The sequence below is a fragment of the Streptomyces uncialis genome, assembly GCF_036250755.1.
Taxonomy (GTDB): Bacteria; Actinomycetota; Actinomycetes; order Streptomycetales; family Streptomycetaceae; genus Streptomyces; species Streptomyces uncialis.
The window spans coordinates 7,829,045-7,886,715 of record NZ_CP109583.1; the positions used below are offsets into that span (position 1 = coordinate 7,829,045).

The following is a 57,671-nucleotide window of genomic DNA, read 5'->3' on the forward strand; positions in this document are numbered from 1 at the left end:
GGCGAGCGACGCGCTCCTCGACGCGAACCTCCGGCTCTCCGAGACCCCCGAGTTCGAACTCTCCGACACCGACCGGCTCGGCCTCTTCGTGGTGAGCCGTCTCGCCCAGCGCCAGAACGTCCGCGTCTCGCTCCAGCCGTCGCCGTACGGAGGCACGACCGCCGTCGTGTTCCTGCCCGAGACCCTGCTCACCGACGCCGGCGGCATCACCGCCGCCGACGCCGAGGACGCGGGTCTGCGCACCGGACGGTCCCTCGCCGAGGCGGGGAGCCGCCCCGCGCTCGGCAGGTCCGCCGCGAAGCTCCCCGGACTGCCCCCCTCCCTGCTCGACGTCCCCGTCGAACTGGAAGCACCCGTCGGCTCCGCGGACGACATCGAGATGTTCCCCGCCCGCCGCAGGGACAACGAACGCGAACACGCGCTGCTCGGCCCGCGCCGCACCGTCACCGCGCTCCCGGACGACCAGCAGCCCGCCGAGGACCCCGACGGCGCCACGCGGGGCTCCGACGACGAACGCCTCGGTGGCGCGGTCCCGCTGCCCCGTCGGCACACCCCCAAACTCGTGAGCTCCCACGGTCGGCCCGTCGTGGACCCCGAGCACCGCGTACCCGACCCCGCCGCGGACCGCCCCACCCCCGAGACCCCCACCACCGCGCCGGTCCTGCCGCGCCGCCGCCGTTTCCCGGAGGCCACCACGAGCACCCCCGCGCGCGGCGGTGACGCCGCACCCCCCAGCGCCTCCCCACGCGGCGCCGCACCCGACCGCGGCGCACCCGGCCTGGCCCGGCTCGACCGGGTCACCGGCGAACGGGTCCCCCGCGCCGGTGACGGCCCGGCCGAACCCGCCGACGGAGCACTGCCCCGCCGGGTCCGCCAGGCCAATCTCGCCCCCCAGCTCAAGAAGGCCCCCACCCGCCGAGGCGGCGGCGGGCCGGTCCGTCCCGCCGAGGAGCGGGACGCCGACGAAGTACGCAGCCGTATGGCCTCGCTCCAGCGCGGGTGGGCACGCGGCCGTGAGGAGAACGCCGAGGGCGACACCGCCCCGGACGGCACAGCACAGGGAACGACATCTGAGGGGGACGGTCGATGACCGCACCGAAGGCCGACGGGCTCGACAGCCCCGGGGGGAACAACGATCTGAACTGGCTGCTCGACGAACTCGTCGAACGCGTCGCCAGCATCCGCAAGGCACTCGTCCTGTCCGGCGACGGCCTGCCCACCGGGGTCTCGCAGGGCCTCACCCGGGAGGACAGCGAACACCTGGCCGCCGTCGCGTCCGGCTTCCACAGCCTCGCCAAGGGTGTGGGACGCCACTTCGACGCGGGCAGCGTCCGCCAGACCGTGGTGGAACTCGACGACGCGTTCCTCTTCGTCACCGCCGCCGGGGACGGCAGCTGTCTCGCCGTGCTGTCCGACGCGGACTCCGACGTGGGACAGGTCGCCTACGAGATGACCCTGCTCGTCAAGCGGGTCGGCGTGCATCTGGGGGCCGCTCCGCGCACCGGTCTGCCCGCGGGAGGGTAGTGGGATGACATGAGACCAGACGGTCAGGGACCCCCCCACTGGTTCGACGACGACGCCGGCCCCGTGGTACGCCCGTACGCCATGACCCGGGGCCGTACCACCAGCGCCGCACAGCACCGCCTCGATCTCATCGCGGTGGTCGTCACCGAACCTCACACCGCCGACCCGGAGGCCGACCAGACCCTCTCCCCGGAACATGTCGACATCGTCGAGCTGTGCCGCGACACGCCCCAGTCCGTCGCCGAACTCGCGGCGGAACTCGACCTCCCGATCGGCGTGGTACGCGTCCTCATCGGGGACCTCGTCGACGACGAACTCGTCCATGTGACCCGTCCCGTACCGCCCGCCGAACTGCCGGACGAGAGTATTCTGCGCGACGTGATCAACGGCCTCCGGGCGCTCTGAACAGCGCGGCAGCGGGGAGAACGACATGACGGGCTGGCAGTTCTGGGTCGACCGCGGTGGCACCTTCACCGATATCGTCGCGCGTCGCCCCGACGGCCGCCTCCTCACCCGTAAACTCCTGTCCGCCCACCCCGAAGCGGCCCAGGACCCCGCCCCGGCCACCGACGACCCACCGTCGGCCGCCGCGGCGCCCGCCGCCCCCGGCGCCGACGCAGCCGTCGAGGGCATCCGCCGCATCCTGCGCGACCACCCCTCCGACGCCGATGCCGCCGTCGAATCCGTCCGCATGGGCACCACCGTCGCCACCAACGCCCTCCTCGAACGCACCGGGGAACGCACCGCCCTGGTCATCACCCGTGGCTTCCACGACGCCCTGCGCATCGCCTACCAGAACCGGCCGCGGATCTTCGACCGTGAGATCGTCCTGCCGCCACCGCTGTACGAACGGGTCATCGAGGTCGACGAACGCGTCACCGCCCAGGGCGAGGTCCTGCGCCCGCCCGACCTCGACGCCCTCGAAGGCCCCCTGCGCGCCGCCCACGCCGACGGCATCCGCGCGCTCGCCGTCGTCTGCGCGCACAGCCACCAGCACCCCGCCCACGAACAGCGGGTGGGCGAACTGGCCGCCCGGATCGGCTTCCCGCAGATCTCACTGTCCAGCGAGGTCAGCCCACTGATGAAGCTCGTCCCGCGCGGGGACACCGCGGTCGCCGACGCCTATCTCTCGCCCGTGCTGCGCCGCTATGTACGGGGGCTGGCGCACGACCTCGACGCGACCGGCGATCCGGACGCCCCCGGCGGCCCGCGACTGATGTTCATGCAGTCCAACGGCGGACTCACCGACGCCGGACAGTTCCGCGGCAAGGACGCCGTACTGTCCGGACCGGCCGGCGGCATCGTCGGGATGGCCCGGATGTCGCAGCTCGCGGGCTACGACCGGGTCATCGGCTTCGACATGGGCGGCACCTCCACCGATGTCTCCCACTACGCGGGCGCCTACGAACGCGTCTTCACGACCACCGTCGCCGGGGTCCGGCTGCGGGCGCCGATGCTCGACATCCACACCGTCGCCGCGGGCGGCGGCTCCGTACTGCGCTTCGACGGCAGCCGCTACCGCGTGGGCCCCGACTCCGCCGGAGCCGTACCCGGCCCCGCCTGCTACCGCGCCGGGGGACCGCTCACCGTCACCGACGCCAACGTCGCCCTCGGCCGCATCCAGACCGCGCACTTCCCGCACGTCTTCGGCTCCGGCCGCGACCAGCCCCTCGACGCGGCCCTCGTCCGCGACCGCTTCACCGCGCTCGCCGCCGACATCACCCGCCGCACCGGCGACGACCGCACCCCCGAACAGGTCGCCGAGGGCTACCTCAGGATCGCCGTCGCCAATATCGCGGGCGCCGTCAAACGCATCTCCGTGCAGAAGGGCCACGACGTCACCCGCTACGCCCTGACGACCTTCGGCGGAGCCGGCGGCCAGCACGCCTGCATGGTCGCGGACTCGCTGGGCATCCGCACGGTGCTCGTCCCACCCCTGGCCGGAGTGCTCTCCGCCCTGGGCATCGGGCTCGCGGACACCACCGCCATGCGTGAACGCTCCGTCGAGACGGAACTCGGACCCCGCGCCATGCCCCGCGTCCTCGCGACCGCCGACGAACTGGAACAGGCCGCCCGCGGCCGGCTGCGCGCCGAAGGAGTACCCGACGACCGCGTCCGGGTCACCCGGCGCGCCCAGCTCCGCTACGACGGCACGGACACCGCCCTCACCGTCGATCTCACCGAACCCGGCCCGATGGCCCAGGCGTTCGAGGACCGCCATCGCGACATGTACTCCTTCGCCCTCGACCGCCCCGTCGTCGTCGAATCCCTCTCCGTGGAAGCCACCGGCCTCACCGAACCCCCCGATCTGTCCACCCTCACCGAGCACCCCACCGCACCCGGCCCCCCGCACACCGCGGCCCTGCACACCGGCGGCACCTGGCACGACGTACCCCTGCTGCGCCGTGCGCAGCTGCCGCCCGGCCGCACCGTCACCGGACCGGCGGTCATCACCGAGGACGGCGCGACCACCGTCGTCGACGACGGCTGGCGGGCGACCCCGCACCCCCTGGGCCACCTGATCCTGGAACGGGCCGTCCCGCCCGGGAGTTCCCGGCCGGGGACCGAGGCCGACCCGGTGCTCCTCGAACTCTTCAACAACCTGTTCATGTCCATCGCCGAACAGATGGGCGCCCGGCTGGAGTCCACCGCCCAGTCCGTCAACATCAAGGAACGCCTGGACTTCTCCTGCGCGCTGTTCGACCCCGAGGGCAACCTCGTCGCCAACGCCCCGCACATCCCCGTGCACCTCGGCTCGATGGGCACCAGCGTCCAGGAGGTCATCGGCAGACGCGGCACCACCATGCGTCCCGGCGACACCTACGCGGTGAACGACCCCTACCACGGGGGCACCCACCTGCCCGATGTCACCGTCATCACCCCCGTGTTCGACCCGGCGGGGGAACACCTCCTCTTCCACGTCGCCTCACGCGGCCACCACGCCGAGATCGGCGGCATCGCCCCCGGCTCGATGCCCGCCGACAGCCGCACCCTCGACGAGGAAGGCGTCCTCCTCGACAACTGGCTCCTCACCGAGGACGGACGCCTCCGCGAGGACGAGACCCTGCGCCTGCTCACCGAGGCCCCCCACCCCTCACGTGACCCGCGCACCAACCTGGCCGACCTGCGCGCCCAGATCGCCGCCAACCAGAAGGGCGTCGACGAGGTCCGGCGCATGATCGACGACTTCGGCATCGATGTCGTCCAGGCGTACATGCGACACGTCCAGGACAACGCCGAGGAATCCGTACGCCGTGTCATCGACGCCCTGGACGACGGCGAGTACGGCTACGAGACCGACTCCGGCGCCGTCATCCACGTACGGGTCACCGTCGACCGCGCGGACCGCTCCGCGACGGTCGACTTCACCGGCACCTCACCCCAGCTCGCCACCAACTTCAACGCCCCCTACGCGGTCGTCAACGCCGCGGTCCTGTACGTGTTCCGCACCCTCGTCGCCGACGACATCCCGCTGAACGACGGCTGTCTGCGCCCGCTGCGCATCGTCGTCCCACCCGGCAGTCTCCTCGCCCCACGACCGCCCGCCGCGGTCGTCGCGGGCAACGTCGAGACCTCACAGGCCATCACCGGCGCCCTGTACGGGGCACTCGGCGTCCAGGCGGAGGGCTCCGGCACCATGAACAACGTGACGTTCGGCAACGACCGCCACCAGTACTACGAGACGGTGGCCTCGGGCTCCGGCGCGGGGGACGGCTTCCACGGCGCGTCCGTCGTGCAGACCCATATGACCAACTCACGGCTCACCGACCCCGAGGTCCTGGAGTGGCGGCTGCCCGTCCTCCTGGAGGAGTTCTCCGTCCGGCACGGCAGCGGGGGAGCGGGCCGCTGGCACGGCGGTGACGGCGCGCTGCGGCGCATCAGGTTCCTGGAGCCCATGACCGTGTCCCTCCTGGCGCAGCACCGCAGGATCGCGCCCTACGGCCTCGCGGGCGGCGCGCCGGGCGCGCTCGGCACCTCCCGCGTCGAACGGGCCGACGGCACCGTGCAGCCGCTCGACGGCAGCGATTCGGTGACGGTCGGCCCAGGCGACGTACTCGTCGTCGAGACACCGGGCGGCGGCGGGTATGGTCCACCGACGCTCAATTCCACCGAGGCAGGAGAAGAAAGCGATGATCCTGGGGCGTACTGAGCGCGGCAAGGCCCCCATAGAACCCGTCACGCTCAAGATCCTCGTGGCGGGCGGCTTCGGTGTGGGCAAGACGACCCTGGTCGGCGCGGTCAGCGAGATCAAGCCACTGCGCACCGAGGAGACCCTGAGCGAGGCGGGTCGTCCGATCGACGACATCAGTGGCGTCGAGGGCAAGACCACCACCACCGTGGCGATGGACTTCGGCCGCATCACCGTCCGCGAGGACCTGGTGCTGTATCTGTTCGGCACCCCCGGACAGGACCGGTTCTGGTTCCTGTGGGACGAGTTGGCCACCGGGGCACTGGGCGCCGTCGTCCTCGCCGACACCCGCCGCCTGGAGGACTGCTTCGCGGCCGTCGACTACTTCGAACGACGGCACATACCCTTCGTGGTCGGCGTCAACTGTTTCGAGGGCGCGGCCCGTTACCCCGCCGACTCGGTACGCCAGGCACTCGACCTCGACAGCGCCGTCCCGGTCGTCCTGTGCGACGCGCGGGACCGTGAATCCGTGAAGGACGTCCTCATCGACGTGGTCGAGCACGCGATGAAGCTCGCGGCCTCCCGGCGGGCGGCCGCCACGGCCACCTGATCCCCCACGCCCGCGCACGGCCCCCCGGGCCCGCCCACGCGCGTCACGGCACCCTTCCCGGCTTGAACGCCCCTTGGGCCGCACAGTCGTCCACGAGGGGCGCAGCGCGCCCCGTACGGCCGCACCGGGCACCGCGGACGCCCGGACGTGAACCCCCGCGGCACGGCGTCCCGGCCGGGCCGCGGCACGCCACGCCACGACCGTCGGCGGCCCCTGCGCGACAGCGTCCCCGGGCAGACGGCCGGGCCACAGGAGAACCGCACAGGGGTGAATTGCGTCAGGTCTATTCGGTGAGGGTGGCCGGGGCCGACGGGGGTGGTTCCGGCCACCCTCACCCTGCGGCCCCGCCCCCCGGCCGGCCCCGGCCCGCCGCCCCGTCGCACCCCGCGACGCCCCTTGGAACGGACGCGAAAGGCACGTAACCGCCCTTTCCCCGCCCGGACCCGGCGATCATGGCGGTCCGACCATCCGCTGATCGGATACAGTCCGCGCGTGCCCGAATCGCAAACCCCGACCACCAACCCCGTACGGAACTCCCACTGTTCGCACTGCGGAGCTCCCTACGACGCCGGAAACACCGGCTGGCCCCGAACCTGCGTCCCGTGCGGCGGCACCGCCTACGGGAACCCGCTGCCCGTGGCGATCGTCCTCCAGCCGGTCTACGACGCCTCGGGCTCCGCCCTGATCGTCATCACCCGGACCGTGCCACCCGCGCGCGGTGGCCTCGCCCTGCCCGGCGGCCACGTCGACCACAACGAGGACTGGCGGAACGCCCTCGTCCGCGAGCTCAAGGAAGAGACCGGCATCGACGCCGCCAGCCGTGACGTGCGGATCGTCGACGCCCTGAGCTCGGCCGACGGATACCTGCTCCTCCTCGGGGCCCTTCCGGACCGCCCCGTGGCCGAGCTGCCCCCCTCGACCGCCACCGACGAGACGGAGGGCTGGGAACTCCTGCGCCGCCCCCAGGAGATGGCCTTCCCCCTGCACACCTTGGCCGTCCACGCCTGGTTCGAGGGCCGCTACCACTGACCCCCGGCCGCACCCACCGGCCCGGACGACGGCGTCCGGGCCACCGGCACGGCGACCCGCCCCGGCCCCGCGTCACACCTCACGCAGCCGCACCGGGTACCCCACCGGCCCACCGCCCTCCCGCTCCACCACCACCCGGCCGTCCCGCACCCGGGTGGTGAACCGCTGCACCTCCGGCACGTCCCAGCCGTCACCCGGGTCGGCCACCACGAGCCCCCCTCCCGCGCGCCCGCGCGCGGGAGGCCACACCTCCAACTCCACACCCCCGTCCGCGCCCCGGACCGGCAGCACGGCCCCCGCACGCACCAGCACCGGCACCCGGGACAACGGCGCGTCCACCAGCGCCTGCCCCGGCCCCGAGAACCCCGCACCGGTGACCGCGTCGTACCAGAGCCCCTTCGGCAGCCGCACCGCCCGCCGGTCGGCACCCGGCTCCAGCACCGGCGCCACCAGCAACGCGTCACCCAGCAGGAACGCGTCCTCGCACTCCCGCGCCGCCCGGTCCTCCGGAGCACCCCACCACAAGGGACGCACATAGGGCGCCCCCGTACGTGACGCCAGCCGCGCCAGCGTCACGAAGTACGGCGACAGCCGCCGCCGCTCCAGCAACGCCTCCCGCGCGTGCCCCAGCACCTGGGGCCCGAACTCCCACGGCTCCCGGCGGCCCGCCCACGACGCCGAACGCGTCCGGAACAACGGCATGTACGCACCCAGCTGGAGCCACCGCAGATACAGCTCCGGCGACGGATCACCCGTCGACCCGCCCACATCGGGACCCGAGTACGGCACCCCGCACAACCCCGTCCCGATCACCAGCGACAGGGACGCCCGCAGCCCCGCCCACCCTGTCGCCACATCCCCCGACCAGGTCCCCCCGTAGCGCTGGAGCCCCGCCCACCCCGACCGCGAGAACAGGAACGGCCGCTCGCCCGGCCGCGACCGCAGCAGCCCCTCGTACCCCGCCCGCGCCATGCCCAACGCGTACACGTTGTGGGCCTCCCGGTGGTCACCGCCACGGCCCTCCAGCGCGTGCCGCGCCGAACGCGGCAGCGTCGCCTCCCCGAACGCCACGAACGCGACCGGCTCGTTCCTGTCGTGCCAGAACCCCGCGAACCCCCGGGCCGGCCGTTCCCCGTACCACCCGCCCCACCACGCGCGCACCCGCGCGTCCGTGAAGTCCGGGTACACCGACTCACCCGCCCACCCCGTGCCCGTCACCGGACGCCCCGCACCGTCCCGCACGAACACGTCCGCCGCCCGCCCCGACTCATGGACCGCGTTCCCGGGCTCCGCCTTCACCGCCGGATCGACGATCGACACCAGCCGCACCCCGTCGTCCGCCAGATCCCGCGCCAGCCCCTCCACATCGGGGAACCGCGCCTCGTCCACGGTGAAGACCCGACGCCCGTCCAGATGGTCGACGCCGAGATGCACCGCGTCCAGCGGAAGCCCCCGGCTCCGGTACCCCGCCACCACCCGCCGCACCTCCTCGGCGCCGCCGGACCCCGGAGTCGCGTGATGATGCCCCAGCGCCCACGACGGAGGCACCGCCGGAGCACCCGTCAACGACACCCACGCGTGCAGCACGCGCGCGGGGGACCCCACCACCACCCAGCACCGCAGCGGCCCCCCGTCGGCCCGCAGCTCCGACGCCCCCGCCCGGTCGTGCCCCGACCCCGCGCCCTCCTCGCCCTCCCGCAGACGCACGGTCCCGTCCCATGTCGTGTCATGGAAGACGAGATGGGTACCCGCGTCGGCCACCACCCACTGCACCGGCATCGTCAGATGCGGCGGATCGTCACCCGGACCGGACGAACCCCCCGGATCGCTGTTCCACAGCCGGTACACACCACCCCTCAGCCGCGGCCCGCCGGCCCGCCCCCCGAGCCCGAAGAACCGCGCGTCCGCGGCCACCTCCGAGCGCTGCACCCACCGCGCCCCGCCCTCGCCCGCCACCGGCTCCCACCAGCGCGGCGGCAGATCCCGCCGCAGCACCACCCCGCCCGGGGTACGCACCTCGACCGCGCCGCTCCGCGATACCGCGAGCGTGACCCGCTCCGACACGACCCGCCAGCCACCGTCCTTGTCCGGCTCCAGCATCGCCCGGGGATCGGCCTCCGGAGCCGCCCCCGACAGCGCGTACGACGGCTGCGGCCCCACCCCGTCCCACCCCCAGAACACCGCCCCCGTCGTCGTCACCAGGATGCGCAGATCCGACCGCGCGAACCGGATCACCCCACCGCCCGGCCCCGACTCGACCCCCGTCACCCCACCCGGCACCCGGGCCCGCTCGGCCCCCCGGACCGTCAGCCCCACCGCGTCCGTCCGCTGCCTGCGCAGCGCCGCCCGCAGCGCCCGCAACCCCCGCGCCGGACCCACCGAACCGACCGTCTTCACCGAACGCCACAGGTCACGACCATCCATACCGATCAGCCTGCCACCGCCGCCCCGGGCCACGCGCCGCGTTCAACTGTCGTTCACCCCCGGCACCGGCAGTTCCCCACGACCCGGCCACACCCGACCGCACGACCCTGGTGCCGGAGTCGATCACATGGCATCGTCCCCCTCAGCCGCCGACGCGCGCAGCACCCCCCCGTGCGTCGAAGACGCCCACGACGCACCCACCAGGGGAGCACCCTCCATGTCCTCAGCGAACCCCGAGCCGCTCTGGCGACCCGACCAGCACACCATCGACCACGCGCGCGTGACCCGCTTCCAGACCTGGGCCGCCGAACACCACGGCGCCCCACGGGACGGCGGCTACCCGGCCCTGCACCAGTGGTCCGTCGACGAACTCGACACGTTCTGGCAGGCCGTCGCCGAGTGGTTCGACATCCGCTTCTCGACGCCCTACGCGCGCGTGCTCGGCGACCGCCACATGCCCGGCGCCGAATGGTTCCCCGGCGCCACCCTCAACTACGCCGAACACGCCCTGCGCGCCGCCGCCGACCGACCCGGCGAACCGGCACTGCTCCACGTCGACGAGACCCACGACCCCACCCCCGTCACCTGGGCCGAACTGCGCCGCCAGGTCGGCTCCCTCGCCGCCGCGCTCCGTGACCTCGGCGTCCGCCCCGGCGACCGCGTCAGCGGCTACCTGCCCAACATCCCCGAGGCCGTCGTCGCCTTCCTCGCCACCGCCGCCGTCGGCGCCGTCTGGACCTCCTGCGCCCCGGACTTCGGCGCACGCGGCGTCCTCGACCGCTTCCAGCAGGTCGAACCCGTCGTCCTGTTCACCGTCGACGGCTACCGCTACGGAGGCAAGGAGCACGACCGCACCGGCACCGTCGCCGAACTCCGCGCCGCCCTGCCCACCGTGCGCGCCGTGGTCCACGTCCCCCTCCTCGGCACCCCCGCCCCCGAGGGCACCCTGGAATGGTCCGCGCTCACCGCCGGCGACACCGAGCCGGTTTTCGAGCAGGTCCCCTTCGGCCACCCCCTGTGGGTGCTCTACTCCTCCGGCACCACGGGACTGCCCAAGGCGATCGTCCAGTCCCAGGGCGGCATCCTCCTGGAACACTGCAAACAGCTCGCGCTCCATTGCGACCTGGGCCCCGAGGACCGCTTCTTCTGGTACACGTCCACCGGCTGGATGATGTGGAACTTCCTCGTCTCCGGCCTGCTCACCGGCACCACGATCGTCCTCTACGACGGCAGCCCCGGGTACCCCGACACCGGCGCCCAGTGGCGGGTGGCCGAACGTACCGGAGCCACCCTCTTCGGCACCTCCGCCGCCTACGTCATGGCCTGCCACAAGGCGGACATCCACCCCGCCCGCGACTTCGACCTCAGCCGGGTCCACTGCGTCGCCACCACCGGCTCCCCCCTGCCCCCCGACGGATTCCGCTGGCTGCGCGACCAGTTCACCGACCGCCCCGGCGGCCTGTGGATCGCCTCCGTCAGCGGCGGCACGGACGTCTGCTCCTGCTTCGCCGGCGCCGTCCGCACCCTGCCGGTCCACATCGGAGAACTCCAGGCCGCCTGCCTCGGCACCGACCTCCAGGCCTGGGACCCCCAGGGCGCACCCCTCACCGGCGAGGTCGGCGAACTCGTCGTCACCCAGCCCATGCCCTCCATGCCCACCCGCTTCTGGAACGACCCCGACGGCCACCGCTACCACGACAGCTACTTCGACACCTACCCGGGGATCTGGCGGCACGGCGACTGGATCACCGTCACCTCCCACGGCTCCGTCGTCATCCACGGCCGCTCCGACTCCACCCTGAACCGCCAGGGCGTCCGGATGGGCTCCGCCGACATCTACGAGGCCGTCGAACGCCTCCCCGAGATCCGCGAATCCCTCGTCCTCGGCGTCGAACAGCCCGACGGCGGGTACTGGATGCCGCTCTTCGTCCACCTCACCGCCGGCGCCACCCTCGACGACGAGCTGCGCACCCGCATCCGGCGGACCATCCGCGAGAACCTCTCACCCCGTCATGTCCCCGACGAGATCCTCGACGTACCCGCCGTGCCCCACACCCTGACCGGCAAACGCCTGGAGGTCCCCGTCAAACGACTCCTCCAGGGCACCCCGCTCGACAAAGCGGTCAACCCCGGCTCCGTCGACCGGATCGAACTCCTCCAGTTCTACGTCGACCTCGCCCGCCGACGGACCTGACCCCACCGGCCCGGGAGCTCCGGACCACCCGGCCCGGAGCTCCGGCCGCCCCACCGACCGCACCCCCCCCGCCGCCCGTCCCCGGGCCCCGTTGTCAGTGCCCCCGGTTACGGTGAGTGAGCATCGATGACTGTGCAACAGGGGGAACGATGACGCACACCCAGCACCACCGGACCGTCCGCGACCAGCTCCACCACGAGATCGCGGGCACCATCGGCCTGCTCGCCGACGAAGCGGACTTCACGGCCATGCGCCGCTACCGCACCTTCACCTTCGACGACCACGACACCTACCTCGATCAGATCGAAGCCGTCCTGCGTACCCGCACCGACCAGGGCCGGCACACCACCCTCACCCTCTTCGACCCCGACCAGTACGCCGCCTACTGCACCCGCCACGGGATCGAACCCGACGCCCGCGCCTCCCGCACCCGCTTCACCGCCGAACTCGCCGCCACCGGCCCCACCGTCCCCTACGAGGGACAGCCCCTCGCCGAACTGCTCCCCGACCTCGTCGACGAGGCCGCCCGCCAGGCCACCTGGGAGTACGCCACCCATGTGCTCGCCCGGGCGGGGGAGTGCGCCTCCTGCGGCGAGGACATCGGCCGGGCCTCCTTCGTCCGCGCGTCCGACCTGCTCCTGCGCATCCTGCGCGCCGCCCGCCCCGGCTCCCACCACCTGGTGTGCAGCGTCGACACCCCCGCCGAACCCCTCCTCGGCACCCTCACCGCCCACAGCGACGAAACCGGCATCACCGAGATCGACGAGACCGAGGCCGTCGAACTCGCCACGGTCCTCGCCGCCGGTCTCGCGGCCGGCAGCCCCGGCGGCCTCGTCATGCGCACCACCACCCTCGACCACGACGACCGGGTGCACGGCTGGCGCCTCAGCGGCGACGGCCTCGCACCCCTCACCGCGGCCGAGGTCTTCGACGCCTACTGCACCGACGCCCTCACCGGCGAACTCGTCTCACCCGAGTCGGGCGTCGACTACTGCGCCCCGCCCGACATCGACGGAATCGCCCCCGGCACCGACGAACACCACCACTGACCGGCCGGGCCGTCGCCCCGACAAGGCACGACAGCCCAAGGGGCGCCCCGCCGCGGCGGAGCGCCCCGGGCCCGGCTCCCGCACGACTACTCGCCGGACAACACCGCCCGCGCGGCGCTCCGCGCGTCCTCGGCCGTGTCCGCGGCACGGGCCGCCGACGCCGCGCGCTCGCACTGCGCCAGCGTGTATGTGGCCAGCGCCGCCCGCACATACGGGATCGACGCCGCACCCATCGACAAGGACGTGACCCCCAGCCCCGTCAGCACACACGCCAGCAACGGATCGGACGCCGCCTCACCGCACACCCCGCAACTCTTGCCCTCCGCCTTCGCCCCCTCGGCCGACAGCGCGACCAGGTCGAGCAACGCGGGCTGCCAGGGGTCCTGCAACCGGGCCACCGCCCCCACCTGGCGGTCCGCCGCGAAGGTGTACTGCGCCAGATCGTTCGTCCCCAGCGAAAGGAACTCCACCTCCTGAAGGATCGAACGCGCCCGCAGGGCCGCCGACGGGATCTCCACCATCGCCCCGAACTTCGCCCGCAGCCCCGCCGCACGGCACGCGTCCGCGAACGCCTTGGCGTCGACGCGGTCCGCCACCATCGGCGCCATCACCTCCAGATACACCGGAAGCCCCTCCGCGGCCTTCGCCAGCGCGGTCAGCTGGGTCCGCAGCACCTCCGGATGCTCCAGCAAGGACCGCAGCCCCCGCACACCCAGCGCGGGGTTCGGCTCATCGGCCGGCGTCAGGAAGGCCAGCGGCTTGTCGGCCCCCGCGTCCAGCACCCGGACGACGACCCGACCCTCCGGAAACGCCTCCAGCACCTGCCGGTACGCCACGATCTGCTTCTCCTGCGACGGCGCCTCGGCGCTGTCGTCGAGGAACAGGAACTCCGTACGGAACAGCCCCACCCCTTCCGCACCGGCCTCGACCGCGGCCGGGACATCCGCCGGACCCCCGATATTGGCCAGCAGCGGCACCTTGTGACCGTCGGACGTGGCCCCCGGACCGGTGGAGGCCGACAGCGCCGCCCGCCGCTCGGCCGCCGCGGCCTCCATCACGGCCCGCTTCTCGGCACCGGGGTCCACGAAGACCTCACCCGTGCTGCCGTCCACCGCGACCACGGTGCCCTCGGTGATCTCGCCCGCCCCGGGCAGCGCCACCACGGCGGGGACCCCGAGCGCCCGTGCCAGGATCGCGCTGTGGCTGGTCGGCCCGCCCTCCTCGGTCACGAAGCCGAGCACCAGGGACGGATCGAGCAGGGCGGTGTCCGCCGGTGCGAGATCCCGCGCGATGAGCACATACGGCTCGTCGCTGTCCGGCACGCCCGGCATCGGCACCCCCAGCAGCCGCGCGACGATACGGTTGCGCACATCGTCCAGGTCCGCGACCCGCCCGGCCAGATACTCACCGGCCCCGGCGAGCAGCGCGCGGTACGAGGCGAACGCGTCGTACACCGCGCGTTCGGCGCTGCTGCCGACCACGATCCGCCGTTCCACATCGGCGATCAGCTCCGGGTCCTGCGCCATGAGGGCCTGTGCTTCGAGCACCGCCTGGGCCTCCCCGCCGGCGAGGTTGCCGCGTGCGATCAGATCGGCGGCCACCGCTTCCACGGCCTGACGGGCCCGCCCCTGCTCGCGCTCCGCCTCCTCGGCGGGGATCTGCTTCGCGGGCGGTTCGAGGACCGCCGTCCCCATGTGCCGTACCTCGCCGATCGCCACACCGTGGCTCACGCCGACGCCTCGCAGCGTTGTCTCCATCTCACCGTCTCCGCTAGGTGCGGCGGGCCCTCCCGCCGGGATGATTGCCTGCCGTCGGTCTGACGGCACCCTGTGCTACTGCCAGTCGAAGAGCACGTCGCCCACCTTGACGTCCCCGCTCTCCGTGATGTCCGACAGCGAGTCCACCGTCGCCTCCAGCGCCACCACCGGACAGATCGGTGACTTCCCGGCGGCCTCGACCGCTACGGGGTCCCAGCGGATCACGGCCTGCCCGCGCTGCACGGTGTCCCCCTTGTTCACCAGCAGCTCGAAACCCTGACCGTTGAGCTGCACGGTGTCGATACCGAGATGGGTGAGCACACCGTGCCCGTCGCCGTCGACCACCACGAACGCGTGCGGATGCAGGGACACGACGACACCGGAGACGGGGGACACCGCCTCGGCGGGGACACGGTCGGGATCGATCGCCGTCCCCGGCCCCACCATCGCGCCGGAGAAGACGGGGTCCGGCACCTCGGTCAGTCCGATGGCACGGCCGGACACAGGGGCTGTCACGCTGGTCATGGGCAAGCCTCCCAGGCTGGGAATCACCGGGCCGTCACTGTCTGTCCAGGAACGGCGCACTGTTCAGCAGGGTAAGTCATGAAAAGTCCGGGTTCCGCATGAGAGCTCCCGGTTGGCGGAGCTGGAGGCCGGTGCACTGCTGATTTGCGCCTGCTGTCAAGCCCCCTGTACAGTCGTACTCCTGCCCGCAGCCGACCGCCTCTTCAGGCGCTTGTGTCAGGGCAGTCTCTATGAGAGTTCGATTCCCTTTCTTCGGATTCCCTTTCGCATGTCTGCGAGATGCGGGTCGGGGAGCGGAAAAAGACCTGGTAGAGTTTGAAACACCGAAGGGAAGCGCCCGGAGGAAAGCCTGAGCCGAATGGCTGGGGTGAGTACGAAGGAAGCGTCCGTTCCTTGAGAACTCAACAGCGTGCCAAAAGTCAACGCCAGATATGTTGATTACCCCGTTCCTTGCCGGACTTGTTCCGGTGGGGGCGAGGTTCCTTTGAAATACAACACAGCGAGGATGCTGTGGACGAGTTCGGGACTATTCCTCCCGGCTTGTTCCGCTCCCGTGGTGGTTGACCCGATTACGGGTACACATTCACGGAGAGTTTGATCCTGGCTCAGGACGAACGCTGGCGGCGTGCTTAACACATGCAAGTCGAACGATGAACCACTTCGGTGGGGATTAGTGGCGAACGGGTGAGTAACACGTGGGCAATCTGCCCTGCACTCTGGGACAAGCCCTGGAAACGGGGTCTAATACCGGATACGACCTGCCCTCGCATGGGGGTGGGTGGAAAGCTCCGGCGGTGCAGGATGAGCCCGCGGCCTATCAGCTTGTTGGTGAGGTAGTGGCTCACCAAGGCGACGACGGGTAGCCGGCCTGAGAGGGCGACCGGCCACACTGGGACTGAGACACGGCCCAGACTCCTACGGGAGGCAGCAGTGGGGAATATTGCACAATGGGCGAAAGCCTGATGCAGCGACGCCGCGTGAGGGATGACGGCCTTCGGGTTGTAAACCTCTTTCAGCAGGGAAGAAGCGAAAGTGACGGTACCTGCAGAAGAAGCGCCGGCTAACTACGTGCCAGCAGCCGCGGTAATACGTAGGGCGCGAGCGTTGTCCGGAATTATTGGGCGTAAAGAGCTCGTAGGCGGCTTGTCACGTCGATTGTGAAAGCCCGGGGCTTAACCCCGGGTCTGCAGGCGATACGGGCAGGCTAGAGTTCGGTAGGGGAGATCGGAATTCCTGGTGTAGCGGTGAAATGCGCAGATATCAGGAGGAACACCGGTGGCGAAGGCGGATCTCTGGGCCGATACTGACGCTGAGGAGCGAAAGCGTGGGGAGCGAACAGGATTAGATACCCTGGTAGTCCACGCCGTAAACGGTGGGCACTAGGTGTGGGCAACATTCCACGTTGTCCGTGCCGCAGCTAACGCATTAAGTGCCCCGCCTGGGGAGTACGGCCGCAAGGCTAAAACTCAAAGGAATTGACGGGGGCCCGCACAAGCGGCGGAGCATGTGGCTTAATTCGACGCAACGCGAAGAACCTTACCAAGGCTTGACATACACCGGAAAGCATCAGAGATGGTGCCCCCCTTGTGGTCGGTGTACAGGTGGTGCATGGCTGTCGTCAGCTCGTGTCGTGAGATGTTGGGTTAAGTCCCGCAACGAGCGCAACCCTTGTCCCGTGTTGCCAGCAACGGTTTCGGCCGGTTGGGGACTCACGGGAGACCGCCGGGGTCAACTCGGAGGAAGGTGGGGACGACGTCAAGTCATCATGCCCCTTATGTCTTGGGCTGCACACGTGCTACAATGGCCGGTACAATGAGCTGCGATACCGCGAGGTGGAGCGAATCTCAAAAAGCCGGTCTCAGTTCGGATTGGGGTCTGCAACTCGACCCCATGAAGTCGGAGTCGCTAGTAATCGCAGATCAGCATTGCTGCGGTGAATACGTTCCCGGGCCTTGTACACACCGCCCGTCACGTCATGAAAGTCGGTAACACCCGAAGCCGGTGGCCCAACCCCCTTGTGGGGAGGGAGCTGTCGAAGGTGGGACTGGCGATTAGGACGAAGTCGTAACAAGGTAGCCGTACCGGAAGGTGCGGCTGGATCACCTCCTTTCTAAGGAGCACTTCTCGGCTGCCGGGCTTGCCTGGTGGTCCAGAGGCCAGTTCATCGGCGAATGTCCGGTGCTGGTTGCTCATGGGTGGAACGTTGACTATTCGGTCCGGTTTCCGGGTCGGAGGCTTGCAAGTACTGTCCTTCACTTGTGGAGGGCGTGGAAAGCATGATCTCCGGGCGGGGTCGGGTCGGGCGCGCTGTTGGGTGTCTGAGGGCACGGCCGTACTGGTTTGTGTCTTCGGTTGCCGGCCCCGGTGAAAGTCTGCTTCGGCGGGCTGTGACGGGTGGTTGGTCGTTGTTTGAGAACTGCACAGTGGACGCGAGCATCTGTGGCCAAGTTTTTAAGGGCGCACGGTGGATGCCTTGGTACCAGGAACCGATGAAGGACGTGGGAGGCCACGATAGTCCCCGGGGAGCCGTCAACCAGGCTTTGATCCGGGGGTTTCCGAATGGGGAAACCCGGCAGTCGTCATGGGCTGTCACCCATGCCTGAACACATAGGGCATGTGGAGGGAACGCGGGGAAGTGAAACATCTCAGTACCCGCAGGAAGAGAAAACAACCGTGATTCCGGGAGTAGTGGCGAGCGAAACCGGATGAGGCTAAACCCTGTATGTGTGAGACCCGGCAGGGGTTGCATGCAGGGGGTTGTGGGATCTCTTTGGATCGGTCTGCCGGCCGGTCGGCGAGTTATAAACCGTTGGTGTAGGCGAAGGGCATGCGAAAGGCCCGGCGTAGAGGGTAAGACCCCCGTAGCTGAAACGTCAACGGCTCGTTGGAAGAGACACCCAAGTAGCACGGGGCCCGAGAAATCCCGTGTGAATCTGGCGGGACCACCCGCTAAGCCTAAATATTCCCTGGTGACCGATAGCGGATAGTACCGTGAGGGAATGGTGAAAAGTACCCCGGGAGGGGAGTGAAATAGTACCTGAAACCGTGTGCCTACAAGCCGTGGGAGCGTCGCATGCAAGCTTGCTTGCATGTCGTGACTGCGTGCCTTTTGAAGAATGAGCCTGCGAGTTTGCGGTGTGTTGCGAGGTTAACCCGTGTGGGGAAGCCGTAGCGAAAGCGAGTCCGAACAGGGCGATATAGTAGCGCGCTCAAGACCCGAAGCGGAGTGATCTAGCCATGGGCAGGTTGAAGCGGCTGTAAGAGGTCGTGGAGGACCGAACCCACCAGGGTTGAAAACCTGGGGGATGACCTGTGGTTAGGGGTGAAAGGCCAATCAAACTCCGTGATAGCTGGTTCTCCCCGAAATGCATTTAGGTGCAGCGTCGTGTGTTTCTTGCCGGAGGTAGAGCACTGGATAGGCGATGGGCCCTACCGGGTTACTGACCTTAGCCAAACTCCGAATGCCGGTAAGTGAGAGCGCGGCAGTGAGACTGTGGGGGATAAGCTCCATGGTCGAGAGGGAAACAGCCCAGAGCATCGACTAAGGCCCCTAAGCGTACGCTAAGTGGGAAAGGATGTGGAGTCGCACAGACAACCAGGAGGTTGGCTTAGAAGCAGCCACCCTTGAAAGAGTGCGTAATAGCTCACTGGTCTAGTGATTCCGCGCCGACAATGTAGCGGGGCTCAAGCGTACCGCCGAAGTCGTGTCATTGCAGCATGAGGGCCAACGCCCGCTGTGATGGGTAGGGGAGCGTCGTGTGCCGGGTGAAGCCGCGCCGTAAGGCAGTGGTGGACGGTTCACGAGTGAGAATGCAGGCATGAGTAGCGATACACACGTGGGAAACGTGTGCGCCGATTGACTAAGGGTTCCTGGGTCAAGCTGATCTGCCCAGGGTAAGTCGGGACCTAAGGCGAGGCCGACAGGCGTAGTCGATGGATAACCGGTTGATATTCCGGTACCCGCTGTGAAGCGTCAAACATCGAATCAGGCGATGCTAAGCCCGTGAAGCCGTTCCGGACCCTTCGGGGAAAGGAAAGTGGTGGAGCCGGTGACCCGGACTTGTAGTAGGTGAGTGATGGGGTGACGCAGGAAGGTAGTCCATCCCGGGCGGTGGTTGTCCCGGGGTAAGGGTGTAGGCCGAGTGGCAGGTAAATCCGCCGCTCATCAAGGCTGAGACCTGATGCCGAGCCGATTGTGGTGAAGTGGATGATCCTATGCTGTCGAGAAAAGCCTCTAGCGAGTTTCATGGCGGCCCGTACCCTAAACCGACTCAGGTGGTCAGGTAGAGAATACCGAGGCGTTCGGGTGAACTATGGTTAAGGAACTCGGCAAAATGCCCCCGTAACTTCGGGAGAAGGGGGGCCATTTCTGGTGATAGCACTTGCTGCTTGAGCTGGGGGTGGCCGCAGAGACCAGCGAGAAGCGACTGTTTACTAAAAACACAGGTCCGTGCGAAGCCGTAAGGCGATGTATACGGACTGACGCCTGCCCGGTGCTGGAACGTTAAGGGGACCGGTTAGCTCACTTTCGGGTGGGCGAGGCTGAGAACTTAAGCGCCAGTAAACGGCGGTGGTAACTATAACCATCCTAAGGTAGCGAAATTCCTTGTCGGGTAAGTTCCGACCTGCACGAATGGCGTAACGACTTCTCGACTGTCTCAACCATAGGCCCGGTGAAATTGCACTACGAGTAAAGATGCTCGTTTCGCGCAGCAGGACGGAAAGACCCCGGGACCTTTACTATAGTTTGATATTGGTGTTCGGTTCGGCTTGTGTAGGATAGGTGGGAGACTTTGAAGCGGCCACGCCAGTGGTTGTGGAGTCGCTGTTGAAATACCACTCTGGTCGTGCTGGATGTCTAACCTGGGTCCGTGATCCGGATCAGGGACAGTGTCTGATGGGTAGTTTAACTGGGGCGGTTGCCTCCTAAAGAGTAACGGAGGCGCCCAAAGGTTCCCTCAGCCTGGTTGGTAATCAGGTGTTGAGTGTAAGTGCACAAGGGAGCTTGACTGTGAGACCGACGGGTCGAGCAGGGACGAAAGTCGGGACTAGTGATCCGGCGGTGGCTTGTGGAAGCGCCGTCGCTCAACGGATAAAAGGTACCCCGGGGATAACAGGCTGATCTTCCCCAAGAGTCCATATCGACGGGATGGTTTGGCACCTCGATGTCGGCTCGTCGCATCCTGGGGCTGGAGTCGGTCCCAAGGGTTGGGCTGTTCGCCCATTAAAGCGGTACGCGAGCTGGGTTTAGAACGTCGTGAGACAGTTCGGTCCCTATCCGCTGCGCGCGCAGGAGTCTTGAGAAGGGCTGTCCCTAGTACGAGAGGACCGGGACGGACGAACCTCTGGTGTGCCAGTTGTCCTGCCAAGGGCATGGCTGGTTGGCTACGTTCGGGAGGGATAACCGCTGAAAGCATCTAAGCGGGAAGCCTGCTTCGAGATGAGGACTCCCACCCACTTGATGGGGTAAGGCTCCCAGTAGACGACTGGGTTGATAGGCCAGATATGGAAGCCGGGTGACCGGTGGAGTTGACTGGTACTAATAGGCCGAGGGCTTGTCCTCAGTTGCTCGCGTCCACTGTGTTGGTTCTGAAACCACGAACAACCAACACCCCCCTGCCCCGACCCAAATCTTGGGTTGTGTGGGCCGGTGGGGGTGTGCGGGGTGTGTTTCGTAGTGTTTCGGTGGTCATAGCGTGAGGGAAACGCCCGGTTACATTCCGAACCCGGAAGCTAAGCCTTACAGCGCCGATGGTACTGCAGGGGGGACCCTGTGGGAGAGTAGGACACCGCCGAACTAACTTTATATGAAGGCCGTGGTCTTCAAGAGAACTTGTTTCTCTTGAAGACCACGGCCTTCTTTGCGTTCCCGGATAATTCTTCGCTTTCGGACTTGTTCCACTCCGCCTTCCGATGCCGGCCAGGGCGGCGTCGACCCCTCCGTGTCGGAACGCAGCCTCAGGACTGTATGGTCAGGAGGTTATCGTTGACTCGTTCTCACAGGAGGCCCCCGGGTGGAGGTCCAGGAGACGCGTGTCCAGACGGACCGGGTCCTCACCATCCCCAACATCCTCAGCATGGCGCGCCTTCTCGGTGTACCGCTCTTCCTGTGGTTGATCCTGCGGCCGGAGTTCGGGGGGCCCAAGAGCGACGGCTGGGCGCTGCTCGTCCTGATGCTCAGCGGCATCAGCGACTATCTCGACGGAAAACTCGCCCGCCGCTGGAACCAGGTCAGCAAGCTCGGCAGACTGCTGGACCCCGCGGCCGACCGGCTCTACATTCTGTCTACACTGGTCGGCCTGACCTGGCGTGAGATCCTGCCGCTCTGGTTGACAGCCGTACTGCTCGCTCGTGAACTCGTGCTGCTCGTGATGGTCGGCATCCTCAGACGCCACGGGTATCCGCCGCCCCAGGTCAACTTCCTGGGCAAGGCGGCCACCTTCAACCTGATGTGTGCGTTCCCCCTGCTGCTGCTGGGTGACGGAAACGGCTGGATCGCGTCACTCGCCGCAGTTTTCGGATGGGCGTTCGCAGGATGGGGTACAACCCTGTATTGGTGGGCAGGAGTCCTGTACATGGTGCAGGTCCGTCGGCTTGTCCGGGCGGACACCATGGCCGGCTGAGCCCTCCGAATGGTGCGACGGTGTTGGCCTGATGGCCCGCAGTGGATTTGTGCGGGACAATTGGACGGGTGCAGTCGGCTTACCGTCGTCTCTCAAGGAGGACGCTTCCGACATGAAGGCCGTCGTGATGGCCGGTGGCGAAGGCACGCGCCTTCGCCCGATGACCTCAAGCATGCCCAAGCCGCTCCTGCCGGTGGTCAACCGGCCGATCATGGAGCATGTGCTGCGGCTGCTGAAAAGGCATGGGCTCACCGAGACTGTCGTCACTGTCCAGTTCCTCGCCTCACTCGTCAAGAACTACTTCGGCGACGGCGAAGAACTCGGCATGGACTTGACCTATGCCAACGAGGAGAAGCCACTCGGTACCGCCGGCAGTGTGAAGAACGCGGAAGAAGCGCTCAAAGACGACGCGTTTCTGGTCATCTCCGGTGACGCCCTCACCGATTTCGACCTGACCGAACTGATCAACTTCCACAAGGAGAAGGGTGCCCTCGTCACGGTCTGTCTGACGCGTGTGCCCAATCCGCTGGAGTTCGGCATCACCATCGTCGACGAGGAAGGCAAGGTCGAGCGGTTCCTGGAGAAGCCGACCTGGGGCCAGGTCTTCTCCGACACCGTGAACACCGGCATCTATGTGATGGAGCCGGAGGTCTTCGACTATGTCGAGGCCGACACCTCCGTCGACTGGTCGGGTGATGTCTTCCCGCAGCTGATGAAGGAAGGCAAGCCCATCTACGGCTTCATCGCCGAGGGCTACTGGGAGGACGTCGGCACCCACGAAAGCTATGTGAAGGCCCAGGCCGACGTACTGGAACGCAAGGTCGACGTCGAACTCGACGGATTCGAGATCTCGCCCGGGGTCTGGGTCGCGGAGGGTGCGGAGGTGCACCCCGACGCCGTGCTGCGGGGGCCGCTGTACATCGGTGACTACGCCAAGGTCGAAGCGGACGTCGAGATCCGCGAGCACACCGTCGTGGGTTCGAACGTGGTCGTGAAGACCGGTGCGTTCCTGCACAAGGCCGTGCTCCACGACAACGTCTACATCGGGCAGCACAGCAATCTGCGTGGCTGTGTCATCGGCAAGAACACCGACATCATGCGGGCCGCGCGGATCGAGGACGGCGCCGTCATCGGTGACGAGTGCCTCGTCGGTGAAGAATCGATTGTCCAGGGCAATGTGCGGGTGTACCCGTTCAAGACGATCGAGGCGGGCGCGTTCGTCAACACCTCGGTCATCTGGGAGTCCCGGGGGCAGGCGCATCTCTTCGGCGCGCGCGGAGTGAGCGGCATCCTGAATGTCGAGATCACTCCGGAGCTGGCCGTACGGCTCGCGGGTGCCTATGCCACGACCCTGAAGAAGGGCTCGACGGTCACCACGGCCCGGGACCACTCCCGAGGTGCCCGTGCGCTCAAACGGGCGGTCATCTCCGCGTTGCAGGCTAGCGCCATCGACGTCCGGGACCTGGAGAACGTCCCGCTGCCCGTGGCACGTCAGCAGACCGCGCGGGGAAGCGCCGGCGGCATCATGATCCGTACGTCACCCGGGGTGCCGGACTCCGTGGACATCATGTTCTTCGACGGCCGCGGGGCGGATCTCTCCCAGGCGAGCCAGCGCAAACTCGACCGGGTGTACGCGCGCCAGGAATATCGTCGCGCGTTCCCCGGTGAGATCGGCGATCTGCACTTCCCTGCCAGCGTCTTCGACTCCTACACGGGCTCGCTCCTGCGGAACGTCGACACCAGCGGGATCGCCGAGGCCGGACTGAAGGTCGTGGTCGACGCGTCGAACGGCAGCGCGGGACTGGTCCTGCCGAGCCTCCTCGGGAAACTGGGCGTGGACTCGCTCGTGATCAACCCCGGCCTGGACGAGGCGCGGCCCACCGAGACGGCGGACGCCAGGCGATCGGGTCTGGTGCGGCTCGGGGAGATCGTGGCATCGGCGCGCGCGGCGTTCGGGGTGCGTTTCGACCCGGTCGGCGAGCGGGTGTCGCTGGTGGACGAGAAGGGCCGGATCGTCGAGGACGACCGGGCGCTGCTGGTGATGCTCGACCTGGTGGCGGCGGAGCGCCGCAGCGGCCGGGTGGCGTTGCCGGTGACGACGACCCGGATCGCGGAGCAGGTCGCGGCCTATCACGGCACGCAGGTCGACTGGACGACGACGTCCCCCGACGATCTGACCCGGGTGGGCCGTGAGGAGTCCACGATCTTCGGTGGTGACGGCCGCGGTGGCTTCATCGTGCCGGAGTTCAGCAGCGTCTTCGACGGCGCTGCGGCCTTCGTCCGACTGATCGGTCTGGTCGCGCGCACCCAGCTCACGCTGAGTCAGATCGACGCGCGGATCCCGCGGGCCCATGTGCTCAAGCGCGATGTGGCGACCCCGTGGGCCGTGAAGGGCCTCGTCATGCGCCGGGTGGTCGAGGAGGCCGGGGACCGGTCGGTGGACACGACCGACGGTGTCCGGGTGGTCGAGACGGACGGCCGCTGGGTGCTGGTCCTGCCGGACCGGGCCGAGGCGGTCACCCATCTGTGGGCCGAGGGACCGGACGACGCCTCCGCGCAGGCACTGCTCGACGAGTGGTCGGCGGTGGTGGAGAGCGCCGGCGAGTGAGCGCGGGGATCACCCGCGCGAGTAGCCCGTAACGCATCAAACGTACGTCTTTCGTGTGCCGGACAGTGCCCCTCCTGGGCGCTGTCCGGCGGTGTCCCAGGGCCATTCGGAGGAATGGGCGCCGACGTGCGACGATGTGCGGCATGCCGCAGCCGCCCCCCGTTCGGAGCAGTTCTTCGCGTCCCCGGCGCCCGGACGCGTCCATGTCGCTGCTCACCAATGTCATGGACCACAGCCTGGACGACGGCTACGCGGAGGCGGCGGCGAGGAAGCGGGCGCAGGGCGGCGGCGGAGGGCTGCCGAAGACGCTGCGGGCCCGGCTCGGGCTCGGGGCGGGACTCGTGCTCGCGGCGCTCGTCGTCACGGTGGGGGCCGCGCAGGCCCGGGTCACGGCGCCGGTGATCGCCAAGGAGCGCGAGGAACTGATCGACCGGATCGAGGACGAGACCGCCGCCGCGGACAAGCTGGAGAAGAACGTCGACACCCTCCGTGACGACGTCGACGACCGCAGGCGCGAGGCGCTCCGGCACGAGGAAGGCGCCGACGACCTCATCGGTGTGCTCGCGGGCTCCGCGGCCGTGCACGGACCCGGCGTCAAACTGTCGGTGGACGACGCCAAGGAGGCGGACGGCAACGGCGACGGTCCCCGCGGGACGTCCGGTTTCTCCGACACGGGCCGGGTCAAGGACCGCGACCTGCAACGCGTCGTCAACGGACTGTGGCAGTCCGGGGCGGAGGCCGTCTCGATCAACGGGCAGCGGCTCACGGCCCTGTCCGCGATCCGGGCGGCGGGCGACGCCATACTCGTCGACAACCGGCCCCTGGTGCCGCCTTACACCATCCTCGCCGTGGGCGACGGAGAACGGCTGAGCACCCGGTTCCAGAACAGCCCCGACGGTCTCTACCTGAACGCTCTCCAGGAGAACTTCGGGGTGCGGACCGGGATCTCCACGCACAAGGAGCTTCGGCTGCCCGCGGCGCCGAGCGTGATCGTCCGTACAGCACAGCCGAGAACAGAGAAGGGCACACAGTGATCGCCGTACTGGGCCTCGTCCTGGGAGTCGTTGCCGGACTGCTGGTCCGGCCCGAAGTCCCGGCGGTGGTCGAGCCGTATCTTCCGATCGCCGTGGTCGCGGCGCTGGACGCCGTGTTCGGGGGCCTGCGGGCGATGCTCGACGGTATCTTCGACGACAAGGTGTTCGTGGTCTCGTTCCTGTCGAACGTGGTCGTGGCGGCTCTGATCGTGTTCCTGGGGGACGAGTTGGGTGTGGGTGCCCAGCTGTCCACCGGTGTGGTCGTGGTGCTCGGCATCCGTATCTTCTCCAACGCCGCCGCGATCCGGCGGCATGTGTTCCGGGCGTGAGGCCGATGAACAGCGAAGAGAACCCCGACCACCGGCTGAGCAGGGAACTGCCCGCCGAGGTGCCCGCGCCGCCCGCCGGGAGCGATCCGGCGGCCTCCGGCGCCCCCGGCGCCGGGGAAAAGGGCCTGACGGGCCGACAGCGCCTCGCGAAGGGCCTCTGGCCGCCGCGCTTCAGCCGGGCCCAGCTCATCGTGGCCCTGCTGCTCGCGGGGCTCGGGTTCGGACTCGCGGTCCAGGTCGCGTCCACCAGCGACAGCAATGTGCTGCGTGGCGCCAGACAGGAGGATCTCGTGCGCATCCTCGATGAACTGGATGACCGAACTCAACGTCTAGATGATGAGAAGCGTCGCCTGGAAGGCCAGCGGACCGAGCTGGAGACCAGCTCGGACCAGGCCGAGGAGGCGCGTAAGCAGACGGTCGAGAGGGAGAAGCAACTGGGCGTCCTCGCGGGCACGGTGGGGGCCGAGGGCCCGGGTATCACCATGGCTGTCACCGACGCACGCGGGGCCGTGGAGGCGCGTATGCTCCTCGACGCCGTCCAGGAACTGCGCGCGGCGGGAGCCGAGGCCATCCAGGTCAACGGGGTGCGCGTGGTGGCCGGCACCTATCTCTCGGACGGCGGCGGCGAAGGGGTGAGCGTGGACGGCACCGACATCCGCCCGCCGTACCGGTTCAAGGTGATCGGGCGCCCGCAGGATCTGGAGCCGGCGCTCAACATTCCCGGGGGTGTGGTGCAGACTCTGGAGAAGGAGCAGGCCGGCGTGACGGTGACACGCGCGGAGAAGATCATCGTTGACGCCTTGCGACCGGCGAAGCGGCCTGACTACGCTCGGTCGTCCTCGGAGTGAACCGGTGAGCGTGAAGGTCACTCCCCGAGGGCATGTGGTTGCGGGGGGTCGGCGCACCGGAAGGACGGTGCGTGGTGGAAACTGTCCGGTGGGTACGGACGTTGTGAAGATGTCCGGGTCGGCAGGTGTGTGCAATCAGGGTTCGTCCTGCCCCACGGGCGGGTCTGTTTCGGTCAAGGGGAATCGCCCGTGAAGTTGTTTGCGAAGTTGTTCGGCAAGAGCGCACGCCAGGACCGTGGCAATGCCACGGCCCGGCATCGTGCGCCGCGCTCCGGTGACGAGGGGCAGTCGGGCGAGCGCCCGCTGTTCCGTGATCAGGTCGGTGCGCCAGGTGGTGACATCCCGGGTGGACCGGGCGCGTCGTCCGGCGACCCGGCCTCGGCCGGCCGCATAGGTTTCGGGGATTCTTCGGCCCCGGGTGCGGGTGGCGGGTTCGCTCCGGACCCGTACGGGTCCCCTGGCGGGCAGCGGCAGGAGGGTCAGTCCATGCCCCTGGTGTGTACGAGGTGCGGCAACCGGAACGCGGAGGCGAGCCGTTTCTGCTCCAACTGCGGCGCGCCGCTGCGCGGGGGCGCCGAGCGTCCCTCGGAGACGACCTCGACCATCTCGATCTCGGGTCTGGAGGCGTACGACGCGGAGGTCACGGGCCAGACCCCGTCGCCTTCCCTGTCGCCCGAGGCCCAGGCCGCGGTGGACGCGCTGCCGCTCGGTTCGGCGCTCCTGGTGGTGCGGCGGGGGCCGAACTCCGGCAGCCGCTTCCTGCTGGACGGTGAGCTGACGACCGCGGGGCGTCACCCGCAGAGCGACATCTTCCTGGACGATGTGACGGTGTCGCGCCGCCATGTGGAGTTCCGTCGCGGGACGGACGGTCTGTTCACGGTCTCCGACGTCGGCAGCCTCAACGGCACCTACGTCAACCGTGAGCGGATCGACGAGGTCCGGCTCTCCAACGGTGACGAGGTCCAGATCGGCAAGTACCGGCTGGTCTTCTACGCGAGCCAGCGGGGTATCTGACCCCCGGGGAAGGCCCCATGCTTCACACACCGAGCGGCGGTGCCGGGCACGGCGCCGCCGCCGCGGACGGTCGTCTGATGAGTATCGGCACCGTGCTGAACACCCTGCGGGACGAGTTCCCCGAGGTCACCATCTCCAAGATCCGTTTCCTGGAGGCCGAGGGGCTCGTCGAGCCGCAGCGCACCGCCTCGGGGTACCGGAAGTTCGGTCCGCGGGACGTCGAGCGGCTCGCACAGGTCCTGCGGATGCAGCGGGACCACTATCTGCCGCTCAGGGTGATCCGTGAGCATCTGGACGCCGTGGAGCGCGGTGAGGCCCTGCCGCTGCCGTCGCCCGGCCCCGCGGCGGGTGAGCCGGCCGACGAGAGCCGTTCCCCGGGTCTGCCGGGCGCACCGGCCCCGACGGCCGCACGGGTCGGCCGGGACGAGCTGCTGGCCGCCGCCGGGGTCGGTGAGTCCGAGCTGGCCGAATGGGAGTCGTACGGCCTGGTGGCGCCCTTGCCGGACGGTGGGTACGACGCCGAGGCCGTCACCGTGGCGACCCTGGTGCTCGAACTCGGCAGATTCGGTATCGAACCCCGTCATCTGCGGGCCATGAAGGCGTCCGCCGACCGGGACGCCGGCCTGGTGGACCAGGTCGTGGCCCCCTTGCGGCGGCATCGCAACCCCCAGACCAGGGTCCACGCCCAGGCCCGTACCAGGGAGCTGGCGGAGCTCACCGTACGGCTTCATTCGGCCCTTGTGCAGACGGCCCTCGGGGTGCGTTTGCCCTGACATGACCCCTGATCCGGGGGTGCGTGGGGCCGGTGGCCGGAGTGCCCGACTACCCAAAGGTGCCGGGCACGGCCTAGGGTTGCTGTGTGAACGAGCTCGACGTCGTAGGTGTCCGGGTCGAAATGCCCTCCAACCAACCGATCGTGCTTCTGCGTGAAGTGGGAGGCGACCGCTACCTCCCCATCTGGATCGGGCCTGGGGAGGCGACGGCGATCGCCTTCGCCCAGCAGGGCATGGCCCCCGCACGGCCGCTGACCCACGACCTGTTCAAGGACGTGCTGGAGGCCGTCGGCCAGGAGCTCAGTGAAGTGCGCATCACGGACCTCCGCGAAGGCGTCTTCTACGCGGAGCTGGTCTTCGCGAGCGGCGTCGAGGTCAGTGCCCGTCCGTCCGACGCCATAGCGCTGGCGCTGCGTACCGGTACGCCGATCTACGGCAGCGACGGTGTCCTGGACGACGCCGGGATCGCGATCCCGGACGAGCAGGAGGACGAGGTCGAGAAGTTCCGTGAGTTCCTCGACCAGATCTCGCCGGAGGACTTCGGTACCAACAGCCAGTGACGGCAGGAACCCGCGTCGGTGATCCACACGACCGGCCGGTTCCCGAGGGTCGATCCGGTGACGGGCCGACCCTCTCGGCACATTCGGCTAGCCTTTCCCCACAGCCGGACACGGGAAACCACTCGTAGGGTGATTATCACTCGGCGTGGCGAGTGTGGCGATCGTTGACGCACCCCGAGTGACTGCCTACCGTCGGGAGGGCAGGTCAAGGACGGAGGTCGGCGTGAGAAGCAGCGGCGACGGTACGGCCGGGGGTGCCCCCGGGCGGTTCCTGGGGGAGGGTGGTCCGTACGCGCTCGACAGTGGTCCGACAGGTCATACGGCCGTTCGGCCGACGGCCGTGCCCGGTGACGAGGGCGGTACGGCGGAACAGGTCGGATACCGGGGGCCCACGGCGTGCGCGGCGGCGGGCATCACCTATCGGCAGCTCGACTACTGGGCCCGTACGGGACTCGTGGAGCCCAGTGTGCGGCCCGCCTACGGGTCGGGGACCCAGCGGCTCTACAGCTTCCGGGACGTGGTCGTCCTCAAGGTGGTCAAGCGCTTCCTCGACACGGGCGTGTCCCTCCAGAACATCCGCGCCGCCGTGCGCCATCTACGGGAGCGCGGACTGCGCGACCTGGAGCGCATGACGCTCATGAGCGACGGCGCCACGGTCTACGAGTGCACCTCGCCCGACGAGGTCCACAAGCTGCTCCAGGGCGGCCAGGGGATCTTCGGGATCGCGGTGGGCGTGGTGTGGCAGGACGTCGACACCGCGCTGTCCCAGCTGCACGGCGAGCGCGTCGACACCGGCGAGACGCTGGTCGGACACAATCCGGGCGACGAGCTGGCCCGCCGTCGCAACCGCGCGGTCTGAACCACGGGCGGGGCCCCGGCCCCGCCCGGCGTGCCGTCCGCGGCCGGCGCGGCATTGTCAGTGCCGTAGGGCAGCATCGGAAGGGTGAGGAACGAGCCCACCATCCTGCATCTGGACATGGACGCCTTCTACGCTTCGGCGGAGCAGGCGTCCAAGCCCAGTCTGCGCGGCAAGGCCGTGGTGGTGGGAGGTCTCGGCCCCCGGGGAGTGGTGGCCACCGCCTCGTACGAGGCGCGGCGGTTCGGGGTGCACTCGGCGATGCCGACCGCCCAGGCACGCAGGCTCGCGCCCAACGCCGCCTACCTCGTGCCGCGCTTCGGTTTCTACCGTGACATCAGCGAGCGGGTCATGGGGCTGCTGCGGGAGTTGTCGCCGCTGGTGGAGCCGCTCAGCCTGGACGAGGCCTTCGTGGACCTGAAGGCGGGCGGGGTCGCCTCGGACGAGGTGTCCGCGCGGGCCGTGGGGGAGCGGCTGCGTGCCGATATCCGCGCCGTCACGGGGCTGACGGGCTCGGTGGGGATCGCCGCCTCCAAGATGCTCGCCAAGATCGCGTCGGAGGAGGCCAAGCCGGACGGGCTGGTGCTGATACACGCGGGCACCGAGCGGGCGCTGCTCGCGCCGATGGCGGTCCGGGTGCTGCCCGGGGTCGGGCCCGCCACCGGGGACCATCTGCGCCGGGCGGGCATCACCACGGTCGGTGAGCTGGCGGAGGCGGGCGAGGACGAGCTGGTCCGGATGCTGGGGAAGTCCCACGGGGCGGGGCTGTACGCGATGGCGCTCGCCCGCGACGACCGGCCGGTGGTGGCGGAGCGGGAGACGAAGTCGGTCTCCGTCGAGGACACCTACGACGTGGACATCCATGACCGCACCCGGGTCCGCCTGGAGGTCCAGCGGCTCGCCGCCCGCTGTGTGGGGCGGCTGCGGGCCTCCGGCCACTCGGGACGCACCGTGGTCCTCAAGGTCCGCCGCTACGACTTCTCCACCCTGACCCGCTCCGAGACGCTCCGGGGCCCCACCGACGACCCGTCGGTCGTCCAGGAGGCCGCCGCGCGGCTGCTGGAGTCGGTCGACACCACGGGCGGGGTGCGACTGCTGGGGGTGGGGGTCAGCGGTCTCGCGGACTACACCCAGGAAGACCTCTTCGCGCAGGCGGCGGGTGCGCGGGCCGCCGCCGAGGCGGCGGAGCGGACCGGCAGGGCGGACGCGGCGGCGAGGGCGGAGTCGGCGGACGAGGGCCAGGCCAGGGGGGCCGGGCCGGACGGGTCGCTGATCCATGAGGCGGGTGAGAAGGGTGAGCAGGGCGCCGGCGGGCCCGCCGGGGCGGCGGCCGGGGAGGGCGTAGCGGCGGAGCGGGGGTTCGGTGAGCCGCCGGTGGCGCCGGTGGAGCGGCGGTGGCCGGCCGGGCACGACGTACGGCATGCCGTGCACGGGCCCGGGTGGGTGCAGGGGAGCGGGGTGGGCAGGGTGACCGTGCGTTTCGAGACCCCGCAGTCGGCGCCCGGCCGGGTACGGACGTTCGCCGTCGACGACCGCGACCTGGAGCTGTCCGAGCCGGTGGCGCTGGTGCTTGAGCAGGTACCGCTGGCGGTCGAGCCGGAACCGGAACCGGGGGCGGGGCCGGGGGAGGGGCAGCAACCGGAGGCGGAACGGGGGCAGGGCCGTGGGGCGGAGCCGGAGGCGGAACGGGGGCCTGGGGCGGAGTCCGGACCCGGGGCGGAGTCCGGACCCGGGGCGGGGTCGTCCGTAGCGGATTCGTCGGCCTCGGCCGCTTCGCCCGGGGGCGGGTGACAGGGGGCGGGTGTCGTGGGCGGTGCCGCGCCGGGCTAGCCGTCGTCGGACGGTCGGTCTTCCTCGGCTGTGCCCGCGATCCGGCCGAAGTCCCGGTCGGGGGGTGTGCCGGAGCCGGAGGCCGCGATGTTCAGTCCGTAGTGGTGGTAGAGCTGGAGCTCCTGCTCCGGTGACAGATGGCGGCCCACCCCGAAGTCCGGCGCGTCCCTGATCAGGCCGCGCTCGAAGGGCACCCGCAGCGTGCCCGCCACCAGCTCGCTGGGCTCCAGCGGGACGAAGGCGTCCCGGCTGAACAGCCCGGTCCGTATCGCGGCCCACTCCGGTACGCCGGTGGCATCGTCCAGGTACACCTCGTCGACCGTGCCGAGCTTCGTGCCGTGGAGGTCGAACGCCTTGCGGCCGATCAGGTTGCGCGGATCGATATCGGTCTGCACGTGCCCTCCCGCTCGTCGCAAATCATCCGTAAGCACTACGAAAGAGCAGAATCACGGTCGCGGCCACTCGAAGGCCCGTGCGAGGGTCCCGCTGGTAGGCTGGCAGGCGGCTGTCGACCCTGTGCGGGAGAGTTCCCCGGCTGACGGCCGGGGGCGCCGAAGGAGCAAATCCTCCCCGGAATCTCTCAGGCCCCCAGTACCGCACGGGTGAGGTCACTCTGGAAAGCAGGGCGGGAGTTCCACGACCCCCGCCCTCACCGACGGTGAAAGCCGGGTCCTGGCCCGGTGAAGCTCTCAGGTCGAGATGACAGAGGGGGAGGCCGTCGGGCACCCGCGCCGTGGTGCCCTCGCAGGTCGCGCAGACCAGGAGGCCTCCGCCATGACAGCCAACCGTCCCACGCTCTCCCGTCTCGAACAGGGCATTCCCTTCGAGCGGCGGCACATCGGCCCCGACGTGGAGGCCCGTGCCAAGATGCTCGCGCAGGTCGGGTACGGCTCGCTGGACGAACTGACGGCCGCCGCCGTACCGGATGTGATCAAGAACGCCGAGGCGCTGGCCCTCCCCGGGGCCCGTACCGAGGCCGAGGTCCTCGCCGAGCTGCGCTCCCTCGCGGACCGCAACCAGGTGCTCGGTTCCATGATCGGGCTCGGCTACCACGGTACGTTCACCCCGCCGGTCATCCTCCGCAACGTCATGGAGAACCCGGCCTGGTACACCGCCTACACCCCGTACCAGCCGGAGATCTCGCAGGGCCGGCTGGAGGCGCTGCTGAACTTCCAGACCGTGGTCGCCGAACTGACCGGGCTGCCCACCTCCGGGGCGTCCCTGCTGGACGAGGGGACCGCCGCCGCCGAGGCCATGGCCCTGTCCCGGCGGGTCGGCAAGGTGAAGGACGGTGTCTTCCTGATCGACGCCGACACCCTGCCGCAGACCACCGCCGTCATCCGGACCCGTGCCGAACCCACCGGGGTCGAGGTCGTCGTCGCCGATCTGTCCGCCGGGATCCCGGACGAGGTCGCCGAACGCGGGGTCACCGGGGTCCTCCTCCAGTACCCGGGCGCCTCCGGCGCGGTCCGTGATCTGCGGACCGTCATCGAGCAGGCCCATGAGCTGGGCGCGATCGTCACCGTCGCCGCCGACCTCCTGGCGCTCACCCTGCTCACCCCGCCCGGTGAGCTGGGCGCCGACATCGCCGTCGGCACCACCCAGCGCTTCGGTGTGCCGATGGGCTTCGGCGGACCGCACGCGGGCTTCATGGCCGTCCAGGAGAAGTTCGCCCGCAATCTGCCCGGCAGGCTCGTCGGCGTCTCCGTCGACAGCGACGGCCACCAGGCGCTCCGGCTCGCGCTCCAGACCCGTGAGCAGCACATCCGCCGGGAGAAGGCCACCAGCAACATCTGCACCGCGCAGGTGCTGCTCGCGGTGATGGCCGGGATGTACGCCGTCTACCACGGCCCCGAGGGGCTGCGGACCATCGCCCGGCGCACCCACCGCTACGCCGCGATCCTCGCCGCCGGTCTGCGGCACGCCGGGGTCGAGATCGTGCACGGCGCCTACTTCGACACCCTCACCGCGCGGGTGCCGGGCGAGGCGGAGCGGATCGTGGCCGCCGCCCGCGAGGACGGTGTCAATCTGCGTCTCGTCGACGCCGACCACATCGGCATCGCCTGCGACGAGACGACGACCCGCGCCCAGCTCGGCGTCGTGTGGAGCGCGTTCGGCGCGGAGGCGGACATCGAGGCGCTCGACGCGTCGACCGCCGACACCCTGCCCGGCACACTGCTGCGCTCCGACGACTATCTCGCGCACCCCGTCTTCCAGCAGTACCGCTCCGAGACGTCGATGCTGCGCTATCTGCGCAAGCTGTCGGACCGTGACTACGCGCTGGACCGCGGCATGATTCCGCTCGGTTCCTGCACGATGAAGCTGAACGCGACCACCGAGATGGAGCCGGTGACCTGGCCGGAGTTCGGTCAGCTGCACCCGTTCGCGCCCGCCGAGCAGGCACAGGGCTATCTCACCCTGATCCATGAGCTGGAGGACCGGCTCGCCGAGGTCACCGGCTACGACAAGGTGTCCCTCCAGCCGAACGCGGGCTCCCAGGGCGAGCTGGCCGGACTGCTCGCGGTCCGCGGCTACCACCGGGCGAACGGCGACGAACAGCGTACGGTCTGCCTCATCCCGTCCTCGGCGCACGGCACCAACGCGGCGAGCGCCGTGATGGCCGGGATGAAGGTCGTCGTCGTGCGGACCGCCGACGACGGTGAGGTCGACGTCGAGGACCTGCGGGCCAAGATCGAGCGGCACCGTGACGAGCTGGCCGTCCTGATGATCACCTATCCGTCCACGCACGGGGTGTTCGAGGAGCATGTCGCCGACATCTGCGCGCAGGTGCACGACGCCGGTGGCCAGGTCTATGTGGACGGCGCCAACCTCAACGCCCTGGTCGGGCTCGCCAAGCCGGGCCGGTTCGGCGGCGATGTCTCGCATCTGAACCTGCACAAGACCTTCTGCATCCCGCACGGCGGTGGCGGTCCCGGGGTGGGCCCGGTCGCCGTCCGTTCGCATCTGGCGCCGTATCTGCCGAACCACCCGCTCCAGCCCGAGGCAGGTCCCGAGACGGGCGTCGGCCCGGTCTCCGCCGCCCCGTGGGGTTCCGCGGGCATCCTGCCGATCTCCTGGGCGTACGTCCGGCTCATGGGCGGTGAGGGGCTCAAGCGGGCCACCCAGGTCGCCGTGCTGTCCGCGAACTACGTGGCCAAGCGGCTGGAGCCGCACTACCCCGTGCTCTACACGGGCCCGGGCGGTCTCGTCGCGCACGAGTGCATCATCGATCTGCGTCCGCTGACCAAGGCGACCGGGGTGAGCGTCGACGATGTCGCCAAGCGCCTTGTCGACTACGGCTTCCACGCGCCGACCATGTCGTTCCCGGTGGCCGGCACGCTGATGATCGAGCCGACGGAGAGCGAGGACCTGCGCGAGCTGGATCGTTTCTGTGAGGCGATGATCGCGATTCGCGCGGAGATCGAGAAGGTCGGCTCGGGCGAGTGGCCCGCCGAGGACAACCCGCTGAGGGGCGCGCCGCACACCGCGCGCGCACTGTCGGGCGACTGGGAGCACGCGTACACCCGGGAGGAGGCGGTCTTCCCCGCCGGTGTCTCTCCCGCGGACAAGTACTGGCCGCCGGTGCGCCGGATCGACCAGGCGTACGGCGACCGCAATCTCGTCTGCTCCTGCCCGCCGCTGGACGCGTACGAGGACTGATCCTCCACGGGAGGCGTCGCGGAACCGTTGTCACCGGGGCCGTTCCGGAGGTGTCCGGAGCGGCCCCGTCCGGTCGCCGTGCTGGTACGTGTCACCTGTTCCGCGACCTGGGAACGGGTGACGGGCGCGTGGGGAACCGGACGGTGGACCGGATGCTGTTGCGCCGGGCCGCCGTCGGAGCTCGGGCGGCCCTCAGGCGGCGGTCATCGCCCCCATCGGGCGGTGCGGGGCGATGATCTCGCCGTTCGGCAGCAGTTCACCGGTGTCCTCGAAGACGAGGACGCCGTTGCAGAGCAGGCTCCATCCCTGTTCCGGGTGGTGCGCGGTGAGGAGCGCGGCCTCACGGTCGGCGGATTCTGCTGACGGGCACGCTGGCTGATGCTGGCACATGGTGGATGAGTTCTTTCGCTGCGATGTGAAGTCTGTCCTGCGGCTCGACTCGTTGCTCATGGCCGCCCCCCGTATCCTCGGTCCGGTTACCCCAGTGTTGCCCCACGGAAGTGATTCCGCAGGGATTTCGCGGCAGCAGGTTCTTACTCGTCAGAGACGTATCACCCGCTCGGATGGTTCAGCCCAAACGGGTTGTCCGATCGGGGGGTTCGGGGTGGTCGGAAAGGGCTAGTCCTTTCGGGCTGTTAGCGGAGACGAGTGAGCCCGGCGCTCTCGGTGAGCGCCGGGCTCGGCGTATTGCAGGGTGTGTTCCGGGGTGGTGCCGGAGAGCGGGCGCGCCGGGTCGCGTGGTCCGGCGGGGGCGGACGGGTGGCGCCGCGCGCTCCCGCCGGCGGGGTGTCCGGGACGCTCCCCGCGTCGTCCGGGCAGACCCGCCGGTGGTGGCGCGGACCCGGATCAGGCCGGGGTCGTGAGCGAGGTCGGGGCCGGGGCCGTGAGTGAGGCCGGTGTGACGAGCGAGGCCGTCGTGGTGGTGAGCGAGGCGGGGCGGGTCAGCCGATGGCCCAGCGCGGGCAGCAGCTCGCCCACCTGGTGGGGCCGGTGCGCGGCGACGCCCGGCGGGGCGGGCGCCAGCGGGATGAGCAGGTCGGTGGGGTCCAGGGACCCCTCGGCGGGATCGGCCGTGTGGTCGCCGTGCAGCCACAGCGTCAGCATGTACAGCTCCGGCACCGACAGCAGCCGGGCCTGGTACGACGTGCCGAGGGACTCGGCCTGGAGCACGGCGCGTTCGGTGGAGGCGATGTAGGGGCCCTCGAAGAAGTGCGAGAACTTCCAGCCGTCCGGGGTGGGGGTGGTGTCGGCCGCAGCCACGGACTGGTCGCCGCAGCGGATGACGAAACGCCAGCCCGCGAGCCGGGTGGGCGACGCGGGTACGAGGTGGTCGAGCACATGTACGGGCAGCGGCAGTTCCACCGAGGTGGTTCCCTGTGCGGCGCGCAGGGACGGGGTACGGGCTTCACGGACGGCCGTGGGGGAGCCGAGTGCCGCGACGACGCTGCGCAAGGCAGGCGCGGGAGCAAGGGGAAAGAGCAGCGGCATGGTGGGTCGCCTCTCATTCACAGGCAGGCGGAACCAGGGAAAGGTGCTTGCGGACGGCGCTGTCAGCACGGGGTCAGAGGGGGCGAGGGCGGTGGGGGCGAGCTCCGCGAGCGCCAACTCTCTGCCTCGGTAACGAAGTTTATACGACACGTGTTCGCCTGGTGATTCGTCTAGCCTATAGGGATACCGGCAACAAGGGGCGTTCCGGTCGCTGAATCGGGACTATTTCTCCCGATATCTGATGACTCCGAGGGCGTGACCTCGGGTGATTTCCCGGGGCGGACGGCCGATTCTCATCGGCATTTTTCACCATGCTTCGGCAAACAGTTGGCCCGTCCGGCGTCCGTTCCGTGGAACTACCGGTCATTGCTCCCTGAAAATACCGAGCTGAGACCCGGCCCACAGTAGCGGTCCAGGTGGCCGGTGCGGGGCGTTATCGATCGCGTGGTCTGGGCATCATCCCCCAGGACAGAGCGGCCGGTACGGCGGCTGCCCGCTTCGAGGAGGGATGCTGCGATGGGCGAGAAGGTGGCGGCGGGCGCCGTGGACCTGTCCGGTCGGCAGCAGTACCGCGAGAAGCTCCGGCAGTGTCTGGCGGGGCTCGGAAGGCTGCTGGCGGAGGAGCGGTTCGACCGCCCCAAGAACCTGATGGGTCTGGAGATCGAGCTCAATCTCGCCGGGCCCGACGGTCTGCCCCGCATGATGAACGGCCAGGTACTGGAGCGGATCGCGAGCCGGGATTTCCAGACCGAACTCGCGATGTTCAACCTGGAGGTGAATATCGCGCCTCACCGGCTGGGCGGCCGGGTTCTCGACCGGCTCGCCGAGGAACTTCGCACCGGGCTCTCCTACGCGCACCGGAAAGCGAACGAGGTCGATGCCGGAATCGTGATGATCGGCATTCTGCCGACCCTCACCCAGGACGACCTCGTGTCGGCGAATCTCTCCGAGGTCGATCGCTACACCCTGCTGAACGACCAGATCGTCGCCGCCCGGGGCGAGGACTTCCTGCTGGACATCGAGGGGGTCGAGCGGCTGACGTGCACCTCGCAGTCGATCGTCCCGGAAGCCGCGTGCACCTCGGTCCAGCTGCACCTCCAAGTGACCCCCGAGCGGTTCCCCGATGTGTGGAACGCGGCGCAGGCCGTGGCGGCCGTGCAGATCGCGCTGGGCGCCAACTCGCCGTTCCTGTTCGGACGGGAGCTGTGGCGGGAGTCGCGGCCCCCGCTGTTCCAGCAGTCCACGGACACCCGGCCGCCGGAGCTGGTGGCCCAGGGCGTGCGCCCGCGCACCTGGTTCGGGGAGCGCTGGATCGGGTCGGCGTACGACCTCTTCGAGGAGAACCTGAGGTTCTTCCCCCCGCTGCTGCCCCTGTGCGACGAGGAGGACCCCGCGCGGGTGCTGGACGACGGAGGGGTGCCCTCACTCGCCGAGCTCGTCCTGCACAACGGCACCGTCTACCGCTGGAACCGCCCGGTCTACGGCATCGCCGACGGGGTGCCGCACCTGCGGGTGGAGAACCGGGTCCTGCCCGCCGGGCCGACCGTGATCGACGTCGTCGCGAACACGGCCTTCTACTACGGAGTGGTCCGCGCACTGGCCGAGGACACCGTGCCGGTGTGGTCACTGCTGCCGTTCGAGGCCGCCGCCGCGAACTTCGACACCGCGTGCAGACACGGCATCGACGCCGAGCTGGAATGGCCCCGTCCGGGACGGTACGGCGGGACGGCGAGGATCCCGGCGGTCACCCTCGTCCTGGAGGAACTGCTGCCGCTCGCCGCCGCCGGACTCGACGCCTGGGGGGTGGAGCCCGCCGACCGCGACCTCTACCTCGGGGTGATCGAGGAGCGGTGCCGCCGGCGCGTCAACGGAGCCTCCTGGCAGGCGGCCACCTTCCACCGGGCGCGCGAGAGCGGACTGGACCGGCACGCGGCGCTCGCGGCGACCACCCGCCGCTACTGCGAGCTGATGCACGCCGGTGACCCCGTGCACACCTGGCCGGTCGGGCTCCCGCAGCCCGCGCTGCCCCTGGGCTGAACGGCGGCGCCGGGCCCCGGCGGACGCGACCCGTACCGGGCGGGCCGGACTTCTCCGGCCCGCCTTCGTACGTCCGGGGGCCGGAGCAGTCCGGCCCGCCTTCGTACGTCCGGGGGCCGGTCGGGCACCATCGTCGTACCCGTGGGGGCGACCGGCGGGGGAGGATGGGCGGGCGGCGCCACCGGCAGGGGCCGGGGCGCGGCGGGACTACTCGATGGAGGCACGGGTGCGGACGGAAGCGGGAGCGGTGGCCGGGGCGGATCCGGTGCGTCCGGTGGAACGGCTCTCACGGCGGACACTGCGGGACGAGACACTGCTCGTCCTCGCGCTCTGTCTGGGCGCGAGCGGGGTGTCCGCGCTGATCAGCTTCATCGGCTCGGTCACCGAGCCGGGCGGTCTCAAGGACCAGGCCGCGACCATGAACGCCTCGGCCGCTCCCGGCCGCCCCTGGCTCGACCTGGCCTGGCAGCTGTTCGGGATCAGCACCGCGCTCGTCCCCGTCGCGCTGGTCGCGCATCTGCTGATCCGGGAGGGCGCCGGGCTGCGTGCCATCGGCTTCGACCGGACGCGCCCGTGGTTCGACCTGGGGCGCGGGGCGGCGCTCGCGGCGGTGATCGGCAGCACCGGGATCGCCTTCTATCTGCTGGCCCGTGGCCTGGGCTTCAATCTCACCGTGGTGCCCGAGGCGCTGCCCGAGGTGTGGTGGAAGTACCCGGTGCTGATCCTGTCGGCGGTGCAGAACTCCGTGCTGGAGGAGGTCGTCGTCGTCGGCTATCTGCTGCGCCGGCTCGACCAGCTCGGCTGGTCCCCGTGGGCCTCGCTGGGCGCCAGTTCGCTGCTCCGTGGGTCGTACCACCTGTACCAGGGGATCGGCGGCTTCATCGGGAATCTGGTGATGGGCGTCGTCTTCGTGTATCTGTACCGGCGGTGGGGGCGGGTCGGCCCGCTCGTCGTCGCGCACACCCTGCTCGACATCGGGGCGTTCGTCGGGTACGCGCTGCTGGCGGGGCGGGTCGACTGGCTGCCGACTCCCTGAGCCGGGCGGCCGTTGCCGGGGGCGGTCGGCCACTCCTTCAAGGGGTCGGCCCCACTGCCCGGGGGGACTGCCGCTCTGCCCCCCCCGGGCCGTCCGCCTCCAGGCTTCCCGCATCCCGGACCGTCCGCCGCCCCGATCGCCTGAGGTTCGTCAGGCGAGCAGTTCGCCGTCGATGACGGTCACCGCGCTGCCGGTGAGCAGGGTGCGGTCGCCCATGAGGCGGGTGTGTACGACGCCGGAACGCGGCGACACCTGACGTCCGGTCAGTTCCGTGCGGCCCAGCCGGGCCGACCAGAAGGGTGCCAGGGCGGTGTGCGCGCTGCCCGTCACCGGGTCCTCGTCGATCCCGAACCGGGGGAAGAAGCACCGCGACACGAAGTCATGGCCCGCGGAAGGGTCCTGCGCGGGCGCGGTGGCGATGACACCTCGTTCGGAGACCAGGGCGAGCGCCCGGAGGTCGGGGGCCAGGGCGCGGACGGCCGCCTCGTCCGCGAACTCGGCCAGCAGATCACCGAGCTGCCCCGTGTCCAGTACGGAGAGCGGTTCGGCGCCCAGCGCGGCGCTGAGGTCCTCGGGCGCGGTGACCGGACCGAGCGGCGCGGTCGGGAAGTCCAGGGTGAGGGTGCCGTCCGGGTTCGGAGCGGCGGTCAGTACACCGGAGCGGGTCCGGAAGCGGACCGGACCGTCGATGAGGCCGGCGGTCCGCAGGACATGGGCGGTGGCCAGGGTGGCGTGCCCGCACATGTCGACCTCGGTGGTCGGCGTGAACCAGCGCAGCGCCCAGTCGGCGTCCTCGCCGGGCGGCAGCCGGTGCGCGAAGGCCGTCTCGGGGTGGTTGACCTCGCGGGCGACGAGCCCGAGCCAGGTGTCGTCGGGGAACCGGCCCGTGCCGGTCGCGGCCCCTTCCGACGGTTCGAGGAGGACGACCCCGGCGGGGTTCCCGGAGAAGGGGCGGTCGGTGAACGCATCGACGATTCGTAGGCGCATGCGCCGACCGTAGAGGGCCGGTCACGGCGCCGCCAAGGCCAATCCGATGCGTGTGGACCGGTTCCCCGTCGCGCGGTCCGGCGGGCCGGCCTGCGTCGCTCGCGGTCGGACGGGGTGCGGGAGGAGGCCGGAACGGCCGTCCCGGTCAGCGGCTCCGTCGGGCGGGGCGACGGGAGTTCATGGCCGCCCCAGGGCCGCCGGACCGCCGGGCACGGGACCGACCGGCTTTCGTACCACCCGTGACCAGGGAAACCCACCCGCACAGCTCCGCTAGCATGTTCGAGCTCATGGCGATCGCCTCTTCGCCGTCCTTCACCGGAAAATCATTACGGTCCGGCATGAAGGGTGACCTATTACTTAAAATCTAACAAATCGGCCAAACAATTGATATCCATAGCATCGCGGGTGTTTTCGCGAATAAAATGCAGACTTGCGTCCACCGAGTGGCGTCAGCCACGGGTGGTGATGTGGGCCACGGCGGGTGTGGTGGCCCTCGGATTCCTCATCGCGCTGGAAATCGCCGCGCGCCACTACGGCCTGCCGGGGCCGATCGTCCACCAGGCGCGAGAAGTGGTGTTCGCGCCCGCGTCGGGACCGCTGCTGTACGCCAGCATGGCGTTGATGCTGGTGGTGCTCACCCGGCGGGAGCGGTTCATCGCGGCCGGTACCGCGGTGGGCATCGACATCGTCTTCGCGCTGGTGCGGTGGGCGGTCGACGCCAAGTTCGCCTACGGCAACGGCGCGTTGTGGGTGATCCTGGGCTGTGCGGTCATCGCCTTCACGCGCCGCACGGGCGAGGACCGGATACTGCTGCTGAAGGGCGTCGGGCTGGGTCTGCTGCTGGTGGCCGGACGTAAGACCGGCGACACCTGGCTGCTGATCACGTCGAAGGCCCGGCCACAGGTGCTCGACCCGTATCTGGCCGCCGCCGACCAGGCGCTGGGTGACCCCTCGTGGCTGGTGGGCCGGGTCGTCGAGGCCACCGGCCCGATGGGTCACACGTTCCTCGACTGGATATATGTGCAGCTCGCGGTGGCCGCGGTCGTCGTCGCGCTGTACCAGCTGCGCCACGTGTCCGCCGAGCGCCGCTTCCCGGGCCATCATCTGGTCCGCACCTTCCTGATGGTCGGCCTGCTCGGGCCGGGCATCTACATGATCTTCCCGGTGGTCGGACCGATCTTCGCCTACGGCGCCGACGGCGGGCAGTGGGCGGTGGCAGATCTGTGGCCCAACACGCTGCCGCAGATCAGTGCCCCGGAACAGATGCCCTTCGACGAGATCACCCCGCGCAACTGCATGCCCAGCCTGCACACGGCGTGGGCCACCGTGATCTTCATCCACTCCCGCAAGGGCCCGCGGCTCCTGCGGTACGCCGGGGCGTTCTGGCTGATCGCCACGCTCGCCGCGACGCTCGGGTTCGGCTACCACTACGGCGTGGACCTCGTCGCCGGTGTGGTGTTCGCGGTCACGATCGAGGCAGGCATGCGCCAGCTCGACCGCGGCTGGGACCGCAAGGGAATCCAGCTGGTCGCCTACGGCACAGCGGTCTTCGTCGCGTTCCTGGTGTCCTATCGCTATCTGTCGATGGAGATGGCCGAGTACCCGTGGGTGTTCGGACCCCTTCTCATCCTGGCGATGTGCTCCGTGGTGTACGCCTACGCGCGGATCGCCAAGCTGTGGGACCAGCCGCAGATCACCCCGGCGCAGCGACTGGAACCGCAGCCCGAGATGGCCTGAGCCAGGGCGCGTCAGACCGGGGCCTCCCGGTGCGGACCGGAGCACGGCGGTCCGCACCGGGGCGCGAGGTCCTGGTCCGGCCTGTGTCCCGCTCACGGTCGGCCCGGCTCACGGTCGGCCCGGCCCGAGCGGGACCGCTCAGCGCGGCTCGCGGGTGTTGAGCCTGGCGGCCTGGCGGTTCAGATGGTCGCGCTCGGGGAGGTTGGACGCCTTGCGGGCCGCTTCGGCGTACAGCCGGGCGGCCGTCGCCAGGTCGCCGTCGCGCTCATGGAGGTACGCCGTCACCGCGGTATGGCGCGGGAGCGACACGTCCAGCTCCGCGAGGGCCGCGAGCCCCGCGCGCGGTCCCTCGGCCTCGCCGACGGCCACCGCGCGGTTGAGCCGGACGACGGGGCTGTCCGTCAGCCGTACGAGCTCGTCGTACCACTCGACGATCTGCGTCCAGTCGGTCTCCTCGGCGGTGGGCGCGTCGGCGTGGAGCGCCGCGACGGCGGCCTGGGCCTGGAACTCGCCCAGCCGGTCGCGGGCGAGGGCCGCCTGGAGGATTCCGACGCCCTCGGAGATCAGCGCGGTGTCCCACCTGCCGCGGTCCTGCTCGGCGAGCGGCACCAGACCGCCGTCGGGTGTGGTCCGGGCCGCGCGCCGGGCGTGGTGGAGCAGCATCAGGGCGAGCAGTCCCGCCGCCTCCGGGTGGTCGACCCGGGCCGCGAGCAGCCGGGTGAGCCGGATGGCCTCGGCGGCCAGGTCGACATCGCCGGAGTAGCCCTCGTTGAAGACCAGGTAGAGCACGCGCAGCACGGTGGCGACATCGCCGGGCCGGTCGAACCGCACACCGGAGACGGTGCGCTTGGCCCGGCTGATCCGCTGCGCCATGGTCGCCTCGGGCACCAGATAGGCGCGGGCGATCTGGCGGGTGGTCAGTCCGCCGACGGCGCGCAGCGTGAGCGCGACGGCGGACGACGGGGTCAGCGACGGGTGGGCGCACAGGAAGTAGAGCTGGAGGGTGTCGTCCGCCGCGGACGCGGGCCCGGGCGCGGGTTCCTCGTCGGCGAGGTCCTCACGCCGGCGGCGGGCGGTCTCCGCGCGGGTCGCGTCGAGGAACTTGCGCCAGGCCGCGGTGACCAGCCAGCCCTTCGGGTCCCGAGGGGGATCGGCCGACCAGTGGCGGACCGCCTCGACCAGTGCGTCCTGCACCGCGTCCTCGGCCGCCGCGAAGTCGGCTCCGCGGCGGACGAGGACACCGATCACGCTCGGCGTGAGGCGGCGGAGCAGCTCCGCGTCCACCTCGGAGGTCACTCGGTGACGGTGGGCGGCGCGGTCAGGAACGGGCGGAGCTCCAGCCATTCGTGGATCGGCTTCCCGCCCGCCCCGGGGGCGGCCGACAGCTCACCGGCCAGTGCGACGGCGCGGTCATAGGTGTCGACGTCGATCACCATCCAGCCGGCGATGAGGTCCTTGGTCTCGGGGAACGGGCCGTCGGTGACCGGCGGACGGCCCTCGCCGTCGTACCGGACGAACGTCCCCTCGGGTGCGAGCGCCTGACCGTCGACGAACTCGCCGGTCTTCTCCAGACGGGCCGCGAAGTCGTTCATGTACTGGATGTGGGCGGAGATCTCCTCGGGTGTCCACCGGTCCATCGGTACGTCGTTCACCGCGGCCGGGGCGCCACGGTAGTGCTTGAGCAGCAGGTACTTGGCCATCGTCTTCTCCTCGGTACTGGTGCGACCCATGGTGGCCGCGTTCGACCCTGGGACGGAGCCGGACACGGGTTCTCGACATCGGCGTCCGAACTTTTTCTTCCCTGGTGCGGATGTTCCGTTGTTCCTGGTCGGCAAGGACGCCGCCGCATGGCCCGCCGTCCGGGCCGTGCCCGACCCGGGTGTCCGCGGCGGCGGGATGCGGAGCCCCCGACAGATCGGCCCGGTCGTCTTCGGGGGTCTTGCTCCGACCGTTGTTTCGATATATCGTTGACGTATCGCGACCGATCAATGAACTAAGGAGTGATCGCTATGCGTCCCCATGGACACGAATACGACGGGCAGGGCTCGTGCGGCCCCGGACATCACGGTCGGGGCGGCTTCGAGGGCAGGCGGGCCGCCTTCGGTCCCTTCGGGCCGGGCTTCGGTCCGGGCGGCGGGCCGTGGGGCGGGCGCGGCCGTGGCGGACCGAGGGGGCGGGCGCGGCGCGGGGACGTGCGCGCGTCGATCCTGGTCCTGCTGAAGGACCGTGCGATGCACGGCTACGAGATGATCCAGGAGATCGCCGAGCGCAGCGGCGGGGTGTGGAAGCCCAGTCCGGGCTCGGTGTACCCGACCTTGCAGCTGCTGGAGGACGAGGGTCTGATCAGCAGCGCCACGGACGGCGGCAAGAAGCTGTTCTCGCTCACCGAGCCCGGCAGGCAGGCCGCGGCGGACGGCCCGGACGCGCCCTGGGAGGACGCCGGGCGCGGGGCCGACCGGGAGGCGCTGAACGAGATCCGGCAGGCCGGGACCGGGCTGATGGACGCGTTCGGCCAGGTCTGGAGGACCGGCGACAAGGAGCAGCGCGACAAAGCGGTCGCCGTGATCAACGAGGCCCGCAAGAAGCTGTATCTGATCCTCGCCGACGAGGGTTGAGCCGGCGGAGGCTGAGTCGCTGGGGGTCGAGCCGGGGGTCGAGTTCGGCCGATGCCGGGGCGACGGACGCCGGGTCGGCCGGGTCGGGCTGTCAGGGGTGAGGCGGGCCCGGGCCGGAGTGCTGGGGGTGGCGCGCTGGACGGGACGGCGCGCGGGGAACGGTGTGCGCGGGGCGGGGGTCAGCGCACGCGCCGGATCTCCGCCGCGTCGAACAGGTCGAACGCCCTGGGGTGGGGACCCTCGTCATGACAGTGCCAGGCTTCCCAGAACAGGTCCGCGAGCAGGGCGTCGTCGGGGGCGTAGACCCGGTACACGTAATCCCTGCCGTCGATGGACGGCAAGGTCACGAGCCAGCACTCGTCCTCCATGCTCCTGAAGGACGTACGGGAAAACCCGCCGGTTGCTGATCGGAACCACATATTCCGATTGGCTCCGGGGTCCGGACGGGCCGGATGGCGCGGGTCCGCGCTCCGGGTGGTGCGCAGGGGTGCGCTCCGGAGGCAAGGGGGCGCGCACGGCGCGGACGAGAAAGCGCGCGATCTCCTTCCTGAGGAGGACAACCGGAACGCCCATGCCCAACCTCTGTCGGATGCGGGAATGCTCCCCTCCGGTGATGTTTTCGCCTGGTTGGGGTGATGGGGTAGGAGTTGTGCAACCCCGTATCCCGCAACAGTCCGCCGACAGCGGCGGAGCCGTACGACCCGAATCCGACGACCGGCTCCGAGCCGAGGTGATCTCGGTGGTCGCGGGCGCCAGACGGCGGGCCATGCGCGACGGGGACCGCCAGATCGACACCGCCCACCTCCTGCACTCGCTCCTGGAGAGCGACCCCGCCGTGCGGACCGCGTTTGGCGAGGGGCCGCAGACCGTCCGGGTCCTCGGCTATCTCGTCCAGCGGAGCATCGGCTACGGCCTCCAGTGGCAGTCCTCGGTGGAGGACTCCGGCGCGGTTCCCGTCGTCGGCGCCGCCACCGCCGTTCGGGACACCTCACGTGACATCCGCTGGTCGCCGTCCGCCGCGGCGGCCCTGGAGCGTGCCGTGGCGCGCGCCCGGCGGCGTGGTGAGCACCGGGCGCGGGGGCTGGACCTCTTCGTCGCGCTGCTCGCCGACCGTGAGTGCCGTGCCGTCGAGGTGCTGCTGCACTCCGGGGTGGAGCCCGCGGAGGTGGGCGCGCGGGCGGCGGCCGGACTCGCCGACGCCGGACGCGAGGAGTGGGGGAGCGGCGACGGGACCGCCTGGCCCACGCCCTGATCCCTGCCCCCTGATCCCCGCCGACCCGGTTCTCCGCCCGCTGACCGCTCCGCCCGTCGAGCGGTGGCCGTCCCGGCGGAGATCCGTACGGGGCGGGCGGCCTGCCGCGTACGGGGTTCGGCCGGCGGTCGCTCCGGGACAGGTGTCAACTCGGTACACGCTCATGACATGCCCGGTCGCGGCTGGCATCATGTGCCGGTGCGTACCTCTCAGCTGGATCAGAGCGGCCGGAACCGCGGTGTGGGTCTGGGCATCGCCCTTGTGTCGGCGCTCGCCTTCGGCGGTTCCGGAGTCGCGGCCAAGCCCCTGATCGAGGCCGGACTCGACCCGCTCCACGTGGTGTGGCTGAGGGTCGCGGGGGCCGCACTCCTGATGCTGCCCCTCGCCTGGCGCCACCGGGATCTGCTGCGCCGGCGGCCCGCGTTGCTGGCGGGCTTCGGACTGCTCGCCGTCGCGGGCGTCCAGGCGTTCTACTTCGCGTCCATCTCCCGTATCCCGGTCGGGGTCGCGCTGCTCGTCGAGTACCTGGGACCGGCGTTGCTGCTCGGCTATGTGCGGTTCGTCCAGCGGCGCCCCGTGACACGTGCCGCCGCCGTCGGGGTCGTGCTCGCCGTCGGCGGTCTCGCCTGTGTGGTCGAGATCTGGTCCGGCCTCAGCTTCGACGCCCTCGGACTGCTGCTCGCCTTCGGCGCCGCCTGCTGCCAGGCCTGCTACTTCCTCCTCTCCGACCAGGGCAGCGACGCGGGCGCCGACGCGCCGGACCCGCTCGGGGTCATCGCCTTCGGACTGCTCATCGGCGCTGCCGTGCTGACGGTCGTCTCCCGCCCCTGGGGCATGGACTGGTCGGTGCTCGCCGGGACCGCCGACATGAACGGCGTCCCCGTGGCGGCCTATCTGCTGCTCGGCTGGGTCGTCCTGATCGCGACCGTGCTCGCGTACATGACCGGCGTGCTGTCGGTGCGGCGGCTCTCACCGCAGGTCGCCGGGGTGGTGGCCTGTCTGGAAGCGGTCGTCGCCACGGTCCTCGCCTGGGTGCTGCTCGGCGAGGCGCTGTCGACCCCCCAGATCGTCGGCGGACTGGTGGTCGTCGTCGGCGCGTTCATCGCGCAGTCCGCCACGCCGGTGAAGGGTTCCGCCGAACCGGTCGCCGCCGGTGGCGGGGTCGCGACCACGGCCGCGTTGGCCGCCGACGCAGCGGCCGGCGAAGCACCGGTCGGCGCTGTGTCCTCCGTGGCCCCGGAAGGGGATTCGGCCGCCCGGTCCGGGTCCGACTGACAGGCGGCCCGACCGGCCCGACCCGGTCTTGTCCCACCCCGGCGGACCCGCGTACGCTCACGATCATGCACGCACGCGCTCTCGTCCTTCCGCCCCCGACCCGCTGACGCGGGCCCTGCGGTAGTCCCGCCCGGCGGTCGCCGGGCGGCGCGGTGCTGCCCGCAGAAGAAGTCCGGGGACCCTCCACGGTCCCGTTCCGAACTTCTGCGAATCCGCGGAGAGATCACGTGTCGAACACTGCCACCGGCCTGCCCGTAGGGCGAGGCCTCCTCTGTCTGATCATCGCCGGTGCCGCCTGGGGCACCGCGGGGGCCGCGGCGTCCCTGCTCTACCGCGTCAGCGACATGGGGCCCGTCGCCCTGTCCTTCTGGCGCTGCGCCGGCGGACTCGTCCTGCTGCTCGCCGTCCGGTTGCTGAGGCCGCGCGTACGCGTCGCCGCCGCGCCCGGGTCCCGGCGCCGTACGGCGCTCCGGGTCACCGCCACCGGTGTGGCCCTCGCGGTCTTCCAGACCTGCTACTTCGCGGCCGTCCAGGCCACCGGTCTCGCGGTGGCGACCGTGGTGACCATGGGCGCCGGTCCCGTACTGATCGCCTGCGGTGCCCGTGTCCTCCTGGGGGAGCGCCTCGGGCGCACCGGGACGCTCGCGGTCGGCGGGGCGCTCGCCGGTCTGGCGGTGCTCGTGCTCGGCGGGGGCGCCACGAGTGTCCGCCCGCTCGGGGTGCTGCTCGCGGTCGCCTCGGCGGGCGGTTACGCGGCCATGACCGTACTGACCCGCTGGTGGGGCCGCGGTGGCGGCGACCCGGTGGGCACGACCGTGGGCGCGTTCGCCGTCACGGCCGTCTGCCTGCTGCCGTTCGCCGTGCTCGAAGGGCTGGCCCCGCACACGGCCGAACCCCTTCGCGTCCTGGGCCTGCTGGTGTACGTCGCGGCGGTGCCGACCGCCCTCGCGTACGCGCTGTACTTCGCGGGTGCCGCGGTCGTCCGGTCCGCGACCGTGTCGGTGATCATGCTGCTGGAACCGGTCGGCGCCGCGGTCATCGCGGTGGCCGTGCTGGGGGAGACCCTGACGCCCGCCACGGTCGCGGGCACCCTGCTGATGCTGGTCGCCGTGACGGGGCTGGCGGTCGCGGAGACCCGGGACGCCGCCGGGGCACGGAAGGCGGCCGAGGCCGTACGGGTCTGAACCCCCGGGCGCCGGGGACGGGGCGGAGGCGGGGCATCTGCCCGGTGCCGGGGGAACTGGGCGCGCGTGGCGCGGCCGTCCTCGGCACCCGGTGGTCCGGAACGGGGTGGGACCGGTCCGGAACCGGTTCTCAGGGACGGGTGCGTCAAGGAACCGGTGGGCCCGGAACCGGTGCCCAGGGACGGGTGGTACCGGTGGGCCCGGAACCGGTGCTCGGGGAGTGGGTGCGTCAGGAACCGCCGTGTCAGGAAGCGGTCGGTCAGGCGCCGTCGGGCCCAGGGAAGCGGGCCAGGTACTCCGGTACGGCGATCCCGTCCGCGAGGTCGTCGGCCGGGACGAGGGCACCGTACGCCTGCCGTACGGGCACCACGCCCGTCCAGTGCGGCAGTCCGAGGTCCTCGGGCTCGTCGCCCGGTCCGCCCGCGCGGCACTTCGCCGAGACCTCGGCCAGGTCGAGCCTGAGCACGGCGGTGGACGCCAGTTCCTTGGCGTTCGCGGGCCGGGAGTCGGCGGAGCGGCCGGGTACGACATGGTCGACCAGCGCGTCGAGCGACACGCGCTTCTCCTCCGGGTCGGTCACCGGGTGGGCGATGCCCTGGACGACCACCGAGCGGTAGTTGATCGAGTGGTGGAACGCGGACCGCGCGAGGACCAGCCCGTCGACATGGGTGACGGTGACACAGACGGCGAGCCCCGGGTCGCCCTGGCCCGCCATCCGCAAGGGGCGCGATCCCGTGGAGCCGTGCACATAGAGGTGCTCGCCCACGCGCGCGTAGAGCGTGGGAAGCACGACCGGGGCGCCGTCACGGATGAATCCCAGATGGCAGACATAGGCGGCGTCGAGTATCGAGTGCACCACGGCACGGTCGTAGGACGCCCGCTCGCGGGAACGGGTCGGGACCGTGCGTCCCGTGGGGGTGTAGGCGGTCTGTTCCGGCATGGCCGTCTCCCTCGTGCTGGTGCTGACCCGGGGGCCCGTCCGGCCGCTCCGGTCACTTGCCGTCGTTATTGCACTAGTGCATAATGCTTTTTGTGCTAGGAGAATATCCCATCGTGGGCCGGAGCGCCGCCGACATCGCCCGCAGCGTCGAACGGGCGGTCACCGGGGGTGGCCTGGAGCCCGGTCAGCACCTCCCGCCCCTGCGCGCGCTGGCCGCGGAGCTCGGGGTGAACCCCAACACCGTCGCCGCCGCCTACCGCACCCTCCGGGAGCGCGGGGTGATCGAGACGGACGGGCGCCGCGGCAGCAAGGTCCGCGCCAGACCCGCGGTCACCGCGCGCGAGATGATCCACGCCGACGTACCCGCCGGGGTGCGCGATCTGTCCGACGGCAACCCCGATCCCGCGCTGCTGCCCCCGCTCACCGCCGCGTTCACGGCCGCCGCCTCCCACGCCGACGCCCGGCCGGTGCTGTACGGCGCCGACCCGGTCGACCCCGACCTCGGCGCGCTCACCCGCGCGGCCTTCGACCGGGACGGGGTACCGGCGGGGCCGGTGGCCGTCACCTCCGGCTCGCTCGACGCCGTCGAGCGGGTGCTCGCCGCGCATCTGAGACCGGGCGACACCGTGGCCGTCGAGGACCCCGGCTGGGGCAGCCTGCTCGATCTCGTCCCCGCGCTCGGACTGCGCACGGTCCCCGTCGCCGTGGACGGTGAGGGGCCGCTCCCCGAGGAGACGGCACGGGCACTCGCCGAGGGCGCCCGTGCCCTGATCGTCACGGACCGCGCGCAGAACCCCACCGGTGCCGTCGTCACCCCCACGCGCGCGCGTGCCCTGCGCGGGATCCTCGCCGCCCACCCCGACGTACTGCTGATCGAGGACGACCACGGGCACGGGATCGTGGACCAGCCGCTGAGCCCGCTGGCCGGGGTCACCACGCACTGGGCGTTCCTGCGGTCCACCGCGAAGGCGTACGGCCCCGATCTGCGGGTCGCCGTGCTCACCGGTGACCCGGTCACCCTGGGCCGGGTGCAGGGCCGCCAGAGTCTCGGGCCGGGCTGGGTGAGCCTGCTCCAGCAGCGGGCCGTCGTCGGTCTGCTGCGCGCCGGCGCGGTGGACGCGCGCGAGGTCGCCGCCTCGTACGGGGCGCGGCGTACCGCGCTGATCGACGCGCTCGCCCGGCGGGGCGTCGGCGCGGGCGGGCACAGCGGGATGAACGTATGGGTGCCCGTCCCGGACGAGACGGGCGCGGTCGCGCGGCTGTTGCAGTCCGGCTGGGCGGTCGCCCCCGGGGCGCGCTTCCGCGCGCGCTCACCGCAGGGCGTACGGATCACCGTCTCGTCGCTGACCGTCGACGACATGCCGTCCCTCGCCGGGGCGGTGGCCCACGCCGTGGCGCCCGCCCGCTCCCGCCGCTATATGTGACCGTCCGCTGCCGCGGCTCCTGGTGAGGTGGCCCCACGATGCCGTCGGCGGCGAGGTCATGGGGGAAGGCGGTCCCGAGGAGGACTCTCCTCGGGACCGCCTTGCCGGGTCAGGTGCGGACAGGCGGGGCCGCTGGGTCAGAAGTGCAGTGTCCAGCTGTTGATGTACCCGCCGGGGTAGGCGTACTCCCAGCCGCGCGCACGCAGCTTCCAGGTGCCGTTGGCGGTCTCTGAGGACGCGTCCACGGCGACTGTGGCGATGTAGGGGTTGCCCTCCAACCCGCCGCCGCTCGCCAGTGGGTAGGCGGTTCCGTCCGGGGCCACCAGTTCGAGCTGTGCGTTCGGGTTCCCGATGGTGTGCACATCGATCAGGAGGATGCTGGGCGCGTTGCCGGGGACACCGGTGACGGTGATCGGTGACTCGGCGACGGCGGGCGGCGTGGGCATGGGGACATCGGCGGAGTTGGTGAAGGCCGGGCCGGGCGGCCGGGGGGTGGGGTTGCTGGGGCGGGTGCCGACGTTGACGGCGCCCCAGGCGTCCCGCACATTGAGGTGGACGGCCGAGTTCGCCCCGTAGAGGTCCGCCGCGGCGGACAGGGTGGCGGCCCGGGCGCCGGCGTAGTCGGTGGTGGAGGTCATGTAAACGGTCAGGGCGCGGTACCAGATGCGCTCGGCGGCAGCCCGGCCGATCGGGGTGACCGGCAGGGCGTCATGGGTGGGGCTGTCGTAGGAGACCCCGTTGATCGTCTTGGCGCCGCTGCCCTCGGAGGCCAGATAGAACCAGTGGACGGCCGGGCCCGCCATGTACCGCCCGTTCGTGCTGGACGCGAGGCGCGGGTGCCAGTAGTCGGCGGTCCATCCCGGTGCGGACGGCCGGTCCATCTGGCGCACATGACGGTTGAGACCGCCGACGTCGACCTTCTCGCCGGTCAGGTAGTCGCCCACGTCCTGGCTGTTGCCCGCGTGGAACTCCACGGCGGCGCCGAAGATGTCAGCGGTCGCCTCGGCCAGCCCGCCGGACTCGCCGTAGTAGCTGAGCCTGGCGGTGTTGTTGATGAGGCCGTGCGCGAATTCATGGGCCGTGACGTCGATGGAGGTGTAGGGCGTCGTGCCGTCGTGCCCGTGGGTCACACAGAAGCAGGAGTCCTGCCAGGAGGCCCCGCGGATGCCCGTCCGGTGGACCCGGGAGCTCGCCCCGTCGCCGTCGTTGCGTACGCCGTACCTTTCGTGCACCTGGGCGAAGTAGTCCCAGTTGACCTGGGCGCCGTAGGCGGCGTCCACGGCGTCGGTCTGCTGGCTCGCCGAGGTGCCGTCGCCCCATACGCCATCGGTGTCGGTGAGGAGTTTGCCGGGGCCGTCGCCGGACCACACACCCGTGACGTCGTAGGTCCGATGACTGCCGCGTTCCGTGTCGGTCATGTTGTGGAGCGTGCCGAACTTGGAGGTGCCGAGGGCGACCTGACCGCTGTGCCTGCTGTGGCCGACGCCGGTGTACCTGTTCACCGCGTCGTGGCTGTACAGCTCGGCACCCGTGGTGGCGTCGGTGATCACATGCAGTTCGCTGGGTCCGTTGTCGGGCAGGGTGCCCCGCACGACCGTCTCCCAGGCGAGGACGGGTCGGCCGGAGGCGGCCCAGACCACGGCGCGTGGCTTCTTGTCGAGGACGGCGTCCTTGGTGCCCTCCCCCTCGGCCTTCGCCAGGGAGGACCTGGTGGCCGTGGCGGCGCTACGGGCGGGGGTCGTGCGGGGAACGGTGACCCGGGCCTTGGTCGCCCTGGTCACGCCCTTGGTCGCGCCGGACGCCGTGGTGTGGACGACCAGGTCACCGCCCAGGACGGGTAAGCCGTCGTAGGTGCGCTCGTAGCGGGTGTGCACCGAGCCGTCGGCGTCCTGGAGCACACTGCGCGGCAGCAGCCTCTCCTTGGGGCCCAGACCGAGTGCGGTCGCCGTCCCGGCGCGGTCGGCCGTGGCCCGCGCGAGCAGTTCCGTCTGCCGCTCGGGTGCGAGCTTCACCGGCAGGGCGCCGGCACGCGGCTGGGGCCCCGGCGAGCCGGGCCGGGCGGGCGCGGCCCCGGCCGTACCGGAGGGCACGGCCACGGCGATCAGCGCGACACCTGCGAGCAGGGCTCCAGCGGCCGAGGCCCTGCGGGGAAACCGTCTCATATCGAACTCCTTGCGCGCCGGCCGTCTGTCACGGCCGGGACAGGACCCGCCGACGGGGTGTGCCGGACGGGCAGAGATTCCGGTGCGGTGTGCCGTCGGCTCCCTTCCGAAGGGCTCGGAGTCCGGGTGGCCCCGTGGTGCGCGAGTGACGCGCTCCGGCTCGGGGGACCACCGGGTCGGGAGGAGATCGGTACGGCGGGAAGCGTGACACCGCTGGGAGCCGTGCGCCAGAAGGGGCACCGGAGGCTTGGCCGTATCCCACTCGTGGCGCGGGACGGGCGGCGTGGGAGCCGCACCTGTCCGGAGGTGGTCGCACGCTTCCCGGGTGACCCGGGCCGCGAGGAGGGGGCATCCGTACGGGTACTGGCCGGAAGGGTTCGCGCGCGTGGAAAGGTTCGCAGCTGTGTGGACGGGTTCGCGGCGGCAGCGGGAAGGGGGACGGCGGCGCGGCGTGGCTCCGTCCCCCTTCCCGCGGACGACGGCGGCGCGGCGCGGCTCCGTCGCTCACCGGGGAGCCGCCCGGAACCGCTCGCCGGTGCATCGCGGTCCGGGGCGGGGGCGCCGGTGCGGGCCGCGGATAGACTCGTCGCCATGGTTCGATCGTCCTGCGGTGAGGCGACCCCCGGGATGTGGCGGCGCGAGGCGGGCACCGCGATGCGCCGGGCCCCGGCGCTGCCGGAGGGGACGGCGGCCCCGTTCGCCATCGTCGCCGGGTTCCATGTTCCCCCCGTCCCCACGGAGTGGGCGCCGCACGCGCACGCCATGCACGAACTCGTCTGGGTACGCGGCGGAACGCTGACGTCCCGGGTGGGGGACCGTGTCTTCACCGTGTTCGAGGGGTGCGGGCTGTGGATGCCCGCCGGAGTGGTGCACGGGGGCCGGGCGACGGCGGGTGCGAAGTTCCATGACGCCTTCTTCGCCCCCGACCGCACGCCGTTCGCGTTCGGGGAGCCGAAGGCGATCGAGATGACGCCGTTGCTCCAGTCGCTGCTGACCCATCTGTCCCGTGGGGATCTCGACACGGAGGCCAGGGCGCGCGCGGAGTCGGTCGTGTTCGACGTGATCCAGCCGTCGGAGCGCCAAGTCGCGTTGCGGCTGCCGGGGGACACCCGGATCGACGCGATCGCCGAAGCCCTGCTGGACGATCCCGGCGACAGCCGTTCGCTGGAGGAGTGGGCCCGGTCGCTGGGGATCAGCGACCGCACGATCACCCGTGCTTTCCGTCACACGACAGGGCTCTCCTTCGCCCGGTGGCGGCAGATGCTGCGGGTGCACCGGGCGCTGATGCTCCTCTCCGACGGCTTCGACGTGATGACGGTTTCGGACACGCTCGGCTACGCGCAGCCCAGTTCCTTCATCGCGGCGTTCCGGCGGGTCATGGGAACCACGCCCGGCGCGTTCTTCGACACGACCGCCGGTGACCCCGGCGATGTCCGAAATCCCGTATCGGGTGTCCCGGACTCCTGATTGTCGACTCGGCAAGCGGAATATAACCTTCACGGAGTTAGGTGACCCTTAGTTGGTGCTCGCCGTGAACGGTGCTCCCTGCCGTACACGGGGAGTCGCGGCCCGGCCGGTGCAGGCCGGACGGAGGGTGCCGCAGTCCTTGCCCCTCCGACCGTCCGGACCCTCGATGTTCACAAGCCCCTTCCGGCGCGCCGACCGCCCCGCGGTCGACCCCACCGCGCCGGCCGCCGCCCTCCACGGGCACGACCTGGTGCTGCGGTACGGCGGTGAGCCCGTGGTCCACGGTGTCTCGATCACCCTGGAACCCGGCCGCGCGACCGCGCTGGTGGGGCCGAACGGCAGCGGGAAGTCCACGCTGCTGCGCGCGCTCTCCCGGCTGCACCGGGTGGACGGCGGCCGGGTCACGCTCGGCCCTCTCGGCGGGCCGTCCGAGCGTGACGCGGCCCTGCTCAGCTCCCGCCGGTTCGCCCGCGAGGTCACGCTGTTCTCCCAGTCGAGGCCCGCGCCCCAAGGGCTGACGGTCACGGAGGTCGTGTCGTTCGGACGCCATCCCTACCGGCACGGCTTCGGCGGAACGACCTCCGAGGACCGGACCGCCGTCGACCGCGCCATGGGTATCACCGGCGTACGGGACATGGCGGGCCGGCCGGTCGGGGAACTCTCCGGCGGCGAGATGCAGCGGGTCTGGCTCGCGGCCTGCCTGGCCCAGGACACCGGCGTCGTGCTGCTGGACGAACCGACCAACCACCTGGACCTGCGCTACCAGATCGAGACGCTCGACCTGATACGCGATCTCGTCGAGGAGCACGGCATCGCGGTCGGGGTCGTGCTGCACGACCTGGACCAGGCGTCCCGGGTCGCGGACACCCTGGTCCTGATGCGCTCCGGCCGGGTGCACGCGGCGGGCGCGCCCGCCGATGTCCTCACCGCCGAGAACATCGGCGAGGTCTACGAGGTCCGGGTCGAGGTCGGTACCGATCCCCGCACCGGCCGTCTCCGTATCGACCCGCTCGGGCGGCACTCCTCCTGACGCGGGACGTCCGCCCCCGCTGGACCGCAGGGCGTCCGCCCCGCTGAACCAGGACATCCGCCCCCCGCTCGGGCGGCCCTCCTCCGGAACGGACCAGCCCGACCCGCTCGGGCGGCCCTCCGCCCGGAGCGGGTCCTGACCGGCCGCGGCGGCACGCCCCGAGGCGGGACACCCGCCCCCTCCCACGAACCCCAGACGAACCGCAAGAAAGAGGACCCTTCATGAACCGTGCCCATCGCCTGGCGGCGTCAGCCTCCACGGGGCTCGCCCTCCTCGCCGCGACGGCCTGCGGCACGACCGATGTCGACAAGAGCGAGGCGGGCGGCGGCACCAGCGCGCCGCCCGCGTCGAAGAGCTGTGCCGACGACACCACGACCACCTCCACGAAGCCGGTCTCCTTCAAGGACGGCGTCGGCCGGCAGGTGAAGCTCGACAAGCCCGCCAAGCGGATCGCGGTCCTGGAATGGCAGCAGGTCGAGGACGCGCTGACCCTGTGCGTCACCCCCACCGTCGTCTCCGACGCGAAGGGGTACCGCGCCTGGACCAGCGCGGAGAAGCTGCCCGGCGGGGTGACGGACATCGGCGCCCGTGAGGAGCCCGACCTCGACACCCTGTACGCGGCCAAGCCCGACCTCATCGTCGTGGAGGCGTTCAAGGCCGACGACGAGACCATCGCGAAGCTGGAGAAGCGGGGCATCCCCGTGATGGCCACCCGGGGCGCCAACCCCGAGGACCCGATCGGGAACATGCGGGAGGTGTTCAGCATGATCGGCGAGGCGACGGGCCGCACCGAGCGGGCCGACCAGGTCCTCAAGGAGTTCGACCAGCACCTGGCCACCGCGAAGAAGCGGGTCACCGACGCCGATCTGCCGACCAAGGACTTCCTGTACTTCGACGGCTGGCTCCAGGGCGGCAACCTCACGATCCGCCCCTACAGCGACGGCGCCCTGTTCACCGAGATAGGCAAGGAACTCGGGATGACCCCCGCGTGGACCAAGGACGTCAACAAGGCGCACGGTGACGGCGGCGTCGACGCCGCCTACGGCCTCGCGCAGACCGACGTCGAGGGACTCACCGGGGTGGGCGACGCCAACCTCTTCTACGCCAACGACGACGCGGCCGGCGGCTTCGTCGACGCGCTCGCCAAGAACCCGATCTGGAAGACCCTCCCGGCCGTCAAGGAGGACCGCGCGCACGCGTTCCCGTCCCGGGTGTGGGGCGCGGGCGGTCCGCGCTCCTGCGCACAGGCGATCGACGCGTACGTAGACGTGCTCGACAAGAAGTGAACACACCGCTGATGTCGAAGCCCGTAGCGGGACCGTCGCCGCGCGCCGAGCGCGGTGGCGGTCCCCTCGGGGTGGCAGTCCTGGCCGTCCTGCTCGTCGCGACCGTCCTGGTGGGCCTGTGGCACCTGACGCAGGGGACCTCGGGCGTCGGCGTCGGCGACCTGGTGCGCCATCTGACCGGGGACCGGGAGGCCACCGGCGGGGCGCCGGTCGGCGAGATCATCACCGGCTCGCGCCTGCCGCGCCTGCTCGCGGGCGTCGCGGTGGGCTTCGCCCTCGGTGTCGCCGGCGCGCTCCTCCAGTCCGTCACGCACAACACGCTCGCCTCGCCCGACACCCTCGCGGTCACGGCCGGGTCCTACTTCACCCTCACGC

The 57,671-nt window shown here is 70.6% G+C and carries 43 protein-coding genes, 3 rRNA genes and 1 riboswitch (2 of these 47 running past the window's edge); of the genes, 34 read left to right on the top strand and 12 right to left on the bottom strand.

Annotated elements, in window-relative coordinates; all coding sequences use genetic code 11:
* From OG711_RS32765 to OG711_RS32790, 6 genes are all read left to right on the top strand, one after another.
* Positions 1-1,090, top strand: the 3' end of a protein-coding gene (locus OG711_RS32765; RefSeq protein ID WP_329562161.1) for a nitrate- and nitrite sensing domain-containing protein. The gene continues 1,691 nt to the left of window position 1, outside the view; the window shows 1,090 of its 2,781 coding nt (coding positions 1,692-2,781); its start codon lies beyond the left edge, outside the window; the stop codon is at positions 1,088-1,090.
* The gene (locus OG711_RS32770) at positions 1,087-1,524 is read left to right on the top strand and encodes a roadblock/LC7 domain-containing protein (RefSeq protein WP_073791771.1); all 438 of its coding nucleotides are present in this window, start codon (positions 1,087-1,089) and stop codon (positions 1,522-1,524) included. Before OG711_RS32765 ends, OG711_RS32770 begins: the two co-directional genes overlap by 4 nt.
* A gap of 9 nt (positions 1,525-1,533) precedes the next feature.
* Positions 1,534-1,929, top strand: coding sequence for a DUF742 domain-containing protein (locus OG711_RS32775; RefSeq protein WP_073791769.1), 396 nt, complete (start codon positions 1,534-1,536; stop codon positions 1,927-1,929).
* A 25-nt stretch (positions 1,930-1,954) separates the two neighbouring features.
* Entirely contained in the window at positions 1,955-5,674 is a 3,720-nt protein-coding gene (locus OG711_RS32780) for a hydantoinase B/oxoprolinase family protein (RefSeq protein WP_329562165.1), read from the top strand.
* Positions 5,655-6,263 (top strand): GTP-binding protein, encoded by a 609-nt coding sequence (locus OG711_RS32785; protein ID WP_073791764.1) that lies wholly within the window; start codon positions 5,655-5,657, stop codon positions 6,261-6,263. Before OG711_RS32780 ends, OG711_RS32785 begins: the two co-directional genes overlap by 20 nt.
* A gap of 492 nt (positions 6,264-6,755) precedes the next feature.
* Positions 6,756-7,292: an NUDIX domain-containing protein gene (locus tag OG711_RS32790; protein ID WP_073791762.1), complete on the top strand. Its 537-nt coding sequence runs from the start codon at positions 6,756-6,758 to the stop codon at positions 7,290-7,292.
* Positions 7,293-7,364: 72 nt separating this feature from the next.
* Here OG711_RS32790 and OG711_RS32795 read toward each other — a convergent pair whose 3' ends face one another.
* On the bottom strand, positions 7,365-9,716 hold the full coding sequence (locus OG711_RS32795; RefSeq protein ID WP_329562167.1) for a glycoside hydrolase family 31 protein: 2,352 nt from the start codon (positions 9,714-9,716) through the stop codon (positions 7,365-7,367).
* A 217-nt stretch (positions 9,717-9,933) separates the two neighbouring features.
* Between OG711_RS32795 and OG711_RS32800 the strand changes: the two genes are divergently transcribed.
* On the top strand, positions 9,934-11,910 hold the full coding sequence (locus OG711_RS32800; protein WP_329562168.1) for an acetoacetate--CoA ligase: 1,977 nt from the start codon (positions 9,934-9,936) through the stop codon (positions 11,908-11,910).
* 149 nt (positions 11,911-12,059) lie between these two features.
* Entirely contained in the window at positions 12,060-12,959 is a 900-nt protein-coding gene (locus OG711_RS32805; RefSeq protein WP_329562169.1) for a hypothetical protein, read from the top strand.
* An 86-nt stretch (positions 12,960-13,045) separates the two neighbouring features.
* Here the strand turns inward: OG711_RS32805 and ptsP are convergent, their stop codons facing one another.
* Together ptsP and OG711_RS32815 are read right to left on the bottom strand one after the other, a co-directional pair.
* On the bottom strand, positions 13,046-14,716 hold the full coding sequence (gene ptsP, locus OG711_RS32810) for a phosphoenolpyruvate--protein phosphotransferase (protein ID WP_266513024.1): 1,671 nt from the start codon (positions 14,714-14,716) through the stop codon (positions 13,046-13,048).
* A 75-nt stretch (positions 14,717-14,791) separates the two neighbouring features.
* Positions 14,792-15,241, bottom strand: a complete 450-nt coding sequence (locus OG711_RS32815) for a PTS sugar transporter subunit IIA (RefSeq protein WP_073791752.1) — start codon at positions 15,239-15,241, stop codon at positions 14,792-14,794.
* A gap of 582 nt (positions 15,242-15,823) precedes the next feature.
* On the opposite strand from OG711_RS32815, the gene OG711_RS32820 reads away from it, so the two are divergent.
* The 13 genes from OG711_RS32820 to OG711_RS32880 all read left to right on the top strand — a co-directional run bounded on the left by OG711_RS32820 (position 15,824) and on the right by OG711_RS32880 (position 31,677).
* A 16S ribosomal RNA gene (locus tag OG711_RS32820) occupies positions 15,824-17,351 on the top strand.
* 331 nt (positions 17,352-17,682) lie between these two features.
* Positions 17,683-20,804 (top strand): 23S ribosomal RNA (locus OG711_RS32825).
* A gap of 118 nt (positions 20,805-20,922) precedes the next feature.
* Positions 20,923-21,039: ribosomal RNA gene (gene rrf / locus OG711_RS32830) — 5S ribosomal RNA — on the top strand.
* The 16S, 23S and 5S rRNA genes sit together here, the layout of an rRNA operon.
* 216 nt (positions 21,040-21,255) lie before the next feature.
* Positions 21,256-21,864, top strand: a complete 609-nt coding sequence (gene pgsA, locus OG711_RS32835) for a CDP-diacylglycerol--glycerol-3-phosphate 3-phosphatidyltransferase (protein ID WP_073795023.1) — start codon at positions 21,256-21,258, stop codon at positions 21,862-21,864.
* A gap of 112 nt (positions 21,865-21,976) precedes the next feature.
* The gene (locus OG711_RS32840) at positions 21,977-24,472 is read left to right on the top strand and encodes a mannose-1-phosphate guanyltransferase (RefSeq protein ID WP_073795021.1); all 2,496 of its coding nucleotides are present in this window, start codon (positions 21,977-21,979) and stop codon (positions 24,470-24,472) included.
* 203 nt (positions 24,473-24,675) lie between these two features.
* Positions 24,676-25,506: a DUF881 domain-containing protein gene (locus OG711_RS32845; protein ID WP_073795019.1), complete on the top strand. Its 831-nt coding sequence runs from the start codon at positions 24,676-24,678 to the stop codon at positions 25,504-25,506.
* On the top strand, positions 25,503-25,835 hold the full coding sequence (locus tag OG711_RS32850) for a small basic family protein (protein WP_073795017.1): 333 nt from the start codon (positions 25,503-25,505) through the stop codon (positions 25,833-25,835). The genes OG711_RS32845 and OG711_RS32850 overlap by 4 nt, the downstream gene beginning before the upstream one ends.
* A gap of 5 nt (positions 25,836-25,840) precedes the next feature.
* Positions 25,841-26,683, top strand: coding sequence for a DUF881 domain-containing protein (locus OG711_RS32855; protein WP_266513012.1), 843 nt, complete (start codon positions 25,841-25,843; stop codon positions 26,681-26,683).
* Between the two features lie 81 nt (positions 26,684-26,764).
* Positions 26,765-27,697 (top strand): FHA domain-containing protein, encoded by a 933-nt coding sequence (locus OG711_RS32860; RefSeq protein WP_073795012.1) that lies wholly within the window; start codon positions 26,765-26,767, stop codon positions 27,695-27,697.
* Positions 27,698-27,714: 17 nt separating this feature from the next.
* Positions 27,715-28,470, top strand: coding sequence for a transcriptional regulator FtsR (ftsR, locus tag OG711_RS32865; protein ID WP_073795009.1), 756 nt, complete (start codon positions 27,715-27,717; stop codon positions 28,468-28,470).
* An 86-nt stretch (positions 28,471-28,556) separates the two neighbouring features.
* A complete protein-coding gene (locus OG711_RS32870; protein WP_030794342.1) occupies positions 28,557-29,030 on the top strand; it encodes a bifunctional nuclease family protein in 474 nt (157 codons plus the stop codon).
* Positions 29,031-29,253: 223 nt separating this feature from the next.
* A complete protein-coding gene (locus OG711_RS32875) occupies positions 29,254-29,889 on the top strand; it encodes a MerR family transcriptional regulator (RefSeq protein WP_073795006.1) in 636 nt (211 codons plus the stop codon).
* A gap of 84 nt (positions 29,890-29,973) precedes the next feature.
* Positions 29,974-31,677, top strand: coding sequence for a DNA polymerase IV (locus OG711_RS32880; protein ID WP_329562176.1), 1,704 nt, complete (start codon positions 29,974-29,976; stop codon positions 31,675-31,677).
* Positions 31,678-31,712: 35 nt separating this feature from the next.
* On the opposite strand, the gene OG711_RS32885 is transcribed toward OG711_RS32880, so the two are convergent.
* Positions 31,713-32,111, bottom strand: coding sequence for a PRC-barrel domain-containing protein (locus OG711_RS32885; protein WP_329562178.1), 399 nt, complete (start codon positions 32,109-32,111; stop codon positions 31,713-31,715).
* Between the two features lie 114 nt (positions 32,112-32,225).
* Positions 32,226-32,323, top strand: a riboswitch (glycine riboswitch).
* Positions 32,324-32,490: 167 nt separating this feature from the next.
* Between OG711_RS32885 and gcvP the strand changes: the two genes are divergently transcribed.
* Entirely contained in the window at positions 32,491-35,376 is a 2,886-nt protein-coding gene (gene gcvP / locus OG711_RS32890; protein WP_266512990.1) for an aminomethyl-transferring glycine dehydrogenase, read from the top strand.
* Between the two features lie 192 nt (positions 35,377-35,568).
* Here gcvP and OG711_RS32895 read toward each other — a convergent pair whose 3' ends face one another.
* Both OG711_RS32895 and OG711_RS32900 read right to left on the bottom strand, forming a co-directional pair.
* Positions 35,569-35,766, bottom strand: a complete 198-nt coding sequence (locus OG711_RS32895) for a DUF5999 family protein (RefSeq protein WP_275942392.1) — start codon at positions 35,764-35,766, stop codon at positions 35,569-35,571.
* A gap of 456 nt (positions 35,767-36,222) precedes the next feature.
* Entirely contained in the window at positions 36,223-36,864 is a 642-nt protein-coding gene (locus tag OG711_RS32900) for a hypothetical protein (RefSeq protein WP_073794996.1), read from the bottom strand.
* Positions 36,865-37,380: 516 nt separating this feature from the next.
* On the opposite strand from OG711_RS32900, the gene OG711_RS32905 reads away from it, so the two are divergent.
* Both OG711_RS32905 and OG711_RS32910 read left to right on the top strand, forming a co-directional pair.
* Positions 37,381-38,901 carry a glutamate-cysteine ligase family protein gene (locus OG711_RS32905; RefSeq protein WP_073794993.1) on the top strand — a complete coding sequence of 507 codons (1,521 nt, stop codon included), beginning with the start codon at positions 37,381-37,383 and terminating at the stop codon, positions 38,899-38,901.
* A gap of 226 nt (positions 38,902-39,127) precedes the next feature.
* Positions 39,128-39,937 (top strand): CPBP family intramembrane glutamic endopeptidase, encoded by an 810-nt coding sequence (locus tag OG711_RS32910; RefSeq protein ID WP_266512982.1) that lies wholly within the window; start codon positions 39,128-39,130, stop codon positions 39,935-39,937.
* A 150-nt stretch (positions 39,938-40,087) separates the two neighbouring features.
* Here the strand turns inward: OG711_RS32910 and OG711_RS32915 are convergent, their stop codons facing one another.
* Entirely contained in the window at positions 40,088-40,924 is an 837-nt protein-coding gene (locus OG711_RS32915) for a PhzF family phenazine biosynthesis protein (RefSeq protein WP_266512979.1), read from the bottom strand.
* 465 nt (positions 40,925-41,389) lie between these two features.
* On the opposite strand from OG711_RS32915, the gene OG711_RS32920 reads away from it, so the two are divergent.
* Positions 41,390-42,661 carry a phosphatase PAP2 family protein gene (locus OG711_RS32920; protein ID WP_329564195.1) on the top strand — a complete coding sequence of 424 codons (1,272 nt, stop codon included), beginning with the start codon at positions 41,390-41,392 and terminating at the stop codon, positions 42,659-42,661.
* A 138-nt stretch (positions 42,662-42,799) separates the two neighbouring features.
* Here OG711_RS32920 and OG711_RS32925 read toward each other — a convergent pair whose 3' ends face one another.
* Together OG711_RS32925 and OG711_RS32930 are read right to left on the bottom strand one after the other, a co-directional pair.
* The gene (locus OG711_RS32925; protein ID WP_329564198.1) at positions 42,800-43,945 is read right to left on the bottom strand and encodes an RNA polymerase sigma factor; all 1,146 of its coding nucleotides are present in this window, start codon (positions 43,943-43,945) and stop codon (positions 42,800-42,802) included.
* A gap of 8 nt (positions 43,946-43,953) precedes the next feature.
* The gene (locus tag OG711_RS32930) at positions 43,954-44,361 is read right to left on the bottom strand and encodes a YciI family protein (protein WP_073794988.1); all 408 of its coding nucleotides are present in this window, start codon (positions 44,359-44,361) and stop codon (positions 43,954-43,956) included.
* Between the two features lie 309 nt (positions 44,362-44,670).
* On the opposite strand from OG711_RS32930, the gene OG711_RS32940 reads away from it, so the two are divergent.
* Positions 44,671-45,276, top strand: a complete 606-nt coding sequence (locus OG711_RS32940) for a PadR family transcriptional regulator (protein ID WP_073794986.1) — start codon at positions 44,671-44,673, stop codon at positions 45,274-45,276.
* A 179-nt stretch (positions 45,277-45,455) separates the two neighbouring features.
* On the opposite strand, the gene OG711_RS32945 is transcribed toward OG711_RS32940, so the two are convergent.
* Positions 45,456-45,644, bottom strand: coding sequence for a hypothetical protein (locus OG711_RS32945; RefSeq protein ID WP_073794982.1), 189 nt, complete (start codon positions 45,642-45,644; stop codon positions 45,456-45,458).
* Between the two features lie 281 nt (positions 45,645-45,925).
* On the opposite strand from OG711_RS32945, the gene OG711_RS32950 reads away from it, so the two are divergent.
* From OG711_RS32950 to OG711_RS32960, 3 genes are all read left to right on the top strand, one after another.
* Entirely contained in the window at positions 45,926-46,528 is a 603-nt protein-coding gene (locus tag OG711_RS32950) for a Clp protease N-terminal domain-containing protein (RefSeq protein WP_073794980.1), read from the top strand.
* 192 nt (positions 46,529-46,720) lie between these two features.
* Positions 46,721-47,803 carry an EamA family transporter gene (locus OG711_RS32955; RefSeq protein WP_245877047.1) on the top strand — a complete coding sequence of 361 codons (1,083 nt, stop codon included), beginning with the start codon at positions 46,721-46,723 and terminating at the stop codon, positions 47,801-47,803.
* 227 nt (positions 47,804-48,030) lie between these two features.
* On the top strand, positions 48,031-48,987 hold the full coding sequence (locus OG711_RS32960) for a DMT family transporter (protein ID WP_329562185.1): 957 nt from the start codon (positions 48,031-48,033) through the stop codon (positions 48,985-48,987).
* Between the two features lie 259 nt (positions 48,988-49,246).
* Here OG711_RS32960 and OG711_RS32965 read toward each other — a convergent pair whose 3' ends face one another.
* Positions 49,247-49,927, bottom strand: coding sequence for a pyridoxamine 5'-phosphate oxidase family protein (locus OG711_RS32965; protein ID WP_329562186.1), 681 nt, complete (start codon positions 49,925-49,927; stop codon positions 49,247-49,249).
* A gap of 92 nt (positions 49,928-50,019) precedes the next feature.
* Here OG711_RS32965 and OG711_RS32970 point away from each other — a divergent pair, with 92 nt between their 5' ends.
* Positions 50,020-51,351 carry an aminotransferase class I/II-fold pyridoxal phosphate-dependent enzyme gene (locus tag OG711_RS32970; protein ID WP_329562188.1) on the top strand — a complete coding sequence of 444 codons (1,332 nt, stop codon included), beginning with the start codon at positions 50,020-50,022 and terminating at the stop codon, positions 51,349-51,351.
* A 137-nt stretch (positions 51,352-51,488) separates the two neighbouring features.
* On the opposite strand, the gene OG711_RS32975 is transcribed toward OG711_RS32970, so the two are convergent.
* Positions 51,489-53,513, bottom strand: coding sequence for a M4 family metallopeptidase (locus OG711_RS32975; RefSeq protein WP_329562190.1), 2,025 nt, complete (start codon positions 53,511-53,513; stop codon positions 51,489-51,491).
* 591 nt (positions 53,514-54,104) lie between these two features.
* Here OG711_RS32975 and OG711_RS32980 point away from each other — a divergent pair.
* The 4 genes from OG711_RS32980 to OG711_RS32995 form a co-directional block, all read left to right on the top strand.
* Positions 54,105-54,980 (top strand): helix-turn-helix domain-containing protein, encoded by an 876-nt coding sequence (locus tag OG711_RS32980; RefSeq protein WP_073794969.1) that lies wholly within the window; start codon positions 54,105-54,107, stop codon positions 54,978-54,980.
* A 166-nt stretch (positions 54,981-55,146) separates the two neighbouring features.
* Positions 55,147-56,010 (top strand): ABC transporter ATP-binding protein, encoded by an 864-nt coding sequence (locus OG711_RS32985; RefSeq protein WP_329562192.1) that lies wholly within the window; start codon positions 55,147-55,149, stop codon positions 56,008-56,010.
* 221 nt (positions 56,011-56,231) lie between these two features.
* A complete protein-coding gene (locus OG711_RS32990) occupies positions 56,232-57,296 on the top strand; it encodes an iron-siderophore ABC transporter substrate-binding protein (protein WP_329562194.1) in 1,065 nt (354 codons plus the stop codon).
* Between the two features lie 11 nt (positions 57,297-57,307).
* Positions 57,308-57,671, top strand: partial view of an iron ABC transporter permease gene (locus OG711_RS32995; RefSeq protein ID WP_329562196.1) — the 5' end (the start) only. The gene runs 1,724 nt beyond the window's last position; the window shows 364 of its 2,088 coding nt (coding positions 1-364); it begins with the start codon at positions 57,308-57,310; the stop codon falls past the right edge of the window.

Bases quoted from the DNA above. Each gene is read 5' to 3' on its own strand.
- OG711_RS32770 (WP_073791771.1), top strand. From the start codon at position 1,087: ATGACCGCACCGAAGGCCGACGGGCTCGACAGCCCCGGGGGGAACAAC.
- OG711_RS32775 (WP_073791769.1), top strand. From the start codon at position 1,534: ATGAGACCAGACGGTCAGGGACCCCCCCACTGGTTCGACGACGACGCC.
- OG711_RS32780 (WP_329562165.1), top strand. From the start codon at position 1,955: ATGACGGGCTGGCAGTTCTGGGTCGACCGCGGTGGCACCTTCACCGAT.
- OG711_RS32785 (WP_073791764.1), top strand. From the start codon at position 5,655: ATGATCCTGGGGCGTACTGAGCGCGGCAAGGCCCCCATAGAACCCGTC.
- OG711_RS32795 (WP_329562167.1), bottom strand. From the start codon at position 9,716: ATGGATGGTCGTGACCTGTGGCGTTCGGTGAAGACGGTCGGTTCGGTG.
- OG711_RS32800 (WP_329562168.1), top strand. From the start codon at position 9,934: ATGTCCTCAGCGAACCCCGAGCCGCTCTGGCGACCCGACCAGCACACC.
- OG711_RS32805 (WP_329562169.1), top strand. From the start codon at position 12,060: ATGACGCACACCCAGCACCACCGGACCGTCCGCGACCAGCTCCACCAC.
- ptsP (WP_266513024.1), bottom strand. From the start codon at position 14,716: ATGGAGACAACGCTGCGAGGCGTCGGCGTGAGCCACGGTGTGGCGATC.
- OG711_RS32815 (WP_073791752.1), bottom strand. From the start codon at position 15,241: ATGACCAGCGTGACAGCCCCTGTGTCCGGCCGTGCCATCGGACTGACC.
- OG711_RS32840 (WP_073795021.1), top strand. From the start codon at position 21,977: ATGAAGGCCGTCGTGATGGCCGGTGGCGAAGGCACGCGCCTTCGCCCG.
- OG711_RS32845 (WP_073795019.1), top strand. From the start codon at position 24,676: ATGTCGCTGCTCACCAATGTCATGGACCACAGCCTGGACGACGGCTAC.
- OG711_RS32855 (WP_266513012.1), top strand. From the start codon at position 25,841: ATGAACAGCGAAGAGAACCCCGACCACCGGCTGAGCAGGGAACTGCCC.
- ftsR (WP_073795009.1), top strand. From the start codon at position 27,715: ATGCTTCACACACCGAGCGGCGGTGCCGGGCACGGCGCCGCCGCCGCG.
- gcvP (WP_266512990.1), top strand. From the start codon at position 32,491: ATGACAGCCAACCGTCCCACGCTCTCCCGTCTCGAACAGGGCATTCCC.
- OG711_RS32895 (WP_275942392.1), bottom strand. From the start codon at position 35,766: ATGTGCCAGCATCAGCCAGCGTGCCCGTCAGCAGAATCCGCCGACCGT.
- OG711_RS32900 (WP_073794996.1), bottom strand. From the start codon at position 36,864: ATGCCGCTGCTCTTTCCCCTTGCTCCCGCGCCTGCCTTGCGCAGCGTC.
- OG711_RS32905 (WP_073794993.1), top strand. From the start codon at position 37,381: ATGGGCGAGAAGGTGGCGGCGGGCGCCGTGGACCTGTCCGGTCGGCAG.
- OG711_RS32915 (WP_266512979.1), bottom strand. From the start codon at position 40,924: ATGCGCCTACGAATCGTCGATGCGTTCACCGACCGCCCCTTCTCCGGG.
- OG711_RS32920 (WP_329564195.1), top strand. From the start codon at position 41,390: ATGTGGGCCACGGCGGGTGTGGTGGCCCTCGGATTCCTCATCGCGCTG.
- OG711_RS32930 (WP_073794988.1), bottom strand. From the start codon at position 44,361: ATGGCCAAGTACCTGCTGCTCAAGCACTACCGTGGCGCCCCGGCCGCG.
- OG711_RS32940 (WP_073794986.1), top strand. From the start codon at position 44,671: ATGCGTCCCCATGGACACGAATACGACGGGCAGGGCTCGTGCGGCCCC.
- OG711_RS32945 (WP_073794982.1), bottom strand. From the start codon at position 45,644: ATGGAGGACGAGTGCTGGCTCGTGACCTTGCCGTCCATCGACGGCAGG.
- OG711_RS32965 (WP_329562186.1), bottom strand. From the start codon at position 49,927: ATGCCGGAACAGACCGCCTACACCCCCACGGGACGCACGGTCCCGACC.
- OG711_RS32975 (WP_329562190.1), bottom strand. From the start codon at position 53,513: ATGAGACGGTTTCCCCGCAGGGCCTCGGCCGCTGGAGCCCTGCTCGCA.
- OG711_RS32980 (WP_073794969.1), top strand. From the start codon at position 54,105: ATGGTTCGATCGTCCTGCGGTGAGGCGACCCCCGGGATGTGGCGGCGC.
- OG711_RS32985 (WP_329562192.1), top strand. From the start codon at position 55,147: ATGTTCACAAGCCCCTTCCGGCGCGCCGACCGCCCCGCGGTCGACCCC.
- OG711_RS32990 (WP_329562194.1), top strand. From the start codon at position 56,232: ATGAACCGTGCCCATCGCCTGGCGGCGTCAGCCTCCACGGGGCTCGCC.